The sequence below is a fragment of the Flavobacterium flavigenum genome, from assembly GCF_027111255.2.
GTDB classification, from domain to species: Bacteria; Bacteroidota; Bacteroidia; order Flavobacteriales; family Flavobacteriaceae; genus Flavobacterium; species Flavobacterium flavigenum.
In genome coordinates, this window is sequence record NZ_CP114285.2 from 115,343 (window position 1) to 173,013 (window position 57,671).

31 protein-coding genes (2 of these 31 running past the window's edge) are annotated in these 57,671 nt (G+C 33.3%); 24 read left to right on the forward strand and 7 right to left on the reverse strand.

Annotated elements, in window-relative coordinates:
* Positions 1–1,996 carry the 3' portion of a family 78 glycoside hydrolase catalytic domain gene (locus tag OZP09_RS00415; protein ID WP_281310075.1) on the forward strand. The gene continues 1,574 nt to the left of window position 1, outside the view, so 1,996 of the gene's 3,570 nt are visible here — the last part of the coding sequence; its start codon lies off the left edge, out of view; its stop codon occupies positions 1,994–1,996.
* 28 nt (positions 1,997–2,024) lie between these two features.
* Positions 2,025–4,037, forward strand: coding sequence for a DUF2264 domain-containing protein (locus OZP09_RS00420; protein WP_281310076.1), 2,013 nt, complete (start codon positions 2,025–2,027; stop codon positions 4,035–4,037).
* 54 nt (positions 4,038–4,091) lie between these two features.
* Here OZP09_RS00420 and OZP09_RS00425 read toward each other — a convergent pair whose 3' ends face one another.
* From OZP09_RS00425 to OZP09_RS00440, 4 genes are all read right to left on the reverse strand, one after another.
* Positions 4,092–4,532, reverse strand: a complete 441-nt coding sequence (locus tag OZP09_RS00425) for a response regulator (protein ID WP_281310077.1) — start codon at positions 4,530–4,532, stop codon at positions 4,092–4,094.
* 39 nt (positions 4,533–4,571) lie between these two features.
* Positions 4,572–8,861, reverse strand: a complete 4,290-nt coding sequence (locus tag OZP09_RS00430; RefSeq protein WP_281310078.1) for a PAS domain S-box protein — start codon at positions 8,859–8,861, stop codon at positions 4,572–4,574.
* Between the two features lie 849 nt (positions 8,862–9,710).
* Positions 9,711–10,766 carry a GntR family transcriptional regulator gene (locus OZP09_RS00435; protein WP_281310079.1) on the reverse strand — a complete coding sequence of 352 codons (1,056 nt, stop codon included), beginning with the start codon at positions 10,764–10,766 and terminating at the stop codon, positions 9,711–9,713.
* A 478-nt stretch (positions 10,767–11,244) separates the two neighbouring features.
* Positions 11,245–12,252: a mannose-1-phosphate guanylyltransferase gene (locus tag OZP09_RS00440; RefSeq protein WP_269235937.1), complete on the reverse strand. Its 1,008-nt coding sequence runs from the start codon at positions 12,250–12,252 to the stop codon at positions 11,245–11,247.
* A gap of 328 nt (positions 12,253–12,580) precedes the next feature.
* On the opposite strand from OZP09_RS00440, the gene OZP09_RS00445 reads away from it, so the two are divergent.
* Positions 12,581–12,748, forward strand: a complete 168-nt coding sequence (locus tag OZP09_RS00445) for a hypothetical protein (protein WP_281310080.1) — start codon at positions 12,581–12,583, stop codon at positions 12,746–12,748.
* Positions 12,749–12,805: 57 nt separating this feature from the next.
* A complete protein-coding gene (locus OZP09_RS00450; protein WP_269235938.1) occupies positions 12,806–13,315 on the forward strand; it encodes a PRC-barrel domain-containing protein in 510 nt (169 codons plus the stop codon).
* Between the two features lie 111 nt (positions 13,316–13,426).
* Here OZP09_RS00450 and OZP09_RS00455 read toward each other — a convergent pair whose 3' ends face one another.
* Positions 13,427–14,380 (reverse strand): hypothetical protein, encoded by a 954-nt coding sequence (locus OZP09_RS00455; RefSeq protein ID WP_269235939.1) that lies wholly within the window; start codon positions 14,378–14,380, stop codon positions 13,427–13,429.
* Between the two features lie 194 nt (positions 14,381–14,574).
* Between OZP09_RS00455 and OZP09_RS00460 the strand changes: the two genes are divergently transcribed.
* From OZP09_RS00460 to OZP09_RS00480, 5 genes are all read left to right on the forward strand, one after another.
* The gene (locus OZP09_RS00460; protein WP_281310081.1) at positions 14,575–15,987 is read left to right on the forward strand and encodes an MFS transporter; all 1,413 of its coding nucleotides are present in this window, start codon (positions 14,575–14,577) and stop codon (positions 15,985–15,987) included.
* A gap of 729 nt (positions 15,988–16,716) precedes the next feature.
* Positions 16,717–19,962 (forward strand): SusC/RagA family TonB-linked outer membrane protein, encoded by a 3,246-nt coding sequence (locus OZP09_RS00465; RefSeq protein WP_281310082.1) that lies wholly within the window; start codon positions 16,717–16,719, stop codon positions 19,960–19,962.
* 12 nt (positions 19,963–19,974) lie between these two features.
* Positions 19,975–21,948 (forward strand): RagB/SusD family nutrient uptake outer membrane protein, encoded by a 1,974-nt coding sequence (locus OZP09_RS00470; RefSeq protein WP_281310083.1) that lies wholly within the window; start codon positions 19,975–19,977, stop codon positions 21,946–21,948.
* A gap of 20 nt (positions 21,949–21,968) precedes the next feature.
* Positions 21,969–23,183: a DUF5000 domain-containing lipoprotein gene (locus tag OZP09_RS00475; protein WP_281310084.1), complete on the forward strand. Its 1,215-nt coding sequence runs from the start codon at positions 21,969–21,971 to the stop codon at positions 23,181–23,183.
* Between the two features lie 17 nt (positions 23,184–23,200).
* Positions 23,201–24,427, forward strand: coding sequence for a DUF4998 domain-containing protein (locus tag OZP09_RS00480; RefSeq protein WP_281310085.1), 1,227 nt, complete (start codon positions 23,201–23,203; stop codon positions 24,425–24,427).
* Between the two features lie 82 nt (positions 24,428–24,509).
* On the opposite strand, the gene OZP09_RS00485 is transcribed toward OZP09_RS00480, so the two are convergent.
* Positions 24,510–25,388, reverse strand: coding sequence for a helix-turn-helix domain-containing protein (locus OZP09_RS00485; protein ID WP_281310086.1), 879 nt, complete (start codon positions 25,386–25,388; stop codon positions 24,510–24,512).
* A gap of 236 nt (positions 25,389–25,624) precedes the next feature.
* Here OZP09_RS00485 and OZP09_RS00490 point away from each other — a divergent pair, with 236 nt between their 5' ends.
* From OZP09_RS00490 to OZP09_RS00535, 10 genes are all read left to right on the forward strand, one after another.
* A complete protein-coding gene (locus OZP09_RS00490; protein ID WP_281310087.1) occupies positions 25,625–27,274 on the forward strand; it encodes an alpha-L-fucosidase in 1,650 nt (549 codons plus the stop codon).
* Between the two features lie 14 nt (positions 27,275–27,288).
* A complete protein-coding gene (locus OZP09_RS00495; RefSeq protein ID WP_281310088.1) occupies positions 27,289–27,636 on the forward strand; it encodes an L-rhamnose mutarotase in 348 nt (115 codons plus the stop codon).
* A gap of 114 nt (positions 27,637–27,750) precedes the next feature.
* Complete coding sequence (locus tag OZP09_RS00500) at positions 27,751–28,392, forward strand: NAD(P)H-binding protein (RefSeq protein WP_269235953.1); 642 nt, start codon at positions 27,751–27,753, stop codon at positions 28,390–28,392.
* A 223-nt stretch (positions 28,393–28,615) separates the two neighbouring features.
* Positions 28,616–29,314 carry a DUF1826 domain-containing protein gene (locus tag OZP09_RS00505; protein ID WP_269235954.1) on the forward strand — a complete coding sequence of 233 codons (699 nt, stop codon included), beginning with the start codon at positions 28,616–28,618 and terminating at the stop codon, positions 29,312–29,314.
* A gap of 1,237 nt (positions 29,315–30,551) precedes the next feature.
* Complete coding sequence (locus OZP09_RS00510; RefSeq protein ID WP_281310089.1) at positions 30,552–33,770, forward strand: SusC/RagA family TonB-linked outer membrane protein; 3,219 nt, start codon at positions 30,552–30,554, stop codon at positions 33,768–33,770.
* Between the two features lie 10 nt (positions 33,771–33,780).
* Complete coding sequence (locus OZP09_RS00515; RefSeq protein ID WP_269235957.1) at positions 33,781–35,670, forward strand: RagB/SusD family nutrient uptake outer membrane protein; 1,890 nt, start codon at positions 33,781–33,783, stop codon at positions 35,668–35,670.
* Positions 35,671–35,712: 42 nt separating this feature from the next.
* On the forward strand, positions 35,713–38,739 hold the full coding sequence (locus OZP09_RS00520; RefSeq protein WP_281310090.1) for a SusC/RagA family TonB-linked outer membrane protein: 3,027 nt from the start codon (positions 35,713–35,715) through the stop codon (positions 38,737–38,739).
* 27 nt (positions 38,740–38,766) lie between these two features.
* Positions 38,767–40,500 (forward strand): RagB/SusD family nutrient uptake outer membrane protein, encoded by a 1,734-nt coding sequence (locus tag OZP09_RS00525; protein WP_269235960.1) that lies wholly within the window; start codon positions 38,767–38,769, stop codon positions 40,498–40,500.
* A gap of 51 nt (positions 40,501–40,551) precedes the next feature.
* On the forward strand, positions 40,552–41,583 hold the full coding sequence (locus tag OZP09_RS00530) for a DUF5627 domain-containing protein (protein WP_269235961.1): 1,032 nt from the start codon (positions 40,552–40,554) through the stop codon (positions 41,581–41,583).
* A 42-nt stretch (positions 41,584–41,625) separates the two neighbouring features.
* Complete coding sequence (locus OZP09_RS00535; RefSeq protein ID WP_281310091.1) at positions 41,626–43,296, forward strand: endo-1,4-beta-xylanase; 1,671 nt, start codon at positions 41,626–41,628, stop codon at positions 43,294–43,296.
* 193 nt (positions 43,297–43,489) lie between these two features.
* On the opposite strand, the gene OZP09_RS00540 is transcribed toward OZP09_RS00535, so the two are convergent.
* Entirely contained in the window at positions 43,490–47,551 is a 4,062-nt protein-coding gene (locus OZP09_RS00540; RefSeq protein WP_281310092.1) for a two-component regulator propeller domain-containing protein, read from the reverse strand.
* Positions 47,552–48,458: 907 nt separating this feature from the next.
* On the opposite strand from OZP09_RS00540, the gene OZP09_RS00545 reads away from it, so the two are divergent.
* From OZP09_RS00545 to OZP09_RS00565, 5 genes are all read left to right on the forward strand, one after another.
* The gene (locus OZP09_RS00545; RefSeq protein WP_269235966.1) at positions 48,459–50,924 is read left to right on the forward strand and encodes a glycoside hydrolase family 95 protein; all 2,466 of its coding nucleotides are present in this window, start codon (positions 48,459–48,461) and stop codon (positions 50,922–50,924) included.
* Positions 50,925–51,034: 110 nt separating this feature from the next.
* The gene (locus OZP09_RS00550; protein ID WP_269235967.1) at positions 51,035–53,629 is read left to right on the forward strand and encodes a glycoside hydrolase family 31 protein; all 2,595 of its coding nucleotides are present in this window, start codon (positions 51,035–51,037) and stop codon (positions 53,627–53,629) included.
* Positions 53,626–56,100: a glycoside hydrolase family 31 protein gene (locus OZP09_RS00555; RefSeq protein ID WP_281310093.1), complete on the forward strand. Its 2,475-nt coding sequence runs from the start codon at positions 53,626–53,628 to the stop codon at positions 56,098–56,100. Before OZP09_RS00550 ends, OZP09_RS00555 begins: the two co-directional genes overlap by 4 nt.
* A gap of 44 nt (positions 56,101–56,144) precedes the next feature.
* The gene (locus tag OZP09_RS00560) at positions 56,145–57,443 is read left to right on the forward strand and encodes a glycoside hydrolase family 43 protein (protein ID WP_281310094.1); all 1,299 of its coding nucleotides are present in this window, start codon (positions 56,145–56,147) and stop codon (positions 57,441–57,443) included.
* A gap of 40 nt (positions 57,444–57,483) precedes the next feature.
* Positions 57,484–57,671: the 5' end (the start) of a glycoside hydrolase family 43 protein gene (locus tag OZP09_RS00565; protein ID WP_269235971.1), read on the forward strand. The gene runs 1,168 nt beyond the window's last position; only the first 188 of its 1,356 coding nucleotides appear in the window; its start codon is at positions 57,484–57,486; its stop codon lies beyond the right edge, outside the window.

Below are 57,671 nucleotides of genomic sequence, written 5' to 3' on the forward strand. Positions count from 1 at the left end.
CAGTTTTTTTCAGGGCGAAGTTTATGATGCAGCAAAAGAAAAAGCAGTTGAAAGCTGGAGTACAGCTTCGTATGACGCTTCTCGTTGGCATCAGGCAGCAGCCATAGTAACTGATGGTTTTGTAAGTTCAGAAGGAACGGCTAATTTACCCAACTTTAATAATTTTTCGGATGCTCAGTTAATGGGGCAATTTGGATCTACGGTTAAGGCAATAAATGAATTAACAGCTCAATCTGTTAAAGAAGTTCGTCCCGGTGTATTTGTTTACGATATGGGACAAAATATGGTTGGTGTGCCCAATATTACCCTGAGCAATGTAGAAAAAGGCAAGAAAATCACATTGCGTTATGCCGAAGTTTTATATCCGGATTTACCGGAATACAAAGGCAATGAAGATTTACTGATGCTTGAAAATGTTAGGGCGGCAATGTCACAGGATCTTTACACAACCAAAGGAGGTAAAGAAACTGTAACGCCACGATTTACATTTCACGGATATCGTTACATAGAAATAACAGGAATAGAAAAACCGCTGCCATTAACCGCTGTTAAAGGAACAGTACTGAGTTCAATACATGAATTGTCTTCTCATTATCAAACCTCAAATTCTTTGGTAAATAAGTTGTGGGAAAATATTACCTGGTCAATGAGAGGGAATTTTCTATCAATACCTACTGATTGTCCTCAGCGTAATGAACGTTTGGGATGGAGTGGGGATATTTCGGTTTTTTCAAGGACTGCAGTTCATCTGGCAGATGTGAAACAATTTCTCAAAAGACATATGTTGGCCATGAGAGATATTCAAAGTGAAGATGGACGTTTTCCAGATGTAGCTCCAATAGGTGTAGGATTTGGAGAAACATTGTGGGGAAGTGCCGGAATTACTGTTGTCTGGGAAAATTATCTGCAATACGGTGACCTCAGTTTATTAGAAGAGCATTACGAAGCTATGAAAAACTACACCAATTATCTGATTGCGGATATTGATCCTAAAACCGGTGTTTTAAAAGAAAATGAAAGAGATACCTGGGGATCATTAGGAGACTGGCTGAGTTTAGAGGATTCTAAAAATGAAAAAACATTGTTCTGGGAAGCTTATTTTATTTATGATTTGGAAATTATGACGAAGGTTGCCAGCTTATTAGACAAAAAGAAAGATCAGCAACACTTTTCAGAATATTACAAGCAAAGAAAGGATTTTTTCAATAACACTTATATCGATAAAACAACAGGAAAAACATCATTTAGAAACAAAATTGTAGATACGCAAACCTCGTATGTACTGCCTTTTGCTTTTAATGTTCTGAATAAGGAAAATGCTAATCTGGCTTTACAACAGTTTATATCTTCTATAAAAAGAGAAAACAAAACCGATCAGGGCGTTGTTTGTCCGCCTTATTCTTTAATGACCGGATTCATTGGCACTGCATGGGTAAATAAAGCACTTTCTGATAATGGATATTCGAATGTAGCTTATCAGTTATTACAGCAGACTTCTTATCCGTCATGGCTCTATCCGGTCAGCCAGGGAGCAACTACCATTTGGGAACGGTTAAATTCATATACGCATAAAGACGGATTTGGAGGAAATAACCGAATGAATTCTTTTAATCATTATGCCTTTGGAGCCGTAGGTGCATGGATGTATAATTATTCGTTAGGAATAGTAAGAGAAGATAATTCACCTGGATTTAAGCATTTTATATTACAGCCTGAACCTGATGCTACCGAGCAGATGACCTTTGCAAAAGGTTATTACGATTCGATGTATGGACGTATTGAAAGCAGCTGGGAAACGAAAAAAGGCAAATATGAGTTCCGTTTTGTTGTGCCTGCAAATACTACAGCGACACTTTATTTACCCGGTTTAAAAGAAAGCGACATAAAAATAACGGGTAAAAAAAGCGGAATCAAATTTTTGAATATAAAAAATAATAAAGCTCTTTTCGAAATAGAATCAGGAGAATATTCGTTCGAAACAGTTATTAGAAATTAAAATGATCAAGATTAAAAATCCTTACAAGATGAATAAATTTAGAATATTGTTTTTAGCAGCTATTTCCAGTATTTCTTTGTCTGCACAGCAAAAAGAGAATAAGGCAAATGTTTTTGAGCTACAAAATCCAGATTACAAAATTAGTCCGCAAACCGGAATGACAAAACAGCACTGGAAAGATGCAGCCCTTTATTTGCTGGAAGGAGCTTTCAGTTATATTCATAAACTGGATGACCCAATGCAATTCCCAAAGCAGGAAGGAAAAAGTTACCCATCAAATCCAAATCAGGTTCCTACAGAAAAACTGGAAGGCCTTTGCAGAACCTTATTTATTGCTTCACCTTTGTTAAAGGAAAATCCGGATTTGGTCATCAACAACATAAAAGTTGCTGATTATTACAGATATCAAATAGCTAAATTAGCAGACCCACAGAGTCCGACTTACATTGAACCGCGTGCTAAAAATGCCGGACCAAATCAAAAGCTGGTTGAATTTGGCGCTTTGTCACTTTCGCTTCTGACCAATGCTGACGTTTTATGGAAACCGCTTCCTCAAAATCAAAAAGACGATCTGGCCAAAATCATGATCAGCTACGGTGACGGACCAACGGTAGATTCTAACTGGAAGTTCTTCAATATTTTTGTACTGAGTTTTTTTAAAGAACAAGGCTATACCGTCAATGAAAAATTATTGGTCGAATATTTAGAAAAATCATTGAAACATTATCGTGGCAATGGCTGGTACAACGACAGTCCCGCATTTGATTATTACAGTATGTGGGCTTTTCAGATGTACGGCAATATCTGGTCGGAGTTTTTCGGAAAGAAATACTATCCTGAAATTGCGGCTAAGTTCATGTCAAACTTTAGCGATTTAAAAAATAATTATCCTTATTTGTTTAGCAAAGATGGCGAAATGATTATGTGGGGAAGAAGCATCAGTTACAGAATTGGGGCTGTAGTGCCTTTTCCGTTAATGGGATTTCAAAATGACCCTGATATCAATTACGGTTGGATGCGCAGGATTGCATCTGGCGTAATCAAACAATTTTTGACACATCCGGATTTTATGAAGGATAACGTGCCTACACTTGGATTTTATGGTGAATTCGAACCGGCTGTTCAAAATTACAGCTGTCGCGGAAGCGTGTACTGGATGGGGAAAATCTTTATGGGTTTACTGGTTCCCGATAACAATACGTTTTGGACCGCGAAAGAAAACAACGGCGATTGGGATACGACATTCAAAAAAGATGAAGTTTACAATAAATATCAGGGAGATTCACAAATCCTGATTACAGATTATCCTAATATTGGCGCTTCAGAAGTAAGGGCGTGGTGTCATGAAAAGGTAAAAGACGACTGGCAGAAATTCAGATCTACAGAAAACTATAACAGACTTTCCTATAACAGCGCTTTTCTGTGGCAGGCAGATGGACAAAATGGGGAAGTTGCTATGAATTATGTTGTTAAAAACAATAAAGAACAATGGGAAGCCTTTAGATTATTCACTTTTAAAAAGTTTGAAAATGGTATTTATTACCGAAATGTAGTTTTAGAAACCGATGAAAATATAAAATTCAGTTTAGCAGATATTCCTTTGGCTAACGGAATTTTAAGAGTTGATAAAAATAACAGTGACAAAGCTGTTTCAATGCGTTTGGGACATTATGCATTGCCAAAACTAGACAAAGAAATAGTGACAACTAAAAAAAATATAGCAGGACATGAAGTTACCATCATAGACAACGGAAAATACCAACTGGCTATGATTCCGCTTTTAGGATGGGACAAAACCGAAGTTGTAAAAGCAAAAGGATTACATCCCCAAAGCAATGAAAGCGCTGTAATAAATGTTTTGAGTGATACAAAATCAAATAAAACAAAAATTTACGCAACTCTTATGCTCTGGAAGAAATCAGGCGAGAATTGGAAGAAAGAAGAATTACTTCCAGTAAAAATTGTGGATCAGGAGAATGATGTAGTTACGATTCAATTTATTAATGACGGCTCCAAAAAGTTAATTGATTTTGATAAGTGATAAATTATCCATTTGATACAATCAAAGTTTGCTTTCATTAATTTTATTAGAATGTTATTCTTCAGAAATTTTTGAGAAATGTTTTGTCATAATTTCTTGCAGCATAGATGAATTCAGGGTTTTTTGTCTGTAATCTGCGATTTCTTTTATGCTGTCTGCTTTAGCTTTGTCTGCCGGATTGAAAGAGCTGGTAAGCATTATGATATTAATTTTTTTCTTCTGTTCATCTGGCACAAGATTTTTATAAGCATTAATAAATTCCCAACCATCCATAACAGGCATATTAATATCCAGAAAAATTAACCCGGGCTTAGGACTGACTGCTTCCGAAGATTTGAACTTTCCTTTGTTGCATAAGTAATCAATGGCTTCTTTTCCGTTTAATGCTATTTGAATATGCATAGTTATACCAGCTTTCTCGACAATTTTTTTATTGATAAAGTTTGTGGCAAAGTCATCATCTATCAATAATACACAGTTTAATTTCTTCTCCATATTGTAATAACTAAATTGTTCTCAACTCTGCTATGTTTTTTAGTTAAATGGCAATGTCCATTTAAAAACGCTTCCTTCGTTATATTTTGATTCCACCCAAATTCTTCCATTATGATGTTCAATTATTTTTTTGCAATGAGACAGCCCTATACCTGTTCCTTGATATTCATTACGGTTATGCAATCGTTTAAAGATAACAAAAACTTTTTCGATATCTTCTTTTTTGATTCCGATTCCATTATCAGCTACTGAAAATATCCATTTTTTTTCTTCCATTACAGCGGTTATTTTTACTTTAGGATTTTTTCCTTTTTTTCTGAATTTAATGGCATTACTAATTAAATTTTGAAATAACTGTCTCATTTCGGTAGCATTGGCTTCAATTATTGGCAGATCTTCATATTCTATTACTGCATTAGATTCATCGATGCTGCTTTTCATGTCTAATATTACATCTGATACGATGCTATTGCAGTCTATAGTATTCTTTATTAACTCTTTACCAATTCTAGAATAATCCAAAAGACCTTTAATTAGCAATTGCATACGTGAAGTAGAACTACGAATAAAGGTTAAATAATGTTGCTGATCTTCATCCAGTTTTCCCGCTAATTCTTGTTCCAGTAATTCAGAACAATGACTCACTGTAATTAATGGTTCTTGTAAATCATGTGATGCAATGTAGGCAAACTGTTCTAATTCTGTGTTTTGAAACTCGAGTTTTCTGTTTTTAGTTATCATTTCATCCTGCATTTGTCTTCGTTCATTAATATTTCTCAATGTTCCTTCAATGTTTATTGGTATTCCTTCTTTATCATATAACAGATGCGCATTTATCGAAAAGTATAAAGCATTCCCTAATGCATCATAAAGTTGAACATCAAAATCCGAAATATGGCCTTCCGTATGTAACTTGTTTAATAGTAATTCTTTATTTTTTTTGTTATAATAATAATCAAAAACGTGAGTACCCATAATTTCAGAACGAGGAATCTGGAAAATCTTTTCAAATGAAGGGCTTACATCCAAAAGAATACCTTCTATAGTTGTTTTCATGTAAACATCCTGGATATTTTCGTAGATTGAACGAAATCTTTCCTCACTGATTTTTAGACTTTCTTTTGCTTTAATCCTGTCTGATATATCGCGAATAGAACCTACAATATATTCAGGTTCATTAATACTTTCATCATAAATAATTCTTGCATTGACTGAAACAGTATATAATTTAGAATTAACTATTATTTGTAAGTGATGATTATTTATTTCTCCAACGCTTTTCAATTTTTCCAGAATGTGTTGCCTGTCTTCAGGATTATAATAAAAGTCAGCAAAGTCATTTCCTATAACTTCGTCCTGTTTAATATCAAAATAGGAGCATGATGGGCTAATATCAATTATTTTTTGATCTTTTAAAGATGCTTTAAAGAATACATCCCGTACACTTTCAAAAATAGTCCTGTATTTTTTTTCACTTTCTTTGATTTTTTCATTTGCTAGTGCTATTTCCAGTTCGGTTTTTTTTCTCTCATTAATATTGCGCATAGTCCCTTCAATATAAAAGGTTTTCTGCTTATCATTATAACGTAACTTTGCATTAACGGAAAAAAATAAAATTTCTCCCTTAGCATTTACAAATCTTTCTTCAAAATCACTTACTTTTTTTTCCTGAATAAGAGTTTGATTAAATTTTTCTATATCATTTACATCATAATAGAATACATTGAAGCTTTTTCCTATTAGTGATTCACGGCTCAGATCAAAATATTTTTTTACTGAAGGGCTAACTTCTGTAATAATGCCATCTAGATGCCTTTTGAAATAAATATCTTCAAAACTTTCATAAATAGATCGGAATTTTTCTTCACTTAGCTTGAGGTTTTCTTCAGCGAGTCTTCGCTCAGTAATGTCTCTTATGGCACCTACTGCAAATTTTGGTTCACCATTCTCATCGGATATGATGGTTGCATTGATTGAAACATAAAATATCTTGTCTTTTATTATTATTTCATTGTTAAAGTCAATAATTTTTTTCTGTTTTGCCACTTCATTAAACATCAATAACATTTGCGTCTTGTTATTGTATATGCTTGACATTCTCTGGCCAATCAATTCTTCTCTGGTTATTCCATTGAAATATCTGCATGACGGGCTTACATCCAATATGGTTTTTGTTCTCAAATCTGTTTTGAAAAATACATCATGAATACTGTCAAAAATTAAACGATAGTTTTCTTCGCTGATTTTTAAATTTTCTTCAGCAACCCTTCGCTCTGTAATATTTCTTAAAGCGCCTACTAAGTATTGAGGCTTACCTTCGCTATCCCAAAGTAGTTTAGCATTTATGGATACATAATAATGCTGGTCTTTTATAATTATTTCATTGTTGTAATCGCTAATCTCGTGCTTTACGGCTATTATCTCTGACATTTGTTTTAGTTGCTCTATATCAGGATAAATATTGTAGATTGACTGGCCAATAAGTTCTTCTCTGGTGATACCGTTGAAATAGCTGCATGAAGGACTTACATCTAAAATTGTATCTGTTTTTAAATCCGTTTTAAAAAAAACATCCTGAACGTTTTCAAATAAGATGCGAAAATCCTGTTCGCTTTTTGTGATTTTCTGATGTTGTTCCCTGATCAATAACTGGTTTTCTTTCCACTCATCCAGACATCGTACGGAACCTTCAAAATGGGACATATTTTCTTTTTCGTTCGAAATTAATTTTGCAGTCATGGCAAAAGAACTAACCTTGCCATTTTTCTTAATCAGGTCTATTTCATAATCTTTTACTTCTCCATTTGAAATTAATTCCTGCATGAGCTTTTTTCGGTCATTTTGGTTCACGTATAAATTGCCCATATTTATAGAAAGCATTTCCTGTCTTGTATAACCTAAATAGTTAAAGATTGACGGACTCACTTCATAAAGTTCACCATCCATATTAGACATAAAATATACATCCATTATATTCTCAAAAAATGATCGGAATTTTTCTTCACTTATTTTGAGATTTTCTTCTGCAACATGATTTTCAAATGATTTGGACAGAATATTGACAATAGATCCCAGTAAATGATTTTCTTCAGGTAAATAGTTGTTTGGATATTCTTTTTCTCCAATGTTGCCAATTTCTAATATGCCGTAATCTTCTTTATTCAATTTTATTTTTTTACTTACATGCCAGTTTGTTTTTCGGTTTTGCGCAGTATATTCCTCACCTTTTACAATTATTCTGCAATTTGTGGTTTCCGGAAATTGAAATGCTTCAGGAATTATTTTTACACAAGCGTCAATCATATCTGACATCGAAAGTGTATTGTTGCTGGTAATCTCAAAAATATTCTGTAAACATGTTATTTCTTTTATACGCTCACTTAATTTAGCAGTTTTATTGCGTTTTTCTTCCAAAACCCCATGTACAAATATTATGGAAACCAAATTTACAAAAAGGAAGAGCTGTAACATAGGATAACTATAATTCCATTGATTGAAAGGCGCCTGTAAATAAAGAGAAGTGTGGTATAATGAAATTACGGTAACTAATAAAGCAATAAATGTTATGGTCTTTAAGTTAAATCGGTATGCTGCCCATATAAGGAAAAAAAAGATAATAGCCTCGTTGTTTGCATTATTAGCAAAAATAAATACCGAAGCAGTTACAGTAAGTAAGGTCAGAACTATGGCTTCAATTATTTTGCTTACTGTCCAGTCGAAAAACTTGTTGTTTTTGTACAGCCAGGAGAGTACAAATGGAGTAAAAATAATTGCTCCCAAAACGTTTGATGTAACCAGATTACTCCAAATTATTATCAAATGGTTCATACTGATATAAGGACTTGCTATGAGCAAAACAACGCCAAAAGAAGTACTCAGGACGCTTCCGATGAGACAGGAAAGAGAAAAATATATAACATTTTTTCCTTTGTCAAATGGATACTTACTTTTGCACCATAATTGTGTTAAATAAGAAGCTATAACAGCGTTTAGACCCATTACAATCGGTCTGAAAAAACAAAAAGAAAGTGGCTTTATTAAATCCGGAAAATTTGCAGCGTTTCGTATATAAGGTTCATATAGCCATAATGACGAAATGAAACTTCCTAATAATACTCCAAATATTGCTTTTCTTCCTAAAATTATGACTGCCGCTATACTAAAACCAACTGCAGGAAAAAATGGAACTATGTTGGTGTCAGGAATATAGGCAAATCCAGATGTCTTGGCAATAATTACATATAAAACTGCCGTTACAATCGTGATTTTTATTTTCGAATTTGAAAAAGGTATGTTGTAATAGCCTCTTTCATTTACTGGTAAATTCATCTTTTTGCTTTTTTGGAAATCCGATTATTTAACGTTTAAAATACTAAAAGATATGTTTAGTTGTTTCAAATTAAGTGAATTTATCACCTAAGTAAGTTTTAGTATTATAGTGCACTTAATTAGTAGGTAATAGAGAACCCTTAATTTTTTTATTTTTATTCCAGTTAAGTCTTTAGAGATGATTTTTAATAATTTTCGATGTAATTACGTTAAATACAATTATTTTATTTTAAAAATTCTTTATTTATCATTAGAATTTACTTTATACTATTTATGTTGATTGTTTATTAATTCCATTGATATTAAATTTGTCTAGTACAATCGTTAAAAAATAAAGAAGAAAATAACAGATAAGAATATATGGAGTAAAATTATAATCTTACTGAATTAATCCGATACTCAAACTTAGCAAACTAAACTTAGTTATCTTAAAGATTGTTATTTTTGAATTATAAAGCTTTATATTTTTCTCATAAAAAGTTATATAATTAACATTAGAGAGCATTGTTTATACGTCAATATTTTTGGATCTGACTAAAAATACGAATCGTTTTGATTAGATTAATGCTTATCAATATTAAAAATTTTAGAAACTAAGTAGGGGATCTATATGTTTTAAAAGTGAGTTAATTATTTGGGTTAATAATGTTATTTCACCACAAATGCTGTAAACTTGGAAATGCAGTTATAAGAAAATAGTTGAGGCGTAAAGTAGTTCGGTAGGAGGAAAGAATGAATTAATGTAAAAAGAGGGAAAAGTAATCAAGTAATGATCATCAATTTGGTGAAATACTCCTTTATTTGATTTTAATACTTCAACACTAAAACAGGAATTTTATTGTTGTAATTTTACAGTGAATTACGCTCGATATACAAAAACGGATTTTTAAAGTTGTCTTTTCTTTTGTTAAGTATGGCTTCTGCAGCTTTTTGTCCCATTGTTATAAAATCACTGCTTAATACTGTAATATCCAATAAAACTTTTAGAGGAGTATCATTGTAGGAGATAATTCCAATATCATCACCTATTTTAAGTTTTTTTACCTTGGTTTGCTGTACCAGATTTACCAGGTCGTTGTCTTCAATAATAATATAAGCATCTTTTGATGTAAATTCAAGCCCAGCATGTATTTCTTCCATAATTCGAAATTGAAATTTATGTTCAGAACAGAACTCTAAAAATCCATCTAAGAGTCCAACTGGATAAGGAAATACAGCTTTGGTAGGATACACTAAAATTATTTTTTCATAATTTTTTAATTTTCCAACCGCTTCATTAAGAGCATTAATGACATCTAATTTGAAGTCCTGATAAATCACAGGAAAAGTCCCCGAAATTTCAGAATGTGAATTGTCTAATATAACCAATTTATCTTTAGGGATAGAATTAATAGCCTTAATTGTTATTGGTGTATAATTGATGTGGCTTTGTTTCTTGTCCCTGAAGTGGGGCATAATAACAAAATAATTATAATTATTTATGTTTTTCTTTATGGCATTAATGAATAGCTGTTCATCACAGTAATAAAGATACATATCAACCTGACCATTTTTACCCAACGCACTGACAAATGAATTGTAAATTTCCATTTTGTAGGTGCATGGTTTATTTATAAGAAAAAAAACATTTATACTATAATCACGATCTTTTGATTCTACAAAATTACCAAGTCCTGTAACCGAATAAATTAAATTACGATCTTGCAGTTCTTTATATGCTTTTTCAGCAGTATCACGAGATACGGCATTTTTATTACTTATAGTTCTTATTGAAGGGAGTCGTTGACCAATTGCAAACTTTCCTTCCTGAATATCATCCGCAATGCTGTTTGCAATCTGGATATATTTAGGAATACTTGAATTTATTTGCAAATCTATTGCGGCATTCTCCGTTTCTACTTTCATTTAGTATTAATCTATTCGCCGAATATAATCATTTTTTAAATATTAGTGTAAAAAACACAATTATAAATTTATGTATTATTTGGAGACATAAAAAAATATTCACACAACTTTTACTTGTATCAAAAAACCAAATGAAGTTTTTGTTAGTACTGGATTTATAGTATGTGGAATAGAAAATAACATTTATATCTGAAACATTAATTATGTTTTAGCAGTATTCTAATTTGTTGTATTTGTTATATTTCTAAAAACTAAAATGCTTGTTTATACTTGTTTTATTTTATAAAACGGCGTTTTTGATTAATATAACGCTCATATTTAACTATAAATAAAATGTATTTTTTTCTGTTTTTTATTTCAGACTAATCAAAATAAAAAATTACTCTGTTGCCACCTTTTTTATAACTGAATTTCAGTTTGTAAAGGAGCAAAAGAGTAATTTATTTCACCAGGATTTAAGGAGGATAAAAATGCTCACTTAATTTAAAAGTACTGAATTTTGTTTTTCCAATGAGCTATAAATATCTTTTACATCTTGTGATTTCTCTTTTTGTAAAATCAAATTAGCTGTATCAGTATAAACAAAAATTGTGTTCTTTAGACCAAGAAAAGTAGTATGTTTTTCGCAACCTATTACCATATTACCGTATTCGTCGATAGGATGGTCACTTGACAACAAATACTCATAAACAGCTTCAAAAGATCCTAAATCTGACCATGAGAAAGAGGCTGGAACGACTTTTATTTTTTTACTGTGCTCCATAACGGCATAATCAATACTGATTGATGGAATTTCCATTGATAACTCAAAATCAAGAAAGCCCTTTTTATTTGATTCCCATGTTTTTTTTGATTTTTCGTAAACCTCTGGCTGAAATTTTTTAAGTTCATCTAAAAGTACAACTGCTTTAAAACAAAACATTCCGCTGTTCCATAAAAAATTTCCTCTCGCCATAAATTCTTTCGCAGTAGTTTCATTAGGCTTTTCTCTAAAAGAAATTACATTATCGCCTTTAGCTTCAATATATCCGTAACCTGTTTCGGGTTTGGTTGGTATAACTCCAAAAGTTACAATAAAGCCATCTCTTGCTTTTGATACAGCATTTTCGATTGCAATATTATAATCAATCATTCCATCTATAATATGATCTGAAGGTGTAATGATTAAAATGTCATCTGGATTTGATGCAAATGCTGCAAAAGCAATTGCTGCTGCTGTGTTTCTGGGTGTGGCTTCTACAACGTTAGTATATTGTGTATTGGTCTTGTTCATCACCTTTTCGCTTAAATGGTGATTGTCTACATTTCCTACAACCATTACTTTATCTGCTAGGTGACTATTTCGTTCTACAGTCATCTCAAAAAGTGATTTTCCATCAAAAATCTCTAAATATTGTTTTGGACGGCTTTTACGTGATAAAGGCCATAGTCGGCTACCTACGCCACCGGTTAAAATTACATGTGTTATTGCATTTTGTTTTTCCATGTTTTATAATAAGTCTAAAAACTATATACTGTTAAGTGATTATATAAGTTAATTGTATTGGTAGTATTAATTTGTACAAGAAGGATATTTAAGAAATATCTAAATGAATATTCCAAATAATATAGCCAAATTAAATATTGTCATCTTTTTTGTGTTTACATAATTAGTATAAATTCTTATATAATTAGTTTACGAGATTTCTCAATTCCAAATGACAAGTGTTTTTTAATACTGGGAATTGTGTAAGTTCTTAAAGAAATTAAATATTTCCTAAGTTGCTCATCATTTGTACTTTAGTGTTAAAATAAATATTTTAAAAGTTCAAGTTATGGCAGAAATTAAAATTGAAAAAAAGAAACCTTTATGGCCTTGGATTATAGCAATGGTCTTAATATTTGCAGTTATTTACTTTGTGTTTTTGAGGGATAGTCAGGCACAGAATGACAATAGTGTAGAAATCGAAAACATAATTGGGGCAGATAATGCGACAAATTAAAACGCGGATTTCATGCAAAGAAATCTGGAAAAAGAAAATTCTTAAATATAAATGAATATGGAAAAAGATAGAAACTTATACAGGCTGGATGAACTTCCTGATTATAAAATTGCTTCAGACTATTCTGATGTGCGAGGATGGAAAATAGTTGATGCTGATAACCGCACTATAGGAAAAATTGATAATCTTTGGGTTAATAAAGATATGCAACGTGTTGTTTACCTTGATGTAAATGTGGATAAATCATTAATAGAAGATAGTCGAAATGAGATTCATGATGCCATTGCAAATGACAATGGAAAAGAGTTTGTATATAAAGATGGCGATAGTCATATTATCATACCTATTGGCTCTGTTAATATAAATAAGGATACAAAAATTGTAATGGCTAATAACATAGATTACAATACATTTAGGAGAACAAGCAGATATAACCAACATCATAATTTCGACAGAAACTATGAAAGATCCGTATTTAGATCCTACTATCCTGATGATGTCTCACGTTTTGATTCTGATAGCGATGATGATGCTTTTTACCGACGTAGAGAGTTTGAAAGTCGTTAGATGCTGATATTCAAAATGGAATCCTGAAAAGAAATGTGTTCAATTCTTTTCAGGGTCCTTTTTTAGAAGGTATTTTTAATTAGTGATTGATTGATGAATAATTTGGAATTATTAATTCCTAAGTTCAGTTCCAGATGCAATAAGCCTGAAAAGTGGCTCATATTTTTTAATCTGAAGTTTTAAATCTACGTTTTCTTCAGCAGGACCTATACTTCCCTGCAGACAAAATAATTTTTTATTTTTAACAAACATAAACTGAAGCATTCTTATTTTCATCTTTTTTTCATCGTACTTTATTGATTCTTCGGTTTCTGTCATTACAGATGGTATGTTGTCGATTTTTAGATATTCAGTATGAATAAGTTTAGTTTGAGGAGACAAAAGAGAAAGAATTGATTTTTCGTTCAGTGTAAGATTGGATAGATTTGCTGGAAGATCATATGTAACAATTAGTATTTTTTCATTTCCGGTGCCGTAATAACTTGTAAACTGCTGTATTGTTTCAGGCATTTCGGCTTCTTCGGCAAGCCAGCTTTTAGGTATCGGAATTTTTAAAAAAGTATTTTCTGCTTTAGGATGATTTTCAGTAGTAAAAAAATCGACATGCCCTTCACTAATTTCCTCATGTGGAGCGTCATGATATTTGAAAGATAAAATTCCTTTTGACAACGTTTCATTATTAATATTTTCATTTGACCTCTCTTTTGCTATTAAAAGGAATTGATGTGCATATGACTCTTTTTCAATAGGATCGGAAAGATGTTGATTGGAAAGGGAATCAATATGCTGATTTAATGAGTCAAATTGTATGTCGCTAAGTTCTTTTCTCAAAAATTGTCTGATGTTTTTTTCAGCGCGGCCAAATACAGTATTTAAGTTTTTTTTAGCTGTAACAGCTACTGGTTTAAGTTGTGGGTATTCCTTACTAACTTTTTGAAGAGCTGCATTCTGTCCTTTAAGAAAAGCGTAGGTTTCAACTGCAAATAAAATTTTAGGGTTGTGAACTGTCTGCGAAAAGGAGATTAAAGGAAAAATTATATAAATTATAAATGTAATTCGTATCATATTAAAAGACAATTTAACGATTTCTGAAATTGTGAAATACCAACTTAGAATCTTTACATTATCCAATTAAAAACTTATATAATTCCCATTATATTTTGGATTGTTTTTAACTATAATTATATAATAATTTAGATTATAAATTGTAAATTAATATAGTATAAGGCTTAAGAATTTGCATGCCTAAATAGTATATCATGCTCACCAAAGAAGAAAAGAAAGTAATTAAACAAAAAAAGAAAAGAACAGCAGTTTATCTATTGCCCTGGGTTACTGCTGTAGCTATGTTTATTCAGTCACTTGACGGAACAATTCTTAATACTTCACTGCCTTCTATTGCCAGGGACATGGATTATTCAGCTACACAAATGCATTCTGCTATTGTAATTTACGCTCTTACGCTTGCACTCTTTATTCCTCTTTCAGGATGGCTAGCAGATAAGTTTGGGACACGCACTATGTTCATTATAGCTGTAGCGTTATTTATAGCAGGTTCTTTATTTTGTGCACTTTCGGTCAGTTTATTAACTTTTAATTTGTCACGTGTATTGCAGGCAATTGGTGCATCAATGATGGTGCCTATAGCGCGTCTGGCTATATTGTATCAGTATCCTAAAAGTAAATTGCTTAAAACTATGAACTTCATAACCATATTTGGATTGTTGGGTATGGTAGTAGGTCCAAGTTTGGGAGGTTTTTTGTCAGACAAGTTTTCTTGGCACTGGATTTTTTTAGTCAATGTTCCAATTGGAATTATAGGAATATCGATGGCGAAGAGAATTATGCCGAATTTTAAAAAAGCTGTAGGTAAATTTGATTTTCGTGGTTTGGTATACTTTAGTTTTGCATTAATTGTAATTACCATGATATTGGAATTACTCAGTAGTGGATTAACCAATTGGGCTATTTTATTAGGCGGATTGTTACTGTTCAATGTACTGGCAGCTCTATATTATTATCATTATAAACGAACTGAGAAGCCTATCATTGACCTAAGACTGTTAAATATTAAAACGCTTAGGGTAGGGCTAACCGGAAGCCTTATCACGAGATTAGGAATAGGTGGTCTTCCACTACTATTGCCTCTTATGCTGCAGACAGGTTTTGGTTATTCGGCTTCGGTTTCAGGTCTTTTGTTGTTACCATCAGCGTTAGCTAATGTAGCCATAAAACCTTTTATGGTTCAAATTATCAAGTCTTTAGGATATCGGACAGTATTAATCAGTAATACAATACTTTTGGGTGTCGTTCTGGTTATATTGGGATTTCTTGAAAAAGACACGCCTATTAGCTATTATATTATATTAATGATATTCTACGGATTTTTCACATCGATACAAATGTCAGCCATGAATACAATCACTTTGGTGGATTTAGATGAGAATACTAAAAGCGGAGGAAATACCATGCTGGTTATTATGCAGCAGCTATCTGTTAGTTTTGGTGTATCTGTAGCAAGTTTGATATTATCCTTCTTTGGGTCAGATGTAATTGGATTCAATATTACAGAGTCCTTTCACTATACCTTTATTGTTCTGGCTGTTATTACGATCTTTTCGAGTTTAATATTTCGCAGACTCAGCGAATCTGATGGGCGAGGTTATATGTAATGGTAATAAAATCAAACTACTAAAATCAAACTATTCTTGATAAATTTTATCTTTTAAGAAGCTTTCAAAATTTAGCTTCCAAGGATTAGGAGTTTCCAGTTCTACTTTCATCAAATTTTAATTCTGTCTTGTATCCTTTTACTGTTATTTTGACTGGGGTCTATTTCGCTGCTTTTTTAAGATATTTAAAGCATGTTTTTTATGTTTTTAACGCTTCTAACTCAAGTTATTTTTTAAGAACTAAAAAATAGTAATTGGAGTATTATAGTTGAAATCTCTATTAATTCTTTGTTTATCCTCTCATGAATGCTTCTGCTGAAAATTGCCATATCATAAATTTTTTGGATTATATATGTGAAATATTTAATTGTTTTAATTATATTTTTTTGTGTTAATTGGTGATGATAAATTAAAATATAGCTATATATTTTTTTAATATTATATTTTATAAAAATAATAATATGTAATTATTTACAAAAATACCCCTTATTTTTTTCCAATTTACCCCCCATGATATTCCTTTTTTTACATTTATTTTACAAATGTAAAAAATACACTTATATCTAATATCTTCAAATTAAATAAAGAATTATAAAAATATGCTTACTTTTTTTTAGTACTGCATGTCCTTATTATTTGGTAAAAAAACACACACTTATAAATAACCTTTAAAATAAATAAGAATGAAATAACCTTTTTAAAATTTACTAACCTTTAACCAAAACCAAAATGAAAAAAAACTATTTGATTCAGTCTCTTATGATCAGGATTGAATTTCTAATGGCTATAATGATAGTCTTCAGTACTAATGCTAGTTATAGTATAAACCCTCGGTATTATTCATCATCAGTTAAAAACACACTACAACAGCAGCGATTAATTACAGGAAAAGTTATTTCCGGGGACGAAGGGATGGGAGTTCCAGCTGCCAATGTGATACTAAAAGGAACCCGAAAATCTGTAATTACGGATATGGATGGAAATTACTCAATAGAAGTGGATTCAGATGAAGCCATATTAGTATTCTCCTTTATAGGTTACAATACTCAGGAAATTAAGGTAGGCAATAGTAGTATTATAAATGTAAAATTAATTGCCACTGATAATAGTCTCAAGGAAGTCGTTATTGTGGGGTTCGGAACTCAAAAGAAAGGAAGTATGGTGAGTTCTATTACGACAATCAAACCAAAAGAGCTTAAGGGACCTACCAGTAACTTAACTACCATGTTAGCAGGAAGGGTTTCAGGTTTAATAGCTTATCAGCGTAGTGGTGAACCCGGAAATGATAATGCCAATTTTTTTATTCGTGGTTTAGGTTCTTTCGGATCCGGGGCTTCTAACCCATTAATTTTGGTTGATGGAATTGAGTCTACCACAAATGATTTGGCTCGTTTGCAACCCGATGATATAGACAGTTTTTCGGTATTGAAAGATGCAGCAGCAGCAGCAGTTTATGGAGCACGGGGGGCTAATGGAGTTGTACTGGTTACTACAAAAATGGGTAAAAATGGCGTTACAAAATTTAATTTTAGGGTAGAATCAAGGGTGTCGTCTAATACCAAAAATTTCGATTTTGCAGACAATATCACTTACATGAATTTAGCTAATGAGGCTGTAAGGACACGTAATCCGGAAAGAGGTGATGTTTACAACCAAAATAAAATTGCAAGAACTGCTGCCGGCGATGATCCTTATTTATATCCAAGCAACAACTGGATTGATGAATTGATTAAACCTTATACCATTAACCAGGGATATAATCTGAATATTAGCGGTGGAGGAGAAAAAGCAAGGTATTATGTTGCAGGTACCTACAATGTAGACAATGGGGTTTTGAATGTCGATGGTATTAATGATTTTAATAGTAATATTAAATTAAGAAATTATTCTATGAGGTCAAATGTCGATATGTCATTAACGCCAACTACAAAAGCAATTATTCGATTTTATGGCCAGTTTGATGATTATAATGGCCCTATAGGTGGCGTTGACAAAAGAGGAAATAAAACTTCCGGAGGGGCACATATATTTAATCTTACTATGTGGTCAAATCCGGTTGCATTTGCAAAAGTATATCCATCCAGTTATTTGCCGTATGTTGAGCATCCTCTGTTTGGCGGTGCTTTGACAGGAGGAACTGCAGGTTCGATTTTAGTTAATCCTTATGCACAAATGGTTAAAGGATATCAGGTGTCTAAAGCTTCAACGATTCAAACACAAATTGAATTGCAGCAAGATTTAAAAGCCATAACACCAGGACTTAGTATGAATGCAATGGGATATATTAGAAGATATTCTTATTTTGATGTTGCCAGACAATACAATCCATTTTATTATATGTCCTATATAAGTCCTGAAACAGGCGAGCTTCAATTGCAGGTATTGAATGATGGTGGAAAAAGTTCTGTAGGGCTTCCAGGGACAGAATATTTAGATTATGCACAGGGAACTAAATCATTAGATTCCCGTATTTATCTTCAGGGGATAATTAATTATAATAGGACTTTTAACGATAAACATGCCGTGACAGGTATGATAACCAGTCTGATGTCAAGTTATGAGAAAGGAAATGAAGGTTCATTAGAGGGTTCTTTGCCATCAAGAAATCTTGGGATTTCCGGTAGGTTTACTTACGGATTTGATAATAGATATCTTGCTGAATTTAATTTTGGATATAATGGTTCTGAACGATTTGCACAAGGACATCGGTATGGTTTTTTTCCTTCGATAGGTTTAGCTTATAATATTTCGAATGAAAAATTCTGGGAGCCAATTAAGGATGTAGTAACTAATTTTAAGATACGTTCTACTTATGGTTTGGTAGGTAATGACCAGATTGGTGATGTTAATCAGCGTTTCTTTTACTTATCTGATGTTAGAATAGGGGATGATCGTTATGGAGCAGCTTTTGGGGAGCAATATACTTATTATCAGCCAGGAGTATATGTTGCCCGCTATGCAAATGAAAATATTGGATGGGAAGAATCTACACAAATTAATTTAGGTTTAGACCTGCAATTTTTTAACTCTTTAAATTTTGTCGTAGATGTTTACAAACAGCATCGTACTAATATTCTTCAGGCAAGAAGTAATTTAGGTTCGACAATGGGACTTACTGCAGTGCCTTTGGCTAATTTTGGAGAAATAGAAAGTAAAGGGCTTGACTTAGCTGTTACTTTTAATAAACAATTGAATCAGGATTGGTATACAGAATTACGAGGAAATTTTACGTTTGCAACAAACAAAATCTTAGTATTCGATGAGATTAATTTTCCTGCTAATATGAGATATCGCTCAAGAGTAGGCCAGAATTTTGATCAGAGATACGGTTATATTGCTGAACGCTTATTTGTAGATCAAAATGAAGTTGATAATTCACCAAAACAATTTGGAGATTACACAGGAGGTGATATAAAATACCGTGATGTTAATGGTGATGGAGAAATTACTCCAAGCGATATGGTTCCTTTGGGTTATCCTACATCACCAGAAATTGTTTATGGTTTTGGAGGCACAGTTGGCTATAAAAAATTTGATCTTAGTATTTTCTTTCAAGGGGCAGCCCGTACCTCTTTTTTTATAGACTCAGAAAATATTGCTCCATTTGTATTAGATGGTTCTTATCAGAATAATTTATTAGATGTGGTTGCAAAAGATCATTGGTCTGAAGATAATAGAAACTTATATGCTTTCTGGCCAAGATTGAGTGATAAACTTGTAGAGAATAATAATCAGACATCAACCTGGTGGATGCGTGATGGTTCATTTTTAAGATTAAAATCTATAGAAATCGGATATAATGCCCCTAAAAGCTTTAATACCAAACTTGGTTTACAAGATCTGAGGATTTACATTAACGGAAGTAATCTTGCCGTTTGGAGCGCTTTTAAGATGTGGGATCCGGAAATGGGCGGAAATGGTTTAGGATACCCAATTCAGTCGGTTTATAATATAGGTCTTAAGGTTAATTTTTAAAAAGATAAAATCATGAAAATTAAAAATATAATTTCAGTAAAAATAAGCCTTCAGAAAGGAAGAACGTTTTTTGGGATAATAATGGCGATGCTTTGTTTGGCAGGCTTACAATCATGTGAGAAAGATTTTCTGGATGTAGTTCCAGATAATGTGACAACATTAGAAAATGCTTTTAAATTAAGAAATGAAGCTCAAAAATATTTATTTACCTGTTATTCTTATATTCCTAAGAATGGAGACGGGGTGTATAATATTGGGATGCTGGCCGGAGATGAAACATGGGTTGCGCCAAATCGTGCAGCTATAACAAGTTATGCTTTTAATATTGCAACCGGTACGCAAAGAAAAGCAAGCCCGTATATGAATGCCTGGGAAGGATATTATCAAGGAGCAGGACCTGGAGATCTTTATCCACTTTTTGATGGAATCAGACACTGTAATGTTTTTCTCGAAAATGTAGAAAACAGAAGCAAAGTGGCAGATTTATCTGAGGCAGAACGTTTGAGATGGATTGGCGAGGTTAAATTTTTAAAAGCATATTATCATTATTACTTAATGCGAATGTATGGACCAATTCCGGTGATTCGTGTTAGTTTGCCTATCGATGCCCCTGTAGAACAAATACAGGTGGAAAGAGAGCCGATTGATACAACAGTTGATTATTTGGTCAGTTTATTAGACGAGGCTGCGATAGCACTGCCTACTCAAATTGCAGATACGCAAAATGAACTCGGAAGAATTACTAAACCAGTAGTTTTAGGAATTAAGGCAGAATTACTGCTTATGGCTGCAAGTCCGCTATTTAATGGAAATTCTGATATGGCAGGATTTAATACAAAAAACGGGACACCATTGTTTAATACAACTTATGATGAAAACAAATGGAAAAAAGCAGCAAATGCAGCTAAAGAAGCTATAATAGCTGCAGAAAGTGGAGGTCATAAAATTTTCTATAAAAACGATATTGCATTTACTATTTCACAGACAGCTAAAACTAAGCTTGATATAACACAGGCAGTAACAGAACCCTGGAATGATGAGGTTATCTGGGCAAATCCTAATAGCCGTACTTACGAGCTGCAGCGACTTTGCATGATGCCTCTGGATAATACTATTACGCATACCCGCGCCAGAAAGGTGCTTTCGCCTACAATTGAATCTGCTTCTAATTTTTATACTAAAAACGGAGTACCTATAGAAGAGGATAAAACTTTAACATTTGGAGATATTACTGAGATAAAAGAAGCCACTGCAGCAGATAAATTCGATATTAAAGAAGGCTACCGCACTTCAATTTTAAATTTTAACAGAGAACCTCGTTTTTATGCTGATTTAGGTTTCGACGGAGCTATTTTCTATAAATATGACAGCGGTTCTGATGAAACTAAATATTATATCAAAGCAAAATACCAGGATTATGCAGGAAGTGCAGATGCCTTTGATTTTAATATTACAGGTTACTATATAAAAAAACTGGTGAATTGGGAACAACATTTTGGAAACGGAAGTTTATATAAAGAATATGCCTGGCCAGAACTGCGTTTGGCTGATTTATATTTAATGTATGCCGAAGCTCTAAATGAAGCGGATGGAATAGCAGCTTCAGGTGAAGTACTGAAATATCTGGATATTATACGTAAACGTGCAGGATTAAAAGGAGTCGTGGAATCCTGGACTAATTTTTCAATAAATCCCGGAAAATATACTACTAAGGAAGGTATGCGTGAAATTATTCACAGAGAACGCAGCATCGAAATGGCTTATGAAGGGAAGAATTACTGGGATATCAGAAGATGGAAAAAAGCAAATCAGGAATTTAATGAACCTGTAAAAGGCTGGAATGTTTTTGGGGTAACAGAAGGAGCCTATTATCAGGTAAGAACTTTAAATCAACAGCGTTTCGTAGCTCCCAGAGACTATTTTTGGCCAATTGATGAAACAACAATTATTCAAAATCCAAATCTGATCCAAAATCCAGGTTGGTAAAAACATAAAAAATAATAATTATGAAACGAATTATAAAATCATTCACAAGAATATTTGTAATGTCATTAATTCTGGCTATTGTGTCCTGTAATGAGAATCAGGAGCCGGAACCTTTGGAAAGCAATTCAAATGGACCTGCTGTAGTAACTAATGTTGTAGTGCAGAATTTACAGGGAAAAGCAAGACTCACATATACATTGCCTTCGGACGATGACCTGTTGTATGTTGTGGCGAGATACACGTTAGAAAATGGAAGGCCTATGGAAGTTAAATCTTCCTATTATTCTAATTCTATGCTTTTAGAAGGTTTTGCCGGACAGTCTACAACTGAGGTTAAAATTTATGCTGTTAATAAAAGCGAAACAGAATCTAAACCTGTGACGGTTACCGTTGCACCTTCAAAAGCACCAATCTTTGATATTTTTGATTCTTTAAATGTTAAGCCGGACTTTGGAGGTATTCGCATTACTGCTGATAATATAACAAAGGAAGAAATAGGTATTTTAGTGATGCAAAAAGACCTGAAAGGCGACTGGGTACCATTGCCTACAAGTATCTATACTTCGGTAGATCATATTGGACGGAGTTTGAGAGGTATGGAACCTGTCAAACAAGATTTTGCTATAGTTGTAAGGGATAAATGGCTCAATTATACAGATACTTTATTTACTAATATTGAACCGCTTTTTGAAGTTATGATGCCAAAATCGGCTTTTGTAACCCTGCATCTTAATAATGACACCAAAACAATTGATAATGCTTACCCGGTTACCAATTTGTGGGATGGGCAATTTTTAGAATACTGGGGTTCTTATTTTACCGACAGAACGGTAGATGTGGGCAATCATTTAGTGACTTTTGATATCGGAAAGATGACTAAGTTAAGCCGTATGCGAATGTGGAATTTCTCAGAACCTATTGGAGGCCAAAGGATGTATTATTATTTGGGCGCTGTTAAAAAGTTTAGAATATGGGGAAGTAATACTTTAAACGACGGTACTCTGGATAGTAATTGGACGTTGATGGGAGAGTATGAAATCAAGAAACCTTCCGGCCTGCCTTATGGGCAGGAAAATAACGATGACCTTTTAGCCGCAAGAGATGGTGCCGATTATGAAATTGCTTTAGAAAAACCTGCTGTCCGATACCTTAGAATTGAATGTTTAGAAAACTGGGTAGGAGGTAAATTTATGGCTATTTCTGAAGTTCAGGTATATGGTAATCCTAATTTTTAATCCTAAAAACAAAAACAATGAAAAATTTAAGAAATATTTTAATCGCAGTTTTTGTGGTTTTGTCAGCTCTCATTATAAATTCATGTACAAGCGGTGATGAGTATCTGAAGTTTACCGAAGGTGGTGCGATTTCGTATACAGGAAAAATAGATTCATTAAAATTATTTCCCGGAAGAAACCGTATAGAAGTACAAGGGCTGATCATATCAGACCCAAAGGTTAAAGAACTTCGAATTTATTGGAATAATAAAAAAGATTCAGTTGTTGTACCCATTGCCAGAACTTCCGGAATAGATGAGGTTTCAAAAATTATAGACAATTTAGCAGAGAATATATATAATTTTGAATTTAGGACCTTTGATGCAAAAGGGAATTCGTCAATAGCAGTAACAGCTTCAGCAGAGGTGTATGGAGACCGTTATATAAATTCATTAATCAACAGGCCAATTCTTAATTATTCACTTGTTGGAAGTGATTTTAAGGTCAATTTTATAAATTTAAATACAGATTCAGGAGCTTTAGGAACAGAAATAGAATATACTGACTCTTCTGATGAGTTAAAAACGGTCTTTACGGATATTAGCAAAACGAATGTAGTAATAAATGATTTTAAGTCTGGTTCAACTTACAGATACAGAACTCTTTATAAGCCAGTTCCAAAATCAATTGATACTTTTTATTCGGCATATAAAAGTGTTAAACCTGTACAGACTCCAGTTTTACTGAATGCCAAACAGCCTTTTGCTTATTCATCATACAACGGAGTGAGATGGGGAGTACTTGCAGACTGGACCACAAATACTGCGGCCAAAAATCATGATGGATATGGAGGATATGATGGAGGATGCTGTGGAAAAGCAAATAGTGCTACTGTGAATTTTGAATCAGGCTGGGGATCACCTGGAATAACTAACGGAAAACTGTATCAAACAGTTACTGCTGTCCCTGCAACATACCAGTTAAAAGTTACTGTATTTGAATCCAATCATGAACAAAATGATCCAGGCGGATTTTATATAATTGTTTCTAAGGGAAATGTAGAATTGCCAAATGTAGAATCTGTTACGACTAACACTGAGGTTTTAAAATACAAAAGGGTTCTTAGCAACGGAATAGGAAATACAGAATATATTTTAGAGTTTACTATAGATCAAACTACACCAATTACTGTTGGAGTAACCACTTCACAACCAGACTGGGGAAGGTTTTGTACCATAAGCTCTTTTGAGATTTTAGCAAAATAAGTTTTTTAAAAACACTATTGTCTAATTTTAGGCAATAGTGTTTTTATTTTTAGGCTTTTTTACTATTTCTACAGATATGAATTTAATTTAATTGACTAATCTGATTTCGGTATTCTCCTGGAGTAATGCTCACAATCTGTTTGAATATTTTTGAAAAGTGAGGCAAATTCGAAAATCCGGTGTCCAGCGCAATCTCCAGAAAAGTTTTATTGGTAGTAGCGATTAAATATTGGGCTCTTTCAATTTTTTTTTCATGAATATAATGCAAAGGTCTTTGACCGGTATGGAGCATGAATTGCTTTGAAAAATAATCCTGATTCTGATTTACCCTTTTAGCCAATTGTGCGACAGTAAGATTTTCCTTTAAGTGAATTTGGATATAGCTCATGGTGTCGAGTATTTTAGACGAAGTAATTTGAGACTGATTGGTTTTAAAATCATGATTACTTAAAAAACGGGATATAAGCTGAAGGATAATACCTTGGTTTTCAAACTTAAGATGCGTCTTCATGGCATCATTTAGCGAAGTGTATTCTTTATAATAACTTTCTCTTTCATATACTTTTGGATTGTCCGATCTGTTGATTCCTCTTCCCGGATTAATTTGAAGCATTTTTTTGATAAGTATGATATCAATTTCAGTAGCTGGAAGTTTCATCACGCTTCTATTATTGTTAAACAAGGAAATACCGTCAGCAGACTCTTCAAAAAACTGGATGAAAAACTGACTCAGATATTCATCACATTTCAGGTTGCATATTGTAAAACTTGGGATGAGATATAAAAAACCAGGCTCTAAAATTAATTCGTCATAACTGTCAGAAATAGAGCCTATTCCCTCATCGATGTAATACAAGCGATAGTAAGGACTAACCACATTGTAGTAATTCCATTTGTTATTAAGTTTAACATAGTCAATATGCAGTAATGAAAAAGAATATTTGAAGATATTTTTAGACATGGAATAGGTGTAAATCGTTTTTCGGTAATAAAAAATCGTTTTTAGATAAAAGTATATATATTCTCTAAGCTATATTTGTGATAAATATAGTTATTAAAAAATAGTAGATAACTAATTTTATTTCTAAAATATATGTAATAATAAAAAAATACGATTTGTTTTCGTGATAAAATTAAATAAATCATGAAATAAATAAATCGGAAATATATAATTTATTTTCTCTAAAATATATTAAGATGAACAGAAGAAATGCTTTAAAGTTAGGGATGTCGGCTTTAGCGGGAGTTTACTTATCTCCATTATTGAGTCAAACCCGATTATTTAGTAATGTTCCGTTGCCAATCGATGGCCCTTTTCAGCCTACGTGGGATTCGCTTGAAAAGTATCAGGTGCCGGATTGGTTTCGGGATGCTAAATTTGGAATGTGGGCACATTGGGGGCCTCAATGCGAACCTGAAGCCGGAGACTGGTACGGAAGAGGGATGTATGAAGAAGGTTCAAGGCAATATAAATTTCATGTTGAAAAATATGGGCATCCGTCAAAATTTGGATTTAAAGATATAATCAATATCTGGAAAGCAGACAACTGGAATCCGCAGGAGCTGGTTGACTTATATAAAGATGCCGGAGCCAAATATTTTATGGCAATGGCTAATCATCACGATAATCTGGATTTGTATGACAGTAAGTTTCAGCCAGACTGGAATTCTACGAAAATGGGGCCAAAAAAAGACATCATAGCCGGATGGGAAAAAGCGGCACGTAAAGCAAACCTTCCTTTTGCAGTAAGTATTCATGCAGCACACGCATGGAATTGGTTTGATACTGCACAGGGTGCTGATAAAAATGGTCCTTTAGCAGGAATTCCGTATGATGGCCGTCTGAAGAAGGAAGACGGAAAAGGAACCTGGTGGGAAGGTCTTGATCCGCAGGATTTATATGCTCAAAATCATCCGTTAAGCGAAAAACCTTCAGGTGATTCATCCGTTCACAGCCAATGGGATTGGGGAGACGGAGCTTCAGTACCTACATCGGCATATTCTGAAAAGTTTTATAACAGGACAATCGATCTGATCCAAAAGTATAATCCCGATATGCTTTATTTTGATGATACAGCTTTACCATTATGGCCTGTGAGTGACGCAGGTTTGCGAATAGTAGCACATATGTACAATAAGAGTCTGAAAAAAAATAAAACTGTCCAGGCGGTTATTACAGGCAAAATACTAACAGAGCAGCAGCGTAAAGCTATAGTGTGGGATATTGAAAAAGGACAAAGTAATGAAATTGAGCCTTTGCCGTGGCAAACGGATACTTGTATTGGAAACTGGCATTATGACCGTGGGGTTTATAACGAAAAGCGTTATAAATCAGCTAAAACAGTAATTCATACTTTAATAGATGTAGTGAGTAAAAACGGAAATCTGATGCTTAATATTCCGGTAAGGGGGGATGGAAGTATAGATGAATTAGAACGTGCGATTGTAAAAGAAGTTGGAGTTTGGATGAAAGCCAACAGTAAAAGTATTTATGGTACAAGACCGTGGAAAATATTCGGTGAAGGACCACAACAGGCTAGTGCCGGAGCATTAAAAGCTCAGGGATTTAACGAAGGAAAAGGTAAGCCTTATACATCAGAGGACATCCGCTTTGTGCAAAAAGACAAAAAGCTTTTTGCTACTGTAATGGACTGGCCGGAAAATGGTTCTGTATTGATTAAAAGTTTAGGAAAAGACGCGGGTTATTACTCCAATAGTATTAAACAGGTAAAGTTAGTCAGTACAGGTCAAAAGCTTAAATTTGCACAGCATAAGAATGGCTTAGAAGTTCATTTTCCAAATCAAAAACCGGAAGCTTCTTTTGCCAATGCACTTGAAATTGTATAATTCAATAAATCATTATGAGTAAAAAAAGATTATGTTATGCCTGTGATTTAATTGATAATCCGGACTTAATAGAAGAATATAAAAAGTATCATGCTAAGGAGAATAGCAAGCCTGAAATTACAAAAAGTATTAAAGATTCAGGAATTGTTGATATGGAAATCTATATCCTTGCCAATCGCCTGTTTATGATTATGGAAGTGGATGAAACGTTTACTCCTGAGCGAAAACAAATGATGGATGCTGCTAACCCGGATGTTCAGGAATGGGAAAAATTGATGTGGAAATTTCAGCAGGCGCCTCCCGGAGCTAAAGAAGGCGAAAAATGGCTGCCAATGGAACAGATCTATAAATTAGGCCATTAAAATTTGTCGAATTTCAGAATTGAATAGTTGATTTTTGATCTTTTAAATTATTTAAATATTTACGCTTTATTACTGATGCTTTCATTAGATTTGATTTAAAATTCTAAATGTAATATGAAAGCATTAGTAATTGGAGCTACAGGCGCAACAGGAAAAGAATTAGTTGAACAGCTTCTGGAGGATAATGATTATACTTCTGTTTCAATTTTTGTCAGACGCTCAATAGGAAAATCCCATCCAAAACTTACGGAACATGTTGTAGATTTTTCAAAAATAAATCAGTTTACCGCTTTAATTACAGGAGATGTTCTTTTTTCATGCATTGGAACTACATTGAAATTAGCTGGTTCAAAAGAAAATCAATGGAAGATTGATTTTGATATTCCTGCGGCAGTTGCTGTAGAAGCCAAAAAAAATGAAGTAAAGTCTTTTGTATTGGTTTCCTCTTATGGAGCTTCCTCAAAAAGCACTATTTTTTATTCTAAAATGAAAGGAAAACTCGAAGATTATATTGCTGCCCTTAATTTTGAGCAATATCTGGTTTTTAGGCCAGGACTACTTATAAGGAAAAATACGGATCGCTTAGGTGAGAAAATTTCAGTTAGATTAATAAAAACTCTAAATTCAATTGGACTTTTAAAAAAATTAAAACCAATTTCTACTGCTTTTTTAGCTGAAAAATTGATAAGAGCTCCTAAAAAACTTTCGTCAGGAATGATTATACTCGAAGTCAGACAGATTTTGGAACTTGATTAGGTTTTTTGATTTTTAACAAAGAAAAAACTTTAAAGTAAAACAGGAGGAGAGTATGAATGTTTTCCTAAGTCCCAAATAAACTACATAAAAAATGACGAAATTAATTAGATTTTTTTTATTGGATAAGAAAGAGGAACAACTCCAAAAGTTTGCAACAATAAAAAATCTCAACTGAAAACTTATTGCATAATTTTGTAATTAAAAAATAACTTTTTAATATTTTATGGCTAATTCATTTTCTAACAGCGGGCAAATTGGTGTAGTATATAATTTCTCTGAACTTATAAATACCGATTTTAAAGAAAAAATGAATGCGTTATGCTGGTACAGAAATTTGGATGGAGATTTTAGCGAGATTGTAACCCGCCTAAGTTTAAAAGAAAATATTACAGAGGTTTATCCTGAAGATCTAATCGAGCTAAAATTATCAGAAAAAGGAGATAAAGCAAGAGAAGTAATCTTAAATGATTTGAAATTATTAACAGATTTTGGTGCTTTTCCCTCTCTTAATTTACTAAAATGTTATGAACGTGATGCTGAATTTGATTTCATATCGACTGATGTGTATTCGTTTCATGTTGATCGTTCGCCTATTGAAACAGATACTTTTTTATGTACCTATCACGGAGCTGCAAGTGATATAATTTCTAATGACCAAGCACAACAAAAAATTTTAATTCCAGAAATCTTAACCAAACTAAAAGACCTGCATACGGGATCATCGGAAGAATTCGAAAACTTTTTGAAAGAAAATTACTTTGATTTGCATTATCAGCCGCACACGAATGTAAAACCTGTTAATTTAGGAGTAGGACATCTTTGGAGATTAGCTGTTGATCATCCAAAACAACAAGTACTGCCTTGTATTCACAGAGCACCTGTAGAGAATGAAGGGGAATATAGGCTGTTGTTGATTTGTTAAATAAAATTGTTGTTAATAGAATAATTCAACGAGTTAAGCTTTTTCTAATCCATAGAGAAAAACGAAGCTGATTTCTATCTGAAATCCAATCTTTTTAATTTTTGCAGGATTTCCGTTTCGTAAAATAAATCAAAGTCTCAATGATTTTTAAAACGAATATTTTAGGTAGATTGAAAATACACTGCAGAAGCTTCTTATATCTTCTATGACTTTTTATGATTTTACCCATAACTTAATGAGTAAATGTCTTCACACTTTATTAAACAAAGTATATTCTGGAAATACAGCCTCTCTGCTTTATAGATGAATACTTTGCATTAGATTTTAGAAACGCTGTTTCCTAAAACTTTCCTAAAAATTAATCCAACCAGTTTAACTTATGCTTGTCTAATTGTTTTACACATTTAGTACAATTGGTATTTACGGAAATATCGGATGTTACTTTTTAAAAGGCAAAGGAATATCAAATTTAATTATCCTCTATTTTATAAAATATCATGTTAGACAGTAATAATAAAAATAATTATAATTTAAATTTTGCTGTTATTTTTTACGATAACCTTTATTTTATTAGGCTTAAATAATTAGAATGATATTTTTTTCTGTCTTTTTATCTTAAATGTAACGTAGTGTAAAGTATCTGTAACATATAGAAATAGTTTTTTTTCTTTTAACAAATACTTTTACATAAATGTGAAATAATAGTTAAAATTTCATGATTTAGGGATAATAGTATAACTAAAATCCATTTTCTATTCAGAATACATTGCCTGTAATATTTTTATACAACCAAGTATAATTTAAATGTTTTAGGATACAATAAATTAACTCAATTAACCAAAATTAACCAAACAACAAATGATTAAAATCCAATTTTTCAGGAAAAACTTTTTGCAGCATTGTTCTGTTAAAATTCCTATAAAGCATAGGAAAAGTGGAAAATTAAGCCTTTCCAATAGATTAAAACGGACAATTATCCGAGTGTTAAAAAAGACAAACACTTCAAATTTGGTCATAGCATATTATGTTAATGCCAGCAAACCATTATTTTCTGTAATTCATCAGTTAAAATTTGAAGTTGATACAGAAGAAAACTTGATTAGGGGCGGAGCCTTTCTGATAAATTCCTATTAATTGGAAAAGTCTAAAAATCAATTCAATCAAATCTAATATCTAAAATTATTAGCGATGAGTATTAAGGGTAATAAATATAGATAAGGTTCAAACATTTAATGATATGAAAATAAAATTATGTAAATTTTTAAATGGAACAAAATATCTGCCTTTAGGTGTTTTGTTTCAGTGTTTGTTTACGGGACAGATTTCAGCTGCTGAAAGGATAAATATATTATCGAATTCGTATGTTTCTGTTCAGGTTAATCAGGAAATTATTATTACTGGAAGAGTGTATTCGGAGGACAAGATGCCAATACCAGGTGCAAACATTTCGGTAAAAGGAAATCCAAAAATAGTGGTTACCTCTGATATGGATGGTTTCTATACTATTACGGTACCTTCTTCGAATGCGATTCTTGTTTTTAGTAGTGTTGGTTACATAACTGCAGAAAGGTCTGTTGGTGCCGGTTCAGAAATTAATGTGGCAATGAAACAAGATCAGGTTAACCTGGGGGAAGTTGTTATTGTTGGATATGGTAAACAGAAAAAAGCAAGTTTAGTTGCCGCAATTACTCAGGTTACAGGAAAAACGCTAGAGCGTGCAGGGGGTGTTCAAAGTATTGGAGCGGCCTTAACAGGTAATGTTCCAGGATTAGTAACTTCTGCCAGTTCTGGTATGCCCGGCGAGGAAGATCCTCAACTTTTTATTCGTGGTGCTAGTACATGGAACAATGCACAGCCACTTATTTTAGTTGATGGTGTAGAGAGGCCAATGAATAGTGTTGAGATTACTTCTGTAGAGTCTGTTACCGTACTGAAAGACGCATCTGCAACAGCTGTGTACGGAGTTAAAGGAGGAAATGGTGTAATCCTTATCACTACCAAGCGTGGTCAGTCAGGTAAGGCATTGATTAGGGCAACTTTTAATACAACTATGAAAGTACCTTCAAAACTACCAGAAAAACTTGACTCTTATGACGGATTGATAGTTAAAAACAGAGCAATTGAAAACGAACTGGCTTTGAGTCCATCTAGTTGGAATGATTATATTCCTCAAGCGATTATTGATAAGTACAGATATCCTGCAAATGTTGCTGAATCTGAGCGTTATCCTAATGTAGACTGGCAGGATGTTTTGTTCAATGACTATGCAATGTCTTATAATGCCAGTTTAAATGTAAGTGGGGGAACAAAGTCGGTAAAGTATTTTGCTAGTGCTGACTTTTTAAGTGAAGGGGATTTATTTAAGAAATACAATAATAACAGAGGATATGATCCTGGTTATGGATATAATCGTCTGAATGTTAGAAGTAACTTAGATTTTCAGATTACATCCAGTACTGTTTTTAAAGTGGGACTTGCTGGTTCTCGTGGAGAGAAAAAAAGTCCGTGGGGAGCTTCCGGTGGAGAATATACTATGTGGGATGCAGCTTATTCTACCGCACCTGATGTTTTTCTACCGTATTATGAGGATGGTTCCTGGGGGTATTTTGCACCCAATGAAGGCAAAGCTTCAAATTCAGTAAGAAATCTTGCTATCAGTGGTATTCAGTTTGTAACGACTACAAAATTAAATACAGACTTTACAATCGAACAAAATTTTGATAAATGGATAAAGGGGCTTAATTTCAAAGGTTTAGTTGCATTGGATAATTCTTCTGTTGAAGCAGACAGAGGTATTAGTGATTTATATAACGATGTGCAGGAAAAATATATTGATCCTCTTACTGGGGTAGTTCTTTATAAAAAAGCTTATGATAATAATAATAGATTTGATTTTCAGGAAGGTGTAAAGTGGACTGCAACCGGAGGTGGTGTAAGGGACTGGGCTACATATCGTAAGCTTTTTTATCAGCTACAGTTGAATTACCAAACAAAAATTTCAGACAATCATAATATTTCTGCTATGGGACTTTTTAGCAGGGATAAAGATGCTCTTGGAAGTGAAATACCGCATTACAGGGAAGACTGGGTATTCCGTACTACTTATAATTATGCAGACAAATACTTTATAGAATATAATGGAGCTTATAATGGTTCCGAAAAATTTGGACCAGAAAATCGTTTTGAATTTTTCTCTTCAGGAGGAGTAAGCTGGATTCTTTCTAAAGAAAATTTTATGAAAAGAACAGCATCTTTTCTTGACTTGTTAAAATTCCGTGCTTCTTATGGTCAGGTGGGTGATGATGGCGGATATCAGAGAAATCTTTCTCAAAGGTTTATTTATCAGTCTCAATGGGGATATGGAGGAACTACACCATTAGGAACCACTGGAGAAAGTGCTGAACAAAGTCCGTATGTGTGGTATAATGAATTATCAGTTGCCAATCCTCAAATACATTGGGAAATAGCCAAGAAGATTAACGCAGGTGTTGATTTTGGTTTATTCAAAGGATTCGTTACGGGTACATTTGATTGGTATAGCGAAAATCGAACAGATGTTCTATTGCCAGGTAACCAAAGAGCAATTCCTCCATATTTTGGGGCTACAGCTCCAATTGCTAATTTGGGACAAGTTGAAAACAGAGGGTACGAATTAGAGTTAAAGTTCAACTATACCTTTGGAAATGGTCTTAATCTATGGTGGACAACTAACTTTACCCATTCAAAAAACAAAATATTAGCTGCAGATGATCCAGAATTGTTTCCAGATTATCAAAAAAAGGAGGGATATGCTGTAAATCAGGCTCATTCTTATGTAAGTCAGGGGTATTACAATACCTGGGATGAGCTATATGCAAGTACCATTCATAGTACAAATGATGCCGCCAAGTTACCGGGTAATTACAATATACTTGATTATAATGCCGATGGTGTCATAGATGCAAAAGACAATATTCCTTATGGATATACCGGAACACCTCAAAATACATATAACAATACTTTTGGTGTTAATTGGAAAGGTTTTAGTGCTTTTGTACAGTTTTATGGTGTAAATAATGTTACCAGACAAGTAGTACTTACTAGTTTAGGCTCTCAGAATCATGTTGTTTATGATCAGGGATCTTACTGGTCACAAGACAACACAAATGCAGATTTGCCTATGCCACGCTGGCTCGCTACAGCAAGCGATTTTAATAACGGTAGCAGATTCATGTACGATGGATCTTATCTGCGTTTGAAAAATGCGGAAATAGCTTACACTTTTGATGGCAAAACAAATTGGATAAAATCGGCCGGACTTCAGAGCATACGATTTTATTTAAATGGAAATAACTTGTTTTTGTGGTCAAAAATGCCTGATGACCGTGAAGCAAATTATGCAGGTACTGGCTGGGCATCACAGGGTGCTTATCCAACTGTGAAAAGGTTCAATTTTGGGGCTAATATTATATTCTAAAATTTTTATTATGAACAAGTTTATTAAAACAATATTAAAGTACAGCTATGTTTTAGGCTTACTTATCGTATTAGGATCATGTGAAGATTATCTTGAAAAATCACCTGATTCTGTAATATCACCTGAGGAAGCTTTTAAAAATTTTGAAAATTTTCAGGGATTTACCGAGGAGTTGTACCAATGTGTTCCTGATTTCACAAACGCTTACTGGACAAATTCCTGGAATTGGGGAGAAGATGAAATTCAGTCTACTGCCCGTGATTTCCATTTTGGTGTAAAAATTGACAAGGGTGATTTTTGGGGATGGCAGGCTGGATTTGACGGATGGCAGGCAGGCTGGATGAACAGAAACAATGTCAGCACGAATAATGACCGTATGCAAAAAGATTTATGGACATTGGGCTGGAGAGGGATTCGTAAAGCCAATATTGGCCTGGCTAATATTGATAAAATGACTGAATACACTCAGGAAGAAAAAGACATGATTAAAGGACAGCTGCTGTTTTTTAGAGGATGGTTTCATTTTGAGTTTATGCAATATTTTGGCGGCCTTCCTTATATAGATGCGGTACTTCCAAGTGATGAACCACTTAGGCTGCCAAAACTTACCTATCAGGAGTGTGCTGATAAAGCCGCCGCAGATTTTAGAGCCGCCGCAGATTTGCTTCCTGTTAACTGGGATAATACAGTTATTGGTAAACGTACTCTTGGAAAAAATGAGCTGCGCATTAATAAAATAATGGCTCTTGGATATTTAGGCAAAAATTATTTATGGGCCGGAAGTCCGTTGATGAACAAAGTATCTACCGGAAATGTAACTTATAATGCTGAATATTGTAAAAAGGCAGCAGCAGCTTTTGCCGAATTATTGATTATTACAGAAAGTGGGGCATCTCAGTACAAATTAATGCCTTTCGCAAAATATAGTGATAATTTCTACACTACAGGAAGCAACTGGAAAATGCCGGGAGGTACTGAAGCTATTTTTAGAGGTCCGTATTGGGGAGCAAACGGATCGAATTGGGGTACTTCTAAACAATATCAGCCGGCTCCTCAAATATGTGACGGAGATGTAAAGTTTTTACCTACTGCCAACTATGTTGATTATTATGGAATGGCAAACGGGAAACCTATCAAAGATATTACAAAAGCAGATCCTGATTCAGGATACGATCCAAGCTATCCGTGGAAGGGCCGCGATCCTCGTTTTTACAATGACATCGTATTTGATGGTGCAAAATGTGTTACCGGTTCTATGCCTGCATCCGAAGAAGCAAATCGTTATGCAAACCTTTATACAGGAGGAAGTTACAGGAACATAAGTACCGGAAGCAGAACAGGTTATTTACTGTATAAATTCATTCCCCGAAATGCAAATAAATTTGATGATGGATTTGGATACGGTAACAATTTGAATATTCACTTACCATGGATGCGATTGTCTGATATATACATAATGTATGCTGAAGCAGCAGCCCAGGGTTATGGTTCTTCCACAGGAAAAGATCCAAAATATGCAGGAACAGCAGTCGATGCTATAAATGTAATTCGTGACAGAGCAGGTGTTGGACATGTAGCAAATGAATATTTGGGTTCACTAGATTCTTTTATGAATGAAGTAAGACGCGAGCGCGCAGTAGAGCTAAGTTTTGAGGGGCATCGTTTTAATGATTTACGTCGCTGGCTGCTATTAATAACAAGTCCGTACACTGTAAAAAAATCTATAGAATTTGACCGTGCACCTTCATTTGATCCTACAAAACCAAGTGAAAACAGAGTCATCAATATTCGCGAAGAAGTTATTCTGACCAGAAATTTTAGCGAGAAACATTACTGGCTACCGTTAAAGAATGCTGATGCAAGTATTTATTTGGAGTTTTCACAAAATCCTGGATGGTAATTAAAAAGATTATTTTAAAAATTAAAAATAAATTATAGAATAATGAGATATATACAACTAAAAATAGTGTTATGTTTTGTACTATTTGCTATCATACCTGCCAAGATTTTTGCCCAAATGGATCAGAAAATAAATCTTTCAGGAATTGTTAGGGGAGTAGGCGGTAAAGCTTTGGAAAACGCAACTCTTACTAATAAAGAAAATAATATTACAGTAACAACTGACGAGACAGGAAGCTACTCAATGAGTGTAGCTGCAGATACTAATATAGAGGTTAGTGCAGCTGGATATGCGACAATCATCATAAAAGCCACACCAATTACAAATGATATTAATTTGGAAATCGATGAATCCAATTTAGTTCAGATTGCTTTCAAAAAAGAACAAAGAAAAGACCTAATTGCAGGAGTATCTTATATAAATCTACCTGAAATATTGGCAAAGAACTATACTACATATAGTTTGGATGGTAGTAGTACTTCTCTTATTGGGGGATTTAACGGAACACTTTGGGGAATGGGAGAAGCATTAATATTAGTAGATGGAGTTCCTAGAAATGCCTCTACAGTATTATCTACAGAAATTGACCAGATCACTTTTCTAAAAGGTGTTTCGGCTGTAGCGCTTTACGGCAGCCGTGCTGCAAAGGGTGTAATCTATATTACTACAAAGAAGGGTAAAGTACAAAAACAACAAATCTCTACAAGATTTGACAATGGAGTATTTATAGCTAAAAGTATGCCTGAATATTTAGGATCTGCAGAGTATATGCATTATTATAATCAAGCCCGTGTTAATGACGGCTTAGATCCTACTTATTCAAGTGAGACAATTTATAATTATGCTTCTGGTAAAAATCCGTATAGATATGCAGATGTAAATTATTATTCACCTGACTATGTTAAGAAGTTTTATTTTAACTATGATGCAAATATTGAGATTACTGGAGGAAATGAGACAGCCCGTTATTATTCTGTGGTGAATTTCACCTCTCAACAGGATCCGTTACAGGATTTTGGAGAAGCAGCAAATAATAATAACAATAGATTTAATGTAAGAGGAAATGTTGATGTCAAAATTAGCGATCGGGTTTCTGCTACAATTGGGGCTAACGCCATATATAATAATTCCAGAGGAGTAAATACAGATTATTGGAGTGGGGCAGCTACTTTGCGACCATATTTGTTTAGTCCATTAGTGCCCATTAGTATGATTGAAGAAGGGGATGATGCTTCAATGGCGGTTGTAAAAAACAGCAATTATATAATAGATAACAAATATTTGCTGGGGGGTACACAACTTAATCCTACTAATCCTTTTGCATCTATTTATGCAGGTGGTTATAATACTTTTACAAGTCGTCAGTTTCAGTTTAATACAGGTGTAAATATAGAGTTAGGAGATATAGTTAAAGGGTTAACTTTTCGTACTGATTTAGCAGTTGATTATGCTACTTCTTACAATCAATCATACAATAACAGTTATGCTACTTATGAAGCAAAATGGAATACTTATGCCGGATTTGACCAGATTTCATCATTAACAAAATACGGAAAAGATGCTAAAGATGGAATAGAGAATATTAGCAATAGTGCTTTTGCCCAAACGATTGCTTTTTCCGGACAGTTTAATTATCTGAGAAAGATAAATGAAAAACACAACTTGTCGGGAATGCTTATTGCTTCAGGATTCCAACAAGGACAATCTGAGGTTTATCATAAAACAAGTAATGCTAATATAGGTTTAAATTTATCTTATAATTTTAATCAAAAGTATTATGCAGAATTTAACGGTGCTTATGTACACTCTGCAAAATTTGCTGAAGGTAACCGTGGTGCTTTTTCTCCTACTGCATCTTTAGGATGGAGATTGTCTCAGGAAGATTTTATGAAAGAACTAACGGCTGTTGATGATTTAAAATTAACTGTTTCAGGGGGCGTGCTAAATACAGATTTAGACGTGACTAATTATTACATGTACGAGAGTATATATAGCCAAACGGACGGAGCCTGGTTCAGTTGGAGAGATGGTGCTCTTAACAGAAGTACAGATGTTAGAAGAGGAGAAAATTTGAATTTAAGTTTTGCTAAAAGAAACGAGATTAGTTTCGGATTAGAAGCTGCTTTTTTTAAAAAATCCATCACTCTAAACAGTACCTTTTTTATGAATAAAGTTACTGGAAATGTTATCCAGCCTTCAAGTTTGTATCCAAATTATTTTGTTACAGGGTGGCCTAATACTTCATTCTTGCCATTCATCAATTATAATGATGATAAACGTACTGGTTTTGATTTTGATTTGAGATTGAATAAAAAAGTAGGAAGTGTAGATTTAGCACTTGGCTTTACAGGCACTTATGTGCATACGGAAGCAATTAAGAGAGCTGAATTATTTGAAGATAGCTATCAAAACAGAACAGGAAAACCTTTGGATGCACTTTGGGGGCTTAAAAGTAATGGTTTCTTTATGGATGCACTTGATATTGCAAATTCGCCATCACAAACTTTCGGCCAGGTTAAACCTGGAGACATAAAATATATCGATCAGAACGGTGACGGTATAATAGATAATAAAGATGAAGTTTATTTAGGTAAAGCGGGATGGGCTGGAGCTCCATTTACTTTTGGAATTAATTTTACTTCTAAATGGAATAATTTTACATTTTTTACCATGTTTACTGGACAGACAGGAGCATATGCAATGAAAAACAATTCTTATTTCTGGATGGATGGAGAAGATAAGTATTCTGTAAATGTACGTAATAGCTGGACAGAAGAAACGAAAGAAACAGCTACCTATCCAAGGTTAACTTCATTAAATAGTGATAATAATTTTCGTTCGTCAGATTTCTGGATGTTCAGTACTAATAGAATAAATTTATCTAAAGTGCAGCTTACTTATGATTTTCCTAAAAAAGCCTTGCAAAAAACTTTTTTCAGTGAACTTAGTATTTATGCACTTGGTAGCAATCTGTTAACTCTATCTGAGAACAGGGATGTCATGGAATTAAATATCGGAAGCGCTCCACAAAATCGTTACTATAATCTTGGATTAAAAGCACTATTTTAAAAATAAGAAACACTTAATTTAATTATTATGAAAGTAAAAATATTAACTTTTATATCAGTCCTGTTTGTTTTTTGCAGCTGTGAAGATTTAATTGAACCTGCAATAGAAAATAATAGAGGAATTGAAGATATGTATGCTGAAGCAGAATTCGCACAAGGAATTCTATTAAATGCCTACACAAGGTTACCGGGAAATGGCTGGTCATTTAATGATGTAGCAACTGACGATGCTGTAACTAATGATATTTTGAGTGCTTATCTTAAAGCAGCGACAGGGCAATGGACATCTAATTTTAATCCTTTTGATCAATGGTCAAATTCAAGATCAGCTATTCAATATATAAATCTTTTTCTTGCTGAGGCCGGAAAAGTGCAATGGGCAAAAGATGAAAATGTAAGTCGTTTGTTTAGAGATCGTTTAATGGGGGAAGCTTATGGCTTAAGGGCTTTGTATATGTATTATTTATTACAAGCTCATGCTGGTACTGCTACAAATGGTGAATTATTAGGAGTGCCAATACTTTTAGAGCCGGAAACATCAACTTCAAACTTCAACGTAGCGCGTTCTTCGTTCGAAGATTGCATGAAACAATTGTATAGCGATGTGGAAAAAGCAACAACATTATTGCCATTAGATTTTGAAGATGCAACAGCTTTACCTCCTGGTTATGATAATTTAAGTGATTATAATCGTGTATTTGGTCAATATGCAAGACAAAGAATGTCCTCCAGAATTGCGCAGGTTGTAAGAGCGCAGGCTGCGTTGTTAGCTGCCAGTCCGGCTTATAGTGCCAGCAATTCTACAACCTGGGAAGATGCTGCTAAATATGCTGGTGAATTGTTAAAGCTAAAAGGAGGTGTATCAGGAATAGCTCCTAATGGTTTAAACTGGTATAATGATGTAGCAGAATTAAATGCTGTAGGAGCAGGTGTTAACCCTCCTGAAATTATATGGAGAGGAGATATTGGAGAAAGTAATACTTTAGAAAGTGATAATTTTCCTCCAACTCTTTTTGGAAAAGGGCGTATCAATCCAACTCAAAATCTAGTTGATGCTTTCCCTATGGCAAATGGTTATCCAATTAATCATGCAAACAGTAATTATGTTGCTGCAAATCCGTACGAAAATCGTGATCCGCGTCTGAAAAAATTCATTTTAGTAAATCAGTCCACTGCAGGTGTGAGTAATACTGTAATAACAACAGCCAGTGATGGTACTACAAATGATGCATTAAATAAGGTAGGAACTTCAACGAGAACTGGGTATTATATGAGAAAATTATTGAGACAGGATGTAAATTTAAATCCAAACTCAATCAATAATCAAAGACACTATAAGCCCCGTATGAGATATACAGAATTATATCTTATTTATGCTGAAGCCGCTAATGAAGCATGGGGGCCAATGGCTACAGGTACAATAGGATTTTCTGCTTATGATGTTATTAAAGCTTTAAGAGTTAGGGCAGGTATAACAACAGATCCATATTTAGAGTCGATTAAAGGGGATAAAACTGAAATGCGTAATTTGATTAGAAATGAACGCCGTTTAGAATTATGTTTTGAAGGATTCAGGTTTTGGGATTTACGCAGATGGAATGCCAATTTGAATGTTGCAGCTGAGGGAGATAAAATTCAGGGAGGTGTTCATCAAACAATCACAGTCGAAAACAGAGTTTATAAAGATTATATGCAATATGGACCTATTCCATATCTGGAAGCCCTTAAATTTAATGCTTTATTGCAAAACAAGGGATGGTAGAATATACCACGTTTATTTAATGTGTACGGAAATTTAATTAATGAAAGAAAAATGAAAAACAAGATATTTTTAATGTTTGCAATAGTATTGATCTCTTTGTCTTCCTGTACTAATCAGGATGCCGAGTTTGATAATTTCGATCGAACTGCTGTTTATTTTGCATACCAATTCCCTGTTAGGACGATAACATTAGGGGAGGATATATTTGATACTACTTTAGATAATCAGCATAAATGCAAAATAATGGGAACGTTAAGCGGTGTCTACAACAATGATAAAGATGTGACCATTGATGTTGAAGTTATAAATACTTTGCCTGCCGGCTTCTTATTTAATGCCGGTCAGGATGAAATAGTTGCCATGCCAAGCAATTATTATACACTTTCAAGCGACAAAATTGTTATTCCAAAAGGAAATATTACAGGAGGTGTTGAAGTGCAATTATCGGATGCCTTTTTCGCAGACCCTCTCTCAATAAAAAAGACATATGTCATTCCACTTCAAATGAAAAGGGTAGTCAATGCAGATTCTATCTTATCAGGAAAAGCATTAGTATCTAATCCTTTAAAACCTTTAAGCACAGATTGGAGTGTAGCCCCTAAAGATTATATTCTTTATGCTATAAAGTATGTAAATCCCTGGGATGGTTTCTATTTAAGAAGAGGTGTGGACATTGTAAAAGGAAATAATGGAAATACAGCGCTTGATAAAATAATTACCAGACATAAACAATATGTTGAATATGATGAGGTTAACAGAATTAACACAAAATCAATGAATGCCATAGACTTTCCTGTAACTGTCAAAGATGCTCTTGGCGTGAATATTAATTTTAATTTAACTCTAACATTTGATGAAAATAATAATTGTGTTGTTTCTGGAACTAATTCTTTATTTACTGCGACAGGCACTGGTAAATTTGTAAAGAGAGGTGAGAAGAAAAGCTGGGGAGATAAAGATCGTGATGCGTTATATCTTGATTACAAAGTAAATTTTCAGGATTTTAATGTAACAACAAAAGATACATTAGTGCTGCGTGACAGGGGAGTTACTGCACAAGTTTTTAGCCCTGTCCGAAAATAAAATAGTTGAAATTTTATTAAAAAACTATAAAATCAAAAGTAGATGAATAAATTATATAAAATAGCGCTATTATCTTCAGTTTTGATGATGGCTGCATCATGTACAAATGACAATATTTTGGATTATAATTATGAAAAACCTCAAAGTATTGCTAATCAAGAAGGAATTGATGCCTATAAAGATTTAAAAACATATGTTAACAAAGAGGTTAATCCTGGATTTAAGTTAGGTGCTGGTATATCTTTATCAGACTATACAAGTAAAAGCGTAATCTATAGATTGGTCAATAAAAATTTTGATGAGATTACTTTGGGGTATGAAATGAAACATGGAGCTGTTGTTCAGGCGGATGGGAGCCTTAATCTTGACAATGTAAATAAATTATTAAAAACGGCTAATGAGGCTAATTTATCTGTTTTTGGACATACTCTTTGCTGGCATGCCAATCAAAACGCTGCTTATCTAAATAGTTTAATAGCTCCTGATGTTCTTTCTTCAACGGGACCAGGTTGGGACTTGATAATGGCAGAAAATTTTGAAACAGATAATATTTCAAATTATACGTTTAATTCTGGTTTGACTTCTGCTTTTACTGAAGTTGGTCAGGGGAACAATAATTCTGGAAGAGCTCTTAAATTAACAAACGCTAGCGTTCGTACTAATGAATGGGATGCACAGCTTTACTTAAAATTTTCTCCAGCTGTAAAATTGGGGGAGAAATATAGACTTACCATGGATGTACGTAGTGATGTTACAGCATCTTCTCCTACACAGGCACAATTAAATGTTGGTGGGTATAAGCATTGGGATTTTTTTGGTGCTGTTCCCTATACAGGCACTTGGGCAACTTATACTAAAGAGACTACGATTTCTGCAGAGATGGTAGCTTGTAATACAATTGCCTTTAATCTTGGAAAAAGTGCCGGTAATTTTTATTATGATAATATAAAAATTGAAAAATATAACGCAACAGGGAGTATTCAAACCCTTGAAAAAACTTCTGAACAGAAGAAGACTATTATTGCAGAAGCTCTTGATAAATGGATATCAGGTATGGTCACGAACTGTAAAACTTATACAAAAGCCTGGGATGTGGTTAATGAACCAATGGATGATGGAAACCCTTATGATTTAAAAACAGGCGTGGGTAAGACTTTAAAATCAGATGAATTTTATTGGCAGGATTATTTAGGTAAAGATTATGCGGTAGAAGCTTTTAAACTTGCAAGAAAGTATGGAAACCCAACCGATCAACTTTTTATAAATGATTACAATCTGGAATACAATCTGGATAAATGTAAAGGGCTAATACAATATGTTCAATACATTGAAGGTAAAGGACAAAAGGTAGATGGCATAGGAACGCAGATGCACATTACTATCAATTCTGATAAAGATAAAATTGAGACCATGTTCCAATTACTTGCGGCAACAGGCAAACTTATAAAAGTTTCAGAACTTGATGTAGCCGCCGGACTTAATCCAACTGCAACGGATCTGCAGATGCAAACAGAGATGTATAAATATGTTGCAGATATGTATGCTAAATATATCCCGGTAAATCAACGATACGGAATTACTATATGGGGAGTAACAGATAGTAAGTCTGATTCTTCATGGTTACCTGGACAGCATCAGGGCTTATGGAACATTGACTTTATTCGTAAGTCTTCTTATACAGGATTTGCGGAGGGGATTAAAGGACTGAAATAATATTTTTAAACTAAATAGTCAAAATAGTTGGTAAAAAAACTTAAAACATTTTAAAATTATAACATTAAAGAAAGTTTATTGAAATTCGTTTCAATAAACTTTCTTTAATTTATACAAGTTCTCAAATACAGATGTAAAATAGGGGAATATAGCAAAACAAAAACATTCATTGTAAGCTGCTAATATCTTCCTTTTAATCATCATTTGCATCTTTTTTTTTCAGATTCTCTTCCATATATAGTTTTGGTGACATACCGTAAAACTGCTTAAAGCTTGTTGAGAATTTAGAAACATTAGAAAAACCCACTAAATATGCTACTTCAGAAATATTAGTTTGTTTGGAAGCTAATAATTCCCCGGCTTGTTTTAATCTTATATTTCGAATTAGATCTCTCGAAGACTGATTCGTAAGCTCTTTTAATTTTCTATGAAGATGTACACGGCTAATACCAATTTCATTGGCAATCATTTCTACATTCAGGTCAGTGTTGCTTAGATTATTATTAATAAAATTCATTATTTTCATGATCAGTTTCTCATCAGCTGATTCCATTGTGATTTTTTTTATTTTATCATCCTGACTCTGATTTCCGCTAAAATTGTTTTTTAACAAATCTCTGGTTCTAATAAGATTTACAACAGTTTTTTTCAATATTTCCATATTAAACGGTTTGGTAATATAGGAGTCAGCACCTATATCAAGTCCTTCTAACTGATTATGATCATGCGATTGGGCTGTTAGTAGTATAATTGGAATATGATTGATATTTATATTTTTCTTTACTTTCCTACAAAATGTAATACCATCCATCACAGGCATTTTAACATCACTTATAATAAGGTCAAAAGGCTCTTTTAGAACCAGCTCTAAAGCTTCTTTTCCATTATGGCTGGTAAGGATTTTGTAATAAACAGCTAATTCTTTAAAAATATAGTCTCTGATTTCTTCATTATCATCAACAACCAAAATTTTTCTTTTACCAGCAGTACTGGCGCTACAATGCTCCTGAGGCTCTTCTAATGCAATAGAAGGTGTATTTTTTTGAAAGTCAGTAATTTTTGTTTTTTTGTTTTTATATTCTAAATCTTCTTTTATCTGATCTTCTCTTATTGGAATGGTAATAATAAATCGGCATCCGGAATTTTGAGGATTATTTTCAACAAAGATTGTTCCACCATGAAGTTCTACAATAGATCTTGTTAAGTGCAAACCAATACCAGTGCCTTCGGAATGTTGCTTTCTACCATTTTTAGACTGATAAAATCTATCAAATATTTTTGCTATGTCTTTTTCATTTATTCCATTCCCATTATCAGAAATAGTCACAGTAAATGTTGACAAAGATTTATCCTGGATATCAGGGAAATTATTTTCTTCTATAAAAACATCAATCCTTCCATCATTAGGTACAAACTTAACAGCATTTGAAATTACATTTTGTATTATTCGGTCAAAATATTTAGGGTCAACCCCGGCGAATAATTCTGGTATTTTATAATGTAATTCTAACTGGATATTTTTTTCCTGAAGCTGTTCTTCAAATAAAAGAATAACTTCGCGGATAGAAGCTATAATATCTGTTTTTTTAAAGTTTAAAGAAAATTGCCCCTGGTCAATTTTTCGTACATCCATTACCTGATTAACAAGCTGTAGGATTTTCTCTGAATTGCGGTACATGACCTGGTACCATTTCTGTCTTGTAATGTCCTCATCTGAATTTATTAATTTTAGTAAAGGATTTATAACTAGTGATATTGGTGATTTTATATCATGAGCAATATTAGTTAAAAACTGCAATTTAGCCTCGTTTATCTGCTTGTTTTGCAAATGTTCCTGAATTTTCTTTTGAGCTAATTTTCTTTGTTTAATCTGTACAGATACAAAATATAGAATTGCTAAAAAAAGTAGCCCATACAAACATTTTAGCCAAAATGAAAAGTACCAGACCGGGTGTATAGTAATGGTAAGGGGGCGTACGCTTGTATATTTACCATAGAGTTCTGCTTTTACTTTAAAATTATATGTACCTGGTTCCAGATTATCAAATGTAACTGTATTAACCCCTTGCTGTAATTTGTTCCATTTATTTTTTTCCAGAGAATAGAAATAAGTAACATTTTGCTGATTAGTAAAATCCAGCGTAGAAAATTCTATACTGAATGAATTATCATCATAACTCAAATTTACTGATTTGGCATCTATAAGAGCACTGTTGACAATTTCAAACTGATCTGATTTCATCCCTTTTTTAACAGATTTATCCTGAATATAAAAACCAGTAATATACACATTGGAGCTCTTGGTGCTGTATGTTATTTTTTCTGGATTGAAATAGGTTACTCCTTTCATACCTCCAAAAATAATTTCTCCATTTTTTTTATCAAGAAATGAAGCATTTTTACTGAATTCATTCCCCTGCAGACCATCGTTAAAATAAAAATTTGAAAATTTTTTGCTTTTGGAATTGAATTTGGAGATGCCGTGATTTGTGCTCAGCCACAGATTATTATTTTTATCCCTTTCTATAGCACATATAATGTTACTTGGCAGATTATTATCAATAGTATAAGTCACTGTATTTTTTCCATCTTTTGGTTGATAAATAAGACCTTCTGATGTTCCTATCCATAAATTTCCCTTAGTATCCTCATTTATAGAATAAATAATTTTTTGTGGAAGCATATGATTTACACCTCCTTTTTTAATGTAATTTTTGGTTTTGAGATCCAGACAATATAATCCATCATAAGTTCCCACGTAGAGCCTGTTGTTTTGCGCAGGCAGAATACAATTGACATACTGGTTTCCTAAGACGTTTTTATGGTCTTTTGCATTTGAATCATTATTGACCACTTCGTTAGTATTCAAATTCATAGAAAAAAGACCACCTCCGAGTGAACCAATCCAGAGATTTTTATTATGGTCTTCGGTAATTGTAAAGATGCTTTTTACAGGTTTGTTTTCCCGATCAAATAGTATATCTACAAAATCAAATTTATTTGTACTTCGATTAAGTTTAGCAAGTCCATTCATATAAGTACCAATCCATAAATTACCGTTTGAATCCTCAAATACACACATAACGGTCAATCTCTTAGCTCCTTTATAATGATATTGTTTTTTGTTATCTGCAGAAATACCATATAAGCCGTCTCCATCTGTACCAACCCACAATATTCCTTTTCTATCTTTATGCACAGCCAATACACAGCTCGAACCAATAATATTGTTGGACAATGACTGATAGCCTAGATAATTGAAATTATTTTCTTTAGGAGGTAGTAGCAATATCCCTTTCTGATACAGTCCCATCCATAAGTTTCCAGATTTGTCCTCAATAATAGAATGGATTTTTGACATCGAAAAATCAAAATTGGAGACATTAAAATTGGCCATTGTTATTTTTTTTTCTATTGGGTCATATACATGAAGCCCCATTCCGTCTGTACCAATTAATACTTTATTGTTTTTATCTAAAAAAAGTTTTTTTACAGGCAATGAAACTGAAGGATTATAAGATATAAATTTTTTTTCCTCTCTATTATATACATAAAGCCCATGGTTGAGTGTTCCCACAAAAAGATTTCCATTTTTGTCTTCGCAAATACTGGAAGTATTATCAGTATGCTCTTTTGATAGAAAGACTTGTTCAGCAGTGTTATCAGGTCTAACCTTCCATAACCCGCGATCTTGTGATAAAATCCATAAATTTCTTTTTTTATCTTCATAGATTTCATGGATCATATATGTGGGAATAGGCATTTTTATGGGCATAGCAACCATTCTTTGTTTTTTAAAATCAATTTTAAAAATTCCATAACCAGATGTCCCAACCAATACTTCTCCATTTTTTCTATGTAGCATACAGCTTACATGTGGCGACATTTTCGTAACAGTATTATCTGTTATTAAGATATTACTAAAAGAGTCTGTAGCATGATTGTAAACCTGTAAGCCGTTGATGAATCCAAAAAATAAGTTTTTATTTCTGTCTTCAAAAATTGTTTTGACGTAATTATTTAAAACAGAGCCAGGATTATTTTTTATGTGCTTATAAGTGATAAATTTTGCACCGTCATATCTGTTTAATCCATCTTCAGAAGCAATCCAAATATAACCTTTACTATCTTGATAAATGCTGTTTATTAAACTGCTTGACAATTGCGAATCTGAAGTGTAAAGTTTACCGGACTGAGATCTTAAACCAACAGGTATTAGTAAAAGAATTAGGATTATAATTTTTAGAGTTTTCAAAATAAATGAGAATATTAAACTTATGATCAAAAACGACTAACTGTAATTTTTATATCACTTTTTAGTATGAATTATAAATTTTAGACTGTAATTACTTTTTTATATTGAGAATTTTAATGGCAGAAAAGCCGGCAGTAATAATTTAAAAATGAGTTCCTATGTAAAAAATAAACTAACATAATGCTTCTGTTTTAGATAGAAATTGAGTAACAGTAAACTTTAAAAAATTATTTGTATTTTAATTAATTTACTTCAACACAAGTTTATGTGATTTTATTTTAATCAGCAAATTTATTTTTTAAATTATTTCAAATATTTTATATTTGAAATAATTTTTTACGGTATTTAATTTAAATAAATTAAAAAAAAAGTTGTTTTATTGAAAATAATTTAAAATCATCTAATAAATGTATAAAACACACTTAAATAACTTGGTTTTTCTTCTTATTTATTGAAAATTTCATAAATATTTAGGATTAATATTTATATAAAAATTGATGCAGAAAAGTTTTATAATATAAAAATTGGTATAAGTTTTATCGTTTTCCTACTATTTTGTAACGTAGTGTAAATAATCTGATACATTAAAATAAGTGAATTTTATTTTTTTAAAATATTTTTACCTTAAGCTTTTTCATATTCTAACATAAATCATTTATTCAAATTTTAAGACTGTTAGCGAGTAAATCTATCACAGGTAAATTAGATGAGTTTAATAGTGCATTTAGTGCTTGGAATATGATTTTTCCGATTGCAACTAATGCCCGTGTTAGTCCGGGCATTTTTTTTATTATATGTAGAGTTCTGTAAATATTAGAAATACTGTCTTGATTATGAATTGTATTAAAGTTTCTTGTCTTTTCATTAAATAATTTAGAATGGTGTTAAAAAGATAAAAAAAATATTAATGAAAAAATATTTATTCAATATTTTGCTGTTATTAGGAATTCAGTTATTTGCTCAAAATACGAATCAATTAAAACTTTGGTACAATACACCATCTGGCAATGTATGGGAAAATGCATTACCAATAGGTAATGGCTTTTTGGGGGCTATGATATATGGAAATGTTGAAAAAGAAATTTTTCAATTAAATGAAAGTACTGTCTGGAGCGGAAGTCCAAATAGAAATGATAATCCCAATGCTAAAGGTGCTTTAGATGAAATTAGACAGCTTCTTTTTCAAGGAGAATATAAAAATGCCGAAAAATTAATAAATGAAAATATAATTACCAGAAAGTCTCATGGACAAATTTTTCAGCCTGTTGGAAACATAGAGATAAGTTTTGCAAATCAACAAAATTATACAGATTATTATCGTGAGTTAGATATTGAAAAAGCAATAGCAAAAACAAGTTATAAAGTAAATGGAATCGTTTATACCCGTGAAGCATTTACATCTTTTCCTGACAGGGTTTTAGCAATAAAATTTTCTGCTGATAAGCCAGGGCAGTTATCATTTGTAGCTGGGTTTACATCTGGCCACCATAAGCAAAAAATAACTAGTAATGGAAATAAAGAACTTTCGCTTTCCGGAACTACAAGCGATCATGAGGGTATTGAAGGAAAGGTTAAATTTAATGCACTTGCTAAATTTAAAGTAGATGGGGGAAGCATAAAAACGGTCGATAATTTGATAAAAGTTGAGAATGCAAATTCAGTTGTGATATATGTTTCTGTTGCAACCAATTTTATTAATTATAATGACATAAGCGCAAATGAAAATGAACTGGCAAAGTCTTTTCTGAATATTGCAGCCAACAAAAGTTTTGATAAAATGAGAACAGCGCATATCGCTGCATATCAAAAATATTTTAAAAGGGTTAAATTGGATTTAGGAATTTCAGAAGCATCTAAGTTGCCGACAGATCAGCGACTGGCTAATTTTAGAAAAGTTTTAGATCCGTCTTTTGTGACTTTGTATTATCAATATGGCAGATATTTACTAATCTCATCTTCACAACCAGGTGGACAGCCTGCAAATCTTCAGGGTATCTGGAATCATAGTATGAGACCTGCCTGGGATAGTAAATATACCATCAACATCAATACAGAGATGAATTATTGGCCAGCAGAAAAAACAAATCTGTCAGAGATGCATCAGCCATTATTAAAGATGGTTCATGAACTTTCTGAAACAGGAAAAGAAACAGCAATGGTTATGTATGGTTCCCGAGGATGGATGGCGCATCATAATACCGATATATGGAGAATTAATGGAGCAGTTGACGGAGCAACCTGGGGAGTATGGAATGCAGGAGGAGGCTGGCTAAGTCAGCATTTGTGGGAACATTATTTATATACAGGGGATAAGAAGTATCTTGAATCTGTATATGAAGTATTAAAAGGTGCTGCAATGTTTTATTCAGATTTTTTAGTAAAAGATCCAAAAAACGGATGGCTCGTTGTGGCTCCGGGAAATTCTCCTGAAAATTCACCCGCTGCACATCAGGGTTCAGCAATGACAGTCGGTTCTACTATGGATAATCAAATAGTTTTTGATGTATTTAGTTCTGTAATACAGGCTTCGGCTGTGTTAAAAAAGGATAAGGAGTTTGCTGATAGTTTATTGGTGATGAGAGGATTACTTCCTCCTATGCAGATAGGAAGACATAATCAGCTACAGGAATGGCTCGACGATGTTGATGATCCAAAAGATAATCATAGACATATTTCGCATTTATATGGACTGTATCCTTCCAGTCAAATTTCTGCTTACAGAACTCCTGAACTTTTTGCAGCAGCAAAAAATACTTTAATGCAAAGAGGAGATGTGTCTACTGGATGGAGTATGGGATGGAAAGTAAACTGGTGGGCTAAAATGCAGGATGGAAATCATGCTTATAAATTGATTAAAGATCAATTAACACCATTAGGAGTAAACGAAGGAGGAGGAACATATAACAATCTTTTTGATGCACATCCGCCATTTCAGATAGATGGTAATTTTGGCTGTACCTCAGGAATTACCGAAATGCTGATGCAAAGCTCAGATGGTTCGGTTCATTTACTTCCTGCTTTACCAGATGCTTTAAAAGAATATGGTGAAATAAATGGTTTAATTGCGCGTGGCGGTTTTCAAATAACAAATATGAAATGGAAAAATGCAAAATTGGTTGCAGTAACTATCCATTCTAAGCTTGGAGGAAATTTACGATTAAGAACTCCAAATGAAATTGTTTTAAAAGGCAATCACGATTTAAAAAAAGCTTCTGGGGTAAATCCTAATGCTTTTTATCAAGTTGAAGAAATCAAAAATCCAATTATTTCTAAAGAATCTAATCTGGAGCTATTAAATATAAAGCCAACATATTTGTATGATTTAAACACAACAAAAGGTAAAAATTATACATTTCTAATTAAAGAATTATAAAAGTGCTGCATTTTTTACTATAATTTTTTAGCAGCATTTTATTATATGAAAAATAATAACATTGAGGAATTATAGCATCTGTAAAGTTGAATAATTAAAAAAATATAACTATGTTTTTTAAGGGAAAATTTATTGCTTCTATATTCTTAATTCTGCTATTCAGTTTTAAGAATGTAAATCATAATTATACTATACATAGTGACCATCTTTCAATTCCTTTAAAAGAAGGAACGCTAAATATTATTCCTATTGCAGATAATTCTGTTAGGATACAAATAAGCAAAGAAAGTATTAAAGAAGATCAGGAATTGATTCTTGTTAATAAATTAGTGACGCCCATTTTTAAGGTTTTGGAAAGTAAAAATGAGATTGTGCTAAAGACAAAAAGAATAGTTGTCTTATTTGACAAAGAGACGGAAGCACTTACATTCAAGGATCATAAAGGGAATGTATTTTTGAGCGAAAAAGCAAATAGCAGAAAAATGCTCCCAAGTACTATAAATGCTAATCGATGTTTTGTGGTTGAACAAAGTTTCGATTCGCTGGAAAATGAATCCCTTTTTGGATTAGGACAATTTCAGGATGGTCATTATGATTTAAAGAACATTAGCCGAAAACTTACACAAGTCAATACGCAGATCGCAATACCCTTTTTATATTCAAGTAAAGGGTATGGTATTCTTTGGCACCAATATGGAATTACAGAGTTTAATCCAAATGATAATTTGATTTCATTAACTAAAAACGAAAAAACTTCGGATGATAATAAAGAAGTTGAGTTAACAACAACATCGGGAACTCAGAAAATCTCTCAAAAACAGGCACTATATTTTGGAAAATTTAATGTAGAAAAGGAAGGACAATATTCAATTATGCTGGATTTGGGTGATATGGATAGCCGACATCTTTTAATTATTGATGGTAAAACGATTATTGATCAATCTAATTTATGGTTGCCACCAACGGTTAGTGAGTTAACTAATCTAAAAGCGGGAGAGCATTCTGTCCAGATAGTCTGCAATGCATCAAATGTGCCGAAGTTAGCTTTTAGAAAAACTGATAACTCAACAACTTTTCGTTCCATCAATGCTAAATTATTAGATTACGTAGTTTTTAAGGGAAAAGATGCAGATGAGGTAATTCATACATATAGGAACATTTCAGGGCAGGCACCGATGTTGCCATTATGGGCTTATGGTTTTTGGCAATGCCGTGAACGATATACGTCGAGTGAACACTTGATTAATACGGTTAAAGAATTTCGTAAAAGAGAATTACCATTAGATGTAATTGTGCAAGATTGGCAGTATTGGGGAAGCAATGGCTGGGGTGTTCCGCAATTAGATGAAAAAAATTACCCAAATCCATCAGGTTTTATCAAAAAATTACACGATTTAAATTCTCATTTTGTAATTTCTATATGGTCAAATCCTGATAAAAATTCTGAAATAGGTAAACAGTATGTAGAAAACGGAATGTATATTCCTAATACAAAATGGCTCGATTATTTTAATCCTGAAACTGGTAAAGCTTATTGGAATACATTAAATGAAAATTTATTTTCAAATGGAGTTGATGGCTGGTGGATGGATGCAACGGAACCAGAAAATGATGCTCTTGCCGGCACTATAACCAATCAGGGACCTGGTGATTTTTACAGACTTACCTATCCATTATTCGTAAGTAAATCTGTTTACGAAGGACAGCGAAAAACGAATCCTGAAAAGCGTGTGACAATTTTAACGCGTTCAGCATTTTCAGGTCAGCAGCGTTTTGGAACCATCAATTGGTCTGGTGATATTGGTGGCACCTGGGATGGTTTTAAAAGACAAATTGTTTCCGGAATGAATTTTACTTTGACAGGTATGCCATATTGGACAACTGATATTGGCGGTTTTTTCCGTCCTGGAAATGGACAATACAAAGATGAAAATTTCCATGAATTGTTAGCCAGATGGTTTCAATGGGGGGCTTTTAGTACCATATTTAGGATCCATGGATATCAAACAGAAACAGAATCCTGGATGTATGGCCAGAAAGTAGAAAATAATATGAGGGAAATGCTCAATGTTCGTTACGAATTAATGCCATATATCTATTCTGAAACGTCCAAAATTAAAAATGGCTCCACTTTTATGAGACCTCTTGTTATGGATTTTCAGAATGATGAAAAAGCGGTAAACCAGCCTTATCAATATATGTTTGGAAAATCGTTTCTTGTTGCTCCTGTTATTGAACCAGGCATTGCAGATTGGGAAGTTTACTTGCCAAAAGAATCGAAATGGTTTGATTTCTGGACAGGAAAAAGTTTTAGTGGCGGACAAAATGTAAAAGTACATACACCACTAAATAGAATTCCATTGTTTGTAAAAGCAGGCTCTATAATACCCATAAGTCCTAAAATGCAATACACCAATGAAAAGCAGTGGAATAATCTGGAAATTAGAATTTATGAAGGGGCAGATGGCGACTTTACTCTGTATGAAGACGAAGGAGACAATTATAATTATGAAATAGGAGCATATTCTGTCCTTAAATTTGAATGGAAAAATGCTAAAAAACAACTGATTATAAATGATTTGAATGGAAAATTTAAAGGAATGATAAAAGAGAGAACTTTTAATATTGTTGTCATCAATAAAGATGGAATGATACAGAAAGGAAAAATTATATATACTGATAAAAAACAAACTTTAAAATTATGATAAAAAGAATCTATTTATTGTTATTGCTATTATGTTATAGTTTAACTGGTATTGCTCAATCTTATCAAAAAACACAATTAGGATTAAAAGCAGTCATTAATGCAACAGTTGTAGAAATTCAGGTTTACAGTCCTCAAATTATCAGAGTGATTAAATATACTGAAAAAGACACCTTTCAGAAAAAAAGTTTGTCGGTAATGAAAAACCCGGAAAAAACAAAATTTAGCATTGACAAAAAAGCGGATAAAATTTTACTAAAAACAGATGCGTTGCAAGTTACTCTCAATAGTAATTCCGGAAGTGTTTCATTTACAAGTCATACCGGAAAGGCATTGTTGAACGAAAAAGAATCAGGTACCGTTTTTACTGATTTTAATGATACTGGAAGCAAAACGTATACAGTAACGCAATCTTTTGTTTTGGATAAAAAAGAATCTGTTTATGGCCTTGGAATTCTTCAAAATGGAAAAATGTCCCAACGAAATCAAAAAGTACATATGGTACAGAATAATACGTGGGATTTTGTTACTTTTTTTCAGTCTGATAAAGGATATGGATTGTTTTGGGATAATTATTCACCAACTGATTTTAGCGATAATCAGGAAGAGACTTCTTTTAAATCAGAAGTTGGAGACGGAGTTGACTACTATTTTATGGGTGGAGGGAATGCTGACGGAGTAATTGCTAATATGCGTGGCTTGACAGGTCAGGTACCGATGTTTCCTAAATGGACTTTTGGTTTCTGGCAAAGCCGCGAGCGCTATAAAAGCCAAAATGAAACGGTTGAGGTGGTAAAAAAGTATCGTGATTTAGGAGTTCCTCTTGACGGTATTATTCAGGACTGGCAGTATTGGGGTGATAATTATCATTGGAATGGTATGAATTTTTTAAATCCTGAATTTTCGAAACCGCAGCAAATGGTTGATGATATTCACAATCTGAATGCACACCTGATCATATCAATCTGGTCATCTTTTGGTCCCAAAACACCTCAGTTTCAGGAGCTGAAAGAAAAAAATATGCTGATGGATTTTCAAACCTGGCCTCAGTCAGGAAAAGATGTCTGGCCACCTGATATGAACTTTCCTTCAGGAGTGCAGGTTTACGATCCTTATAATCCAGAAGCAAGAGATATTTACTGGAAATACCTGAATAAAGGATTGTTTTCTTTTGGAATCGACGGCTGGTGGATGGATTCTACAGAACCTGATCATTTAGACTTTAAACCAAAAGATTTTGATAATAAAACATTTTTAGGATCATTCAGAAAGGTTAGAAATGCTTTTCCATTAATGACCGTTGGCGGGGTTTATGATCATCAGCGTGAGGTAACATCAGATAAAAGGGTGTTTATTTTAACCCGTTCAGCTTTTGCAGGTCAGCAGCGTTATGGCGCCAATACATGGTCTGGAGATGTTAATTCGTCATGGGAAATGTTACGTAATCAAATCCCTGCCGGATTAAACTTTTCTTTATGTGGAATTCCGTATTGGAATAGTGACATTGGAGGTTTTTTTGCAGGTGCTTATAACAAAGGTGAATATGCCGGTTCTGGAGCTAAAAATCCATCTTATCAGGAATTATATATAAGATGGCTGCAATTTGGAGCCTTTACTCCAATGATGCGTTCACATGGTACAGATATTCCGAGAGAGATATATCAGTTTGGAAAAAAAGGAGAGCCAATCTATGATGCTATCGAAAAGACAATCAATTTACGATATGCCTTATTGCCTTATATTTATTCAAATGCATGGAAAATAACCAACGGACAATCGAGCATGATGCGTGCTTTGATGATGGATTTTGAAGATGATAAAGTAAAAGACATGAATAGTGAGTATTTATTTGGTCAGTCTATATTGGTAGCTCCGGTGATCAATGCACAATATACTCCGGAGACAATTGTAAAAACAAATGAAGCTACAGGATGGGACAAAAAGGATGTTTCTGATAAACCTAAAACACTGGCTGTTGATTTCACTCAGAAAAAATTGAAAAAAGTCTATTTGCCGGCAGGTGCCATTTGGTATGACTTCTGGACAAATAATAAATATAATGGCGGGCAGGAGATAGAACAGGAAACAACAATAGATAAAATTCCATTATTTGTAAAAGCAGGTTCCATAATTCCAATAGGACCTAAAGTGCAATATGTTAATGAAAAGAAATGGAATGACCTTGAAATTAGAATTTACGAAGGGGCTGATGGCGAATTTACCCTTTATGAAGATGAAGGAGATAATTATAATTATGAAAAAGGAAAATACGCAACCATTACATTTAAGTGGAATGATTCGAAAAAAACAGTAACGGTTAGTAAGCAAAAAGGATCTTTTTCCGGAATGTTAAAAAAACGAAAGTTTAAAGTTGTAAAGGCTTCTTCAAAAACAGGAATGTCTGGTACGGCAAGTGAACAAACTGACAAAGTGATCAGTTATAACGGGAATGAGGTTTCAATTAAATTGTAAAGAATATATACACAGTGAATAAAAATAACATTACAATACTTTGCATGTTTATTATGGCCGTTTTCAATGGAACTGCCCAAAGTAATATTAAGCAGCAGCCTATTATTCAGACAAAATACACAGCAGATCCTGCTCCAATGGTTTACAAAGACACAGTTTTCTTGTATACATCACATGATGAGGACGATGCAAAAGGCTTTAAAATGATTGACTGGCAGCTTTATACTTCAACTGATATGGTTAACTGGACAGATCATGGTGCGGTTGCTTCCCTGAAGGATTTTAGCTGGGTAAAACATGATAATGGAGCCTGGGCAATCCAGTGTATTGAGAGAAACGGCAAATTTTATCTGTATACGCCCATGCATGGACAAGGAATAGGAGTGTTAGTTTCTGATAGTCCTTACGGCCCGTTTAAGGATCCATTAGGAAAGCGTTTGATTGAAGACAATCATCTATGGAATGATATCGATCCGACCCCATTTATTGATGATGACGGACAGGCTTATCTATATTGGGGGAATCCTGATGTATATTATATAAAACTAAATGAAGATATGATTTCGACTTCTGGAGAAATCGTGAAAGAACCTACCAAACCCAAAAACTACCAGGAAGGCCCGTGGGTATATAAACGTAAAGGGCATTACTATATGTCATATGCTTCTACCTGCTGCCCTGAGGGTATAGGATATGCAATGAGTAAAACTCCTACAGGTCCTTGGGAATATAAAGGAATGATTGTTGAAGCTAGTGAAAAAACAAGGGGCAATCACCCGGGAATTATTGATTACAAAGGGAAATCATATGTGTTCGGGCATAGTTATGACATTATAAAAAGAGAAACTTCTACTTTCTATGAAAGGCGTTCAGTGGATATGGACGAAATCATTTACAATGAAGACGGAACTGTTAAAACTTTATCTTACTGGTCTGAAAACGGACCAGAAGCGGTTGGAACAATTAATCCTTTTAAACGTGTTGAAGCTGAAACTATGGCATGGAGCGAGGGAATAAAATCGGATAAAAATAATAAAACCGGAGTATTCATAACCCAGATAGATAACAATGACTTTGTAGAGGTCCGGACTGTTAATTTTGAAAAAGCAGCCAAGAGTTTTCAAATAAGTGCGGCTTCTGTAGCGGAAGGAAAAGTAGAAATTCGCTTAGATAACAAAGAAGGCGAACTTATAGGCACATGCGATATAAAAAATACAGGAAATCTCGATACCTGGAAGGTTTTTAAATCTAAAGTAAAAAAGGTAACGGGTTTGCACAATGTTTTTTTTGTATTTAAAGGAAACGAAAAAATGTTCAATTTAGACTGGTGGAAATTTGAATAATCTTTTTAACAGACAAAGCAATATAAAATTAAGTAATAAAATGCATTTAAATAAAATTCGATTTTTACTCTACCTCATTCCGCTGTTTGGGTTTGCACAGAATCCAATTATACAGACTAATTATACAGCAGATCCTGCCCCTATGGTGTATAACGGAAAAGTGTATTTATATACTTCGCATGACGAGGATGAATCTACCTGGTTTACTATGAACGACTGGAAGCTCTA

What these genes read in the sequence shown, in the direction of transcription:
- OZP09_RS00420 (WP_281310076.1), top strand. Translation starts at nt 2,025, where the DNA reads ATGAATAAATTTAGAATATTGTTTTTAGCAGCTATTTCCAGTATTTCT.
- OZP09_RS00425 (WP_281310077.1), bottom strand. Translation starts at nt 4,532, where the DNA reads ATGGAGAAGAAATTAAACTGTGTATTATTGATAGATGATGACTTTGCC.
- OZP09_RS00430 (WP_281310078.1), bottom strand. Translation starts at nt 8,861, where the DNA reads ATGAATTTACCAGTAAATGAAAGAGGCTATTACAACATACCTTTTTCA.
- OZP09_RS00435 (WP_281310079.1), bottom strand. Translation starts at nt 10,766, where the DNA reads ATGAAAGTAGAAACGGAGAATGCCGCAATAGATTTGCAAATAAATTCA.
- OZP09_RS00440 (WP_269235937.1), bottom strand. Translation starts at nt 12,252, where the DNA reads ATGGAAAAACAAAATGCAATAACACATGTAATTTTAACCGGTGGCGTA.
- OZP09_RS00445 (WP_281310080.1), top strand. Translation starts at nt 12,581, where the DNA reads ATGGCAGAAATTAAAATTGAAAAAAAGAAACCTTTATGGCCTTGGATT.
- OZP09_RS00450 (WP_269235938.1), top strand. Translation starts at nt 12,806, where the DNA reads ATGGAAAAAGATAGAAACTTATACAGGCTGGATGAACTTCCTGATTAT.
- OZP09_RS00455 (WP_269235939.1), bottom strand. Translation starts at nt 14,380, where the DNA reads ATGATACGAATTACATTTATAATTTATATAATTTTTCCTTTAATCTCC.
- OZP09_RS00460 (WP_281310081.1), top strand. Translation starts at nt 14,575, where the DNA reads ATGCTCACCAAAGAAGAAAAGAAAGTAATTAAACAAAAAAAGAAAAGA.
- OZP09_RS00465 (WP_281310082.1), top strand. Translation starts at nt 16,717, where the DNA reads ATGAAAAAAAACTATTTGATTCAGTCTCTTATGATCAGGATTGAATTT.
- OZP09_RS00470 (WP_281310083.1), top strand. Translation starts at nt 19,975, where the DNA reads ATGAAAATTAAAAATATAATTTCAGTAAAAATAAGCCTTCAGAAAGGA.
- OZP09_RS00475 (WP_281310084.1), top strand. Translation starts at nt 21,969, where the DNA reads ATGAAACGAATTATAAAATCATTCACAAGAATATTTGTAATGTCATTA.
- OZP09_RS00480 (WP_281310085.1), top strand. Translation starts at nt 23,201, where the DNA reads ATGAAAAATTTAAGAAATATTTTAATCGCAGTTTTTGTGGTTTTGTCA.
- OZP09_RS00485 (WP_281310086.1), bottom strand. Translation starts at nt 25,388, where the DNA reads ATGTCTAAAAATATCTTCAAATATTCTTTTTCATTACTGCATATTGAC.
- OZP09_RS00490 (WP_281310087.1), top strand. Translation starts at nt 25,625, where the DNA reads ATGAACAGAAGAAATGCTTTAAAGTTAGGGATGTCGGCTTTAGCGGGA.
- OZP09_RS00495 (WP_281310088.1), top strand. Translation starts at nt 27,289, where the DNA reads ATGAGTAAAAAAAGATTATGTTATGCCTGTGATTTAATTGATAATCCG.
- OZP09_RS00500 (WP_269235953.1), top strand. Translation starts at nt 27,751, where the DNA reads ATGAAAGCATTAGTAATTGGAGCTACAGGCGCAACAGGAAAAGAATTA.
- OZP09_RS00505 (WP_269235954.1), top strand. Translation starts at nt 28,616, where the DNA reads ATGGCTAATTCATTTTCTAACAGCGGGCAAATTGGTGTAGTATATAAT.
- OZP09_RS00510 (WP_281310089.1), top strand. Translation starts at nt 30,552, where the DNA reads ATGAAAATAAAATTATGTAAATTTTTAAATGGAACAAAATATCTGCCT.
- OZP09_RS00515 (WP_269235957.1), top strand. Translation starts at nt 33,781, where the DNA reads ATGAACAAGTTTATTAAAACAATATTAAAGTACAGCTATGTTTTAGGC.
- OZP09_RS00520 (WP_281310090.1), top strand. Translation starts at nt 35,713, where the DNA reads ATGAGATATATACAACTAAAAATAGTGTTATGTTTTGTACTATTTGCT.
- OZP09_RS00525 (WP_269235960.1), top strand. Translation starts at nt 38,767, where the DNA reads ATGAAAGTAAAAATATTAACTTTTATATCAGTCCTGTTTGTTTTTTGC.
- OZP09_RS00530 (WP_269235961.1), top strand. Translation starts at nt 40,552, where the DNA reads ATGAAAAACAAGATATTTTTAATGTTTGCAATAGTATTGATCTCTTTG.
- OZP09_RS00535 (WP_281310091.1), top strand. Translation starts at nt 41,626, where the DNA reads ATGAATAAATTATATAAAATAGCGCTATTATCTTCAGTTTTGATGATG.
- OZP09_RS00545 (WP_269235966.1), top strand. Translation starts at nt 48,459, where the DNA reads ATGAAAAAATATTTATTCAATATTTTGCTGTTATTAGGAATTCAGTTA.
- OZP09_RS00550 (WP_269235967.1), top strand. Translation starts at nt 51,035, where the DNA reads ATGTTTTTTAAGGGAAAATTTATTGCTTCTATATTCTTAATTCTGCTA.
- OZP09_RS00555 (WP_281310093.1), top strand. Translation starts at nt 53,626, where the DNA reads ATGATAAAAAGAATCTATTTATTGTTATTGCTATTATGTTATAGTTTA.
- OZP09_RS00560 (WP_281310094.1), top strand. Translation starts at nt 56,145, where the DNA reads ATGTTTATTATGGCCGTTTTCAATGGAACTGCCCAAAGTAATATTAAG.